The following is a 57546-nucleotide window of genomic DNA, read 5'->3' as shown; positions in this document are numbered from 1 at the left end:
TCGAGTGTGATTACCGCGAGCAGCAGACCGATGACAAGGTCAGTGACAAGGCGACCGGTGAAGTGATAGGCCTGTTCAAACCTGAATAATATTCTTTAAAACCCGCAGCGGATCCCGCTTTCTTTACCGGCCCTTCAATTGCCAAGGGTGGGGCTTTCCATTAATTTAAGGGTTTTGCTGTATTGAGGCGGTTTGCCCGCCTGTTGCCGCGAGTGCCGGGGCCTCTGGCCTTTTGGCGCTTGCTGTCTGCATAAGGATTTATATGCCAAGCTTGATTCGAATAGTGCTGATCGACACCCATCTGCCGGGCGTGGTGGAGCTGAAGCTCGATGGCCATACCAATATCTGTGGTACCAACGCCTCGGGCAAGACCACGTTGCAGCGTCTGGTGCCTGTATTTTACGGTGAATACCCCAGCCGGGTCGTGCCTTCGACCCGTGACAGCTTCGAGCGCTGGTATTTGCCCAGAGAATCCAGCTATATCATTTACGAATACCAAAAGAGTGATGGCTTGCTGTATCAGGCGGTGCTGGCCTCGGCCGGCGACGGCAAAGGGGTCAACTATCGCTTTATCGCCAAGGGATTTGAACTGGAAGACTATATCAAGTCCCAAAACGGCGACACTATTTTATGCCATACCATGGCCGAACTGGGCCGCGAGATGAAACGCGCCGGAGTGAACCATACCAAGCTTTTGAATACCCGAGAGTTTCGCGCCATCATCCAGAATGACCGCACCTTGCTCAACACAGGCACCAGCCGCACCGAGCTGCGCAGCTATGCCCGTTTGTTCTCTCTGTGCGAGGCCGACCATTCACTGCGCCATATCGAAAAACTGGCCAAGGCGGTGCATTCCAAAGAAGGCAAAATGGAAACGGTCAAGTCGATGATCGCCGCCATTTTGGAAGAGGATGGCGTTAACCCGCCGGCATCAAGGCTCAATCCACAACGAGTCGAGGCCTGGATCCGCGAGAGCCAGCTGATCGCCGGGTTCGAGCAGATCCGTCCCGAATTTGACAAGCTGGAGCAGGAGTTCAACGAGCTGCTGTCGGCCGAACTGCGTCTTGGCAGCCTGGCCAAGGGCTATCGCAATGACGAAGTGCTGGAGGCCCAGCGTCAGGAGCAAAATCAGACCCTGTCGCGGGAGCTGAACTTCCGTCTCAAAGCATTGGATGATGAGTGGAAAGAGCAGCGCGACGAGCTTAACCAGGAGCTGTCTGCCGCCAAGGGCGATGTCGCCAAGCTGGAATATGAACTCGACGCCATCGAAAACCAGCATGCGGCGTTTCTTGATGCCGATATCGAACAGGCCAAGGCCAATCTGGAACAGCTGCCGCTGTGGCGCAGCGACCTTGAGAACCTCAGCGAAAGACACAAGCTGCAGACAGAGAAGCACCAGGACATAGAAGCCGCCTATAACGCCCGCCGCAGCAAGATTGGCGAACAGCTCAACAAGGAGCTGGAAAAGCTGCAGCAGGAGCTGGATAAGCAACGCGAGGCCCGCGACAAGCAGCGTGAAGTGGCCCGGGAAGACTTGGCGCGCCTCGATGCCGAATTCCGTGAGCAGCAGGAAAACGGCAAGGCCAAATTCCAGGAGCAGGAGTACCAACTCAAGCTCAATGCGGCCGAGCTCAAGCTGCAGGTCGACAGTGTGACTTATACCGAGGAGGAGAAGCTCAGCCTGGCGGTGTTCGACGAGCGTATCGACCGTGCCGATGCCGAGCAGGAGGCCGCCAACGCCAAGGTAGAGCGGCTGATGAGCGAAGAGCGCAAGCAGCGCTCACTCAGGGATCAGGCCAGCGAATCTCTCAGAATTGCCGCGCTCAGAGTCACGGAGCGCCAGGGCGATCTGGACGATCTCAAACACATGCTGTTTCCCCAGTCCCATACCTTACTGGAGTTCCTGCGAAAAGAAGTGCCGGGTTGGGAGCAGCACCTGGGTAAGGTGGTACATCCCGACTTGCTGCACCGCACCGACTTACACCCCAATGTCGGCGCCGAAAGCGACAGCCTTTTCGGGATCTCATTGGATCTCAAGGCGCTGGAGATCCCCGAATACGCCAGTTCAGAGCCTGAGCTGAGGGCCAAGCTGGCCAAGGCCGAAGACGCGCTGCAAAACGCCTATGGGCTGCAGGAAGAAGCGGAAGAGCGACTGGTGCAGGCCAACGAAGCGCTGGATAAACTGAGCCGTGAGCTGACCTTTGCCCGCACGGCATACAAGAATTTGCGTGACGATTTGCGGCGTCTGTTCGAGGAGCGCCGCACTGTGCAGGAGCAGATTAACAAGGCGTTGGCTGAGCGTAAGGCGCAGGCCGGTAAACGCCTGACGCTGCTGGATCAGGAGATGAAACAGCTGCGCAACCAGCACCTGGAATGGCTGGAGGAACTCAAAGAGCAGGCACTGGATGCCAGAATGGAAAAGAACGCCTACTGGCAGGAAGTGGTCGGCGCGCTGGAGCAGCATCTGGAGCAGCTCAAAGAGAGCATCAATCAGCGCCGCAGTCGTGCCAAAGAGGAGCAAAAAGCCTGCGAGCAGTGGTACAAGAACGAGCTCAAGTCCCGCGGGGTGGATGAAGACAAAATTCTCGCCCTCAAGCGGGAGATCCGTGAGCTGGAAGGTGCCATTGCCGCTGCCGAGCAGCGTCGCAGTGAAGTGCTGCGCTATGACGACTGGTATCAGCATACCTGGCTGGTGCGTAAACCCAAGCTGGTGACCGACCTGGGCGAAGTCAAGCGCGCCGCTTCCGAGCTGGATCAGCAGCTGAAGAGCAAGGCCAACGAAGTCAAACATGCCCGCCAGCAACTGGAGCAACAAAGGCGCCAGTCCGATGCCGCTCAGGTAGAGGCCTCGGAAAACCTCACCAAGTTGCGCGCCTTGCTGCGTAAGCTGGCCGAGCTGAAATTGCCGCGCAACGATGAAGAGCCTCAGGGCAGCCTGGGTGAACGTCTGCGTCAGGGCGAGGAGCTGCTGCTCAAACGGGAGCATCTGCTGGGTTCGGTCAGGCAGTATGTGGATCATTTCGATCAGGTGATTGCCAGCAAGTCAGGCTCCAGCCTATCCGAGTTCTGGGAAAAGGCCCGTGAGGAGTCCAGCTCAGTCAATGACAAGGGCATTCGCCTGCTGGATTACCGCAAGTTGGTGCCGCATCTGGCCCAACTGCTCAATGTGATGGTGCCGCAGTCGATTACCGCGCTGCGTGAACAGGGCCGAATCTTCGGTGTCGACCTGACTGCCTTCTACGATGTTTTGGCCGATATCGACCGCCGTATTGCCTCCCAAAGTGCCCGTATTACCCGCGAAGTCGGGGAGGAGCTGTTCCTTGAAGGCGTCTCCGAATCTGCGGTCAGGATCCGCTCGCGGATCAGCGAACTGGAGTTCTGGCCGGAGCTGGAGCAGTTCGTCAAGGCGTTCCGCGCCTGGAAGGCCGAAGGCTTCACCGGCCTGCCGGATGAGCACTATACCAACAGCATGCGCCGGGCCCTGGATATCATAGGCCGCTCGGCCCTGACCGGCGGCATTGCCAAGCTGCTGGAGATTGAGCTGCGCCTCAAGGAGGGCAACTCGGATCTGGTGATCCGCACCGACCGTCAGCTCAACGAGTCATCCAGTCATGGTATGGCTTATCTGATCCTCTGTAAGTTCCTGCTGGCCTTTACCCGCTTGCTGCGGGGCAAGGCGGATGTCACTGTGCACTGGCCGATTGATGAGCTGGGCACCTTGCACCACGCTAACGTGAAGAAGATCTTCGATGCCTGTGAAAACAACAATATCAGCGTGTTGGGTGCTTTCCCCAACCCTGAGTCCGAGGTACTGAATTTGTTTGCCAACCGCTACATCATCAATAAGCAGACCAAGCGACTGCAGGTGGTTAAACCCAAGGTCGATCCCATAGCGCAAAAGCTCTCTGAGCGCTTGGCCAGGGAGGCGGTGTAATGAGCGAACTGCAAAGCACTATCGTCGGCTCCGGCGCCCTGATTGAGCGCCTGCTCAAGGGTGAATTTATCTGCCGCACCACGGATGAGGAAGGTTGGCGCTCACTCAAGAGCCCGGCCACCCGTGACAGAGTCGAGGCCTATCTCAACCAAATCAACCGCACTGTGGCCCAGGCCGCCGAGGGCGAAGTCTTCTTCTGTGGTTATCTGCAGTTGGGGGAGGACGAGCGTAAAGTGATTTCGGCGCAGTTTCGCGATATCTGCCAGGCGTTGATCCCCATGGTGGAATGGTTGGTGTTGGTGCAGGAAGCCAGCGGCCAGGACGCGCCTCTGACCGAAGGCGCGGCGGTGCGGCTTACCGAATTGCAGAGCCGCATTGAGGATACGCCGGCGTTTCGCGAGCAACTGGCCAAGCTGAGCCAGTATCGCTTGTTCGGCTCCAGCTCAAGCAGTGTCGATGGCCAGATCAAACTGGTTTTCAAGCGCTTGCAGGAGCTGGGTTATCTGGTGCGGCCGAATCCGGAAAAACAGATCTATATCGCCACCGGCAAGCTGGATTACCTCTACGAAGTGATCCGTTTTATCGATGAAACCGAGGGCCTTAGTCTGGAGGCTCAGGCTGAAACCGCCACCCAGAGGGATCTGATATGAGCAGCAACCTGCATCAGGCCGGGGTCAAGCTGCTGAGGCTGCTTGGGCGTAACGCCGAACTGGTGATGGACGCCTATCTTTCCGGTAGCTTGGATGAGACCCAGCAGGAACCTGCGCTGCTGAAGAAGCTTACCGATAACGGTATTCTCTGGCGTCCCGAGCCGGACGAACCGCTCAGGTTGTCGCGTAATGTCAGGGCCCTGCTGGAAGAGGGCCTCAAGGATGAGCGTAACCGCCAGATCAACGCCAACGTCGGTTCGGCCCTGGCCACCATCAAGACCTTGGCCAATCACTACCGTGAGGCGCGCGCCAGCGTGGATTACAGCGCCGCCGAGGCCTATCTGGCGGACTTGACCGAACACGTATTCAGCTTCACCGAGAGCCTGCGTTACTCCATTCGTGTGCTCTGGGGCCGGATCAATAACGAGTTCGGTTATGTGGGTTCAATTAACGCCAAGATCCGTGAAAACGAGCTGGCCCAGAGCCAGGTATCGGAACTGCTTAACGGCCTGGAGCTGTTTGAGTTTACCGAGCTTGGCGAAATTGCCGGGGATATCCGTGAGCTGCGCCGCCTGCTGGTGACCATGCTGCAGGATACCCTCAGCGATTGCACCCAGGAGCTGAGCGTGGTGCAGGGGCGGCTACTGGAATTGCTGGGACGCTTCAGGCAGATCCGCGGTCGTACCCGTCTGCTCAAAGGCTGGTTGCTGTATACAGATTTGCACCCCGACTATCAGGTGGCCGACCACGTGGCGCACAAACAGGTGCCTGTGCTGTTCAATCATGCCGAGGCCTTGCTGGCACCGGCATCTGTGGATGTGAACAACAGCGGTCAGGAACTGCAATTGATGGAGATGGTGGCCCGTATCAAGGCTATCAGTCGTGACCATCTGCCCAAGAGGTTGCAGGAGCACGACGTGCCGGTTGCGGTTAGTCCTCAGGAAGACTTTGATATGCCGGATAACCCGCTCAAAGAGGCAGTGGATGAGTACTTCTGCGCCGTCATTGACTCGGGCCGCAACACTTCGGCGCTGGAATATCTGCAGCAGCAACAGCTGTCCTGGGATCCGGAAAGCTGGCTCTATCAGGTGATAGGTGGCTTCGAAGGGCTCAGTGAAGAGCACAAGCGCTTCTTTGCCCTGGAGCCTTTGGGTGAACCCCATCCGCTTTATTCGGGTAACTTCATTATCCGCGACGTGGAAGTGGGGCTGAGATAAGCCCAGCTGAGAATGTGATCCGGCGCCGGTTTTTCCCTCTGTCATACCGGCTTTACATTGGTAAAACTCAAGGCGAGACAAGATGACCAATATGGTTGTTTTGTCTCGCAAACTTGTTAATTTTTCTTATTATTCCACCTTACTGATGACTCTGGCTGCACTGCCCTTGCGTCTGCGGCTTTGTTGCGGTGCCAGGGGCCGCCACTTATAATGCTTCGGCCCGCCAGCGGGCAGCTCATTGACTCGTCTGTTAATCAAACGTAAGGAATCGAATAATGCAAAGACGCAATTTTTTAAAAACTGCGGCTATTTTGTCGACGGCCGGTATCATCAGCCCTGTGATGGCGGCCACATCGAAGACCAAGGCCGTCGAGCATTATTCCGCTGACGGCCGTAGACATTTCACCCTGACTCAAGATTACCAACTGATCGCACCCGAGGGCTCAGAGGGCGTGGTCAAGTTGTGGATCCCGCTGGTGGAAGACACTCAGTTTCAGCAAGTTCGTAAGCTGAACTTCAAAGGCAATTTCCAGGACGCCTATATCACTGCCGATAACAGTTATGGTGCCAAGACACTGTTTGCCACCTGGCCTGATGCCAAAGGCAAGATGGAGCTGCAGTTGGTGATGGAGCTGGAAACCCTCGACTGGGAACCGCTGAAAAACGGTGAACTCGAGCATTATCGCGCCCCAAAAACTATCCAGTACCCAGTGGATGTGGAGCGCTATCTGCTGCCCACCAAGCATATGCCCATTGATGGCATAGTGAAGCAGACTGCAGACAAGATTGTTGGCAAGGAAACCGATCCGCTGAAAAAGGCCCGCCTTATCTACAACTGGGTCAGTGCCAATATGTTCCGCGACAATGACGTTATCGGCTGCGGCACAGGTGATGTGGCCACTATTCTCGAGAGCGGCAAACTGGGGGGTAAGTGTACTGATATCAACTCGGTATTTGTGGCCTTGGCTCGCGCCGCCGATATTCCGGCGCGGGAGATGTTCGGGATCCGGGTCGGACAGGCTATTAAGATGGGCAAATACTCCAAGAAAGCTTTCGGCAGCAGTGATGCCAATGGCCTGGCCAAGGTCAGTGGTGGTCAGCACTGCCGTGCCATGTTCTATCTGGCGGGTTACGGTTGGTTGCCGGCCGATCCTGCGGATGTGACCAAGATGCGTTTGACCGAGAATAAGCAACATCAGGATCCCGATGTGCAGGCGGTCAACGACTATCTGTTCGGTAACTGGGAAATGAACTGGGTTGGTTTCAACTTCGGTCGTGACTTTGATCTGGCGCCCATGGCCGAGCAGACGCCGCTGAACAACTTTGGTTATCCTTATGCCGAAGTGGATGGCGACCCTGTGAACTATTATGACCCTAAAGTTTTCGCCTATGATTTCCAGTCAACAGAACAGCTCTAAGGGTTTTTTGGCGACACTGGCGGCCGCCGTTGTTGCCGCTGTCGCCTCCAGTCTGTGCTGTATTGGGCCGCTGATCTATCTGGTGTTTGGGGTATCGGCGGCCTCGCTGTCGGGTGTTGAACAGCTGGGCTGGCTGCAAGTGCCTATGTTGGCGCTGTCGACTCTGTTGATCCTGTTGGGCTTTTGGCGTTTGTATTTTTCCAAAAAGCCCCTGTGCACCGCGACCATGAGCCGTACCAGTATGTTACTGCTCTACTGGCTGGCCGTGCCTGTGGTATTGGCATTTCAACTTTACCCTTTTGTATTACCTTGGCTGTTAGAGGTGTTTGAATGAGAAGCTTGTTACTGGTTTTACTGCTGCTGTGTACACCGTTTGCCTGGGCGGGCAATCTGGTAGTCACCCTGGATGTCAAAGGCATGACCTGCCCTTTGTGTGTCACGGTAATCAACAAGGCGCTGCGCAAGACCGAGGGTGTGATTAAGGCCAAGTCCTCGCTCAAGACCCAACAGGCCAGAGTGATAGTGCCTGAAGGCTTTGATATGGATGCGTTGATAAAGGCGGTGGATGAAACCGGCTATAAGGGCAGTATCAATAAGATAGAACCAGAGGCCTAAGAATTAAGATTTAAGACCTGGTTCATTTAATAGATTCAGCTTGAACCAAAGCTCTGTCCAAAAAAGCGTGCTTTAAGCACGCTTTTTTGATGGATTCAGGCCTTGAGCAATTCCCGGCACAGTTTGACGAAGTCAGAAGAGGTGATTATGCCCTGCACCTTGTTGTGCTCGTCCACAACCGGCAGACAGCCATGCTTGTTGGCAATAAAATAATCCACCACTTGAGTCAGCGGCGCATCGGCCATGAGTGGTTCAAAGTCGGTTTCAATCAAGTCGGCTATCAGGGTGCCGCGTTCCTTTCGTTCCAGCGCCCCCTGGCCGTAGCGGGTCAGCAGATTGACTACTGTGGCAATCATCTTCTTATGGGTAAGTATTCCAACCAGAGTGCCGCTGGTTTCTGAGATCACCGGCAGATGGCGTATGCCGCGGGAATGCATTAGTTGGTGGGCGTCCTTGACGCTGGCGCCATCACTGATACACACCACCTGGGTACTCATGATGTCTTTGACTTTCATTGTTTTGTTCCTTCAGCAGGGCCCTGATAGGGCTAATTATCTGTCCTGTAAGGCATTTTGCCCCCTGTTATCAATGTCTGCAAGTTAAGGGGCTTAAAGCGGGCATCATTTTATTTAACTTACTGAATTCATTTGAATACCAATAGGTATTTACCTGTTTGTCACAATTGTGCAATAGTTTGACTTCACAATCTGGACATCCGACCTCATACCAGCATGATGAAGCGTTTTTAAAGGAATAATAACAATGACCCGTAACTTCTCCCGTCGTGACTTTATTGCCCTCTCAGCCAAAGGTGTTGGCGCTGCCGTGCTTTCATACGGCCTGATGGGCTGCTCCAGTGACAATGATGACAATACAGTCGCCGCCGATTTTCTTCATGGTGTCGCCAGCGGTGATCCCATTCAGGATGCCGTGATTATCTGGACCCGGGTAACGCCGCAAACGGCGGGGGATGTCAGAGTATCCTGGCAGGTGTCCCGTGATGGTGCCTTCAGCGACTTGGTGACCACAGGTGAAATGGTGACCAATGCCGAGCGTGATTACACGGTTAAAGTTGATGCCATAGGGCTGGAGAGCGGCAGCCGCTACTTCTATCGTTTTATGACGGGTGACAAGACATCCACGGTCGGTATGACCAAGACCCTGCCCGAGGGCGCGGTCGATTCGGTTAAACTGGCGGTGATGTCCTGCGCCAATTTCCCGGCCGGTTACTTCAATGTCTATGAACTGGCGGCGCAGCGGGACGATCTCGACGCCATGCTGCACTTGGGCGACTATATCTATGAATATGGCCGTGGTGGCTATGCCAGTGAACATGCCGCCGAGCTGGGCCGGGAGGTGTTGCCGGCGGGAGAGCTGCTGTCCTTGAGCGATTACCGTAGCCGCTATGGTCAGTATCGCGGCGATGCCAGTTTGCAGAAGCTGCACGCCAAGCTGCCGTTTATTACCGTCTGGGACGATCACGAAGTGGCCAACGACACCTGGAAGGATGGTGCCGAAAACCATAACCAAGGGGAGGGGGATTTCGATGCCCGTAAACAGGCGGCATTGCAGGCTTACTTCGAATGGCTGCCTATCCGCCCATGGCGCGAGGGCAATCATGAAGAGATCTACCGCAGTTTCAGCTTCGGCGATCTGCTGGATCTGCATATGCTGGATACCCGGGTGTTGGCCCGTGATAAACAGTTGGACTATGGTAACTATCTGGATCCGGCTACCGGCGCTTTCAACGATCAGCAGTTTCTCGCCGACGTGACCGACACTCAGCGTACGCTTCTGGGCCAGACCCAACTGCTGTGGCTGCAGGGGAAACTGTTGCAATCCAGCGCCAAGTGGCAGCTTTTGGGGCAGCAGATTCTGATGGGGCGGATGATGTTGCCGGCGGCGATAGCCACTCAGCAGCTGTCTATTCCGCAGTTTGCCGAGTTGGCGGCATTGGCCCAGTTGGCGGCTCGTGCTCAGGCCGGCGATCCGACTCTGACCCAAGCGGAACTGACCTATCTGGCTGCCAACCAAGCTAAACTGACGCCGGAAGTGCTGGCACTGTTGCAACTGCCGTCGATTCCTTACAACCTGGATGCCTGGGATGGCTATGCCTATGAACGTGAAGTTGTGCTGGCCACTGCCAGGGCCTCGGGTAAAAACCTGGTGGTGATTGCCGGTGATACCCACAATGCCTGGGCCAATGATCTCAAGGACAAAGATGGCAACATGGTTGGGGTTGAGTTTGCCACCAGTTCGGTTTCCTCCCCTGGGCTTGAGTACTACCTCAACCTGCCACCAGAGCAGATCCCGGCGACAGAGGCGGCCGTTGTAGGGCTGGTGGATGACCTTAAATACGCCAACCTGTTGAACCGGGGTTATATGACGCTGACCTTCAGCAGCGAAGAGGTGGTCAGCGAGTGGTTCTATGTGGACAGCATTCTGAGCAAAGATTTCACTGAAGCAGAGGAGCGCCGTGCCATTGCCCGCTCCTTGGATGGAAAGCCGGGGATCTTGCTTGGCTGATAATTGACTTATATTTTTACCAGCCGATCCACGGTGAGTTTGGATGAAATTGTTCAGCCATGACAAGGCGTTTTCTGGCATAACCTAGGTTTCCATAGGTTATGCCAAGGTCAATTAACCACTGACAGGCGGAAAATCCAAAATAGCGGTGGCGACATTGAAGTAGACGATGACACCTATGATATCGGCTATCGAAGTCACCAGCGGCGCGCTGGCCGAGGCCGGATCCAACTTGAACTTGCTCAGCAAGAAGGGCAGGGACATGCCTATCAGGCTGCCGATAATCACCACAAGTTGCATGGTCAGAGCGACCACCAGGGCGATATCGCCGCCACGCCAATAACCCAGGGTAAATACCGCAATCGCCATGGTGGCACCCAGCAAGCCGGCCACAAACAGCTCTTTGGCCAGTAGCGACAGCCAGTCTTTGATGACGACCTCCCCGGTGGCCAGTGCCCTGACCATCAAGGTGGCAGACTGCGAACCGGCGTTGCCGCTGCTGCCGATGAGCAGTGGCAAGAAGAACACCAGAGCAACATAGGCTGTGATGGTATCTTCAAAGTAGGCGATCCCAGTGCCGGATAACACATTGCCGAACACCAGCAATACCAGCCAAAAGACTCGCTTACGATAAAGCATGCCAATGCTGGCTTCCTTAAAAGAGCAGGCCAATTGACCCACGGCGCCGTGTTTGTTGAATTCGGCATCGGCCTGGGCACTGGCTACATCCATGGCATCATCATAAGTGACTATGCCGACCAGTTGGTCTTTGCCGTTGACTACCGGCAGCGCCAGCAGGTCATAGTGGGCTATCATCTGCGCCGCTTCTTCTTTGAGGGCTTCCGCTTCTATGGCAATGGTTTGCTCTTTCATAAACTCTTTCACCAACGCCTTGGGCGGCGCGATGATGAGCTGACGCAGCGACACATTGCCTATCAGGCGGCCGCGCTCATCCACCACATAGGTCTGGTAGATGGTTTCCAGATCTGCGGCCACTTTCCTCAGGCTGTCTATGGCCTCTTCCGCGGTTTGATTGACCCGCAGCAGGGCATAGTCAGAGGTCATAATGGAGCCGACCTTGGAGTCATCATAGGCCGCCAGGGTACGCATATCCTCGCGCTCCGCCTTGGCCAGTGTCGGCAGCAGCAGGGCCTGCTGCTCAATCTCCAACTCGTTGTAGAGATCGGCGCGCTCGTCCGCTGCCATCTCCATGATAATTTTCCCAAGGGTTTGATGATCCAGCGCTTCTGCCAGCAGCTTTTGCTGCTGATGGGGTAGATACCGCAGCAGCGCCGCCGCGGTTTTGGGCTGGCACAGGGTCAGTATTGAGGCCGTTTGCTGGCAGTCGAAGGTCGGCAGCACGGCGGCTATGTCCGCAGGATGAAGCTCAGATGCCAGCATCTGCATCGCCTTGGCGTCTTTGTTGGTCAGGATCAGATGCAGGTTGAGTATGATGTTGTTGCTGTTCATAGGTCATTCTCCCAATGAGCTATCAAGAAAAGAAAAGTTGTAGGCCGGCGCCAAATTGGCGGTCGCCACCGCCATACTGATTGCCATAACCCAGTTGCCACTGCCAACGGGCGTTGGGTTGGTTTTGCCAGAGTAGCTGGTAGCCATAGTCGCCTTGGCCCAGATACTGGTTTTCAAACAGCAGGGTGTGTTGCTGTACTTTGAAGCCGGCTCCCAGGCCAAAAATCATCGCCGGGCCTTCACCCGACTCCAGGCTCAGCCCTAAGTTATTGCGCACAAAGAAGCCCTGGGTGGCAATCGGCAGATCGCTACTGACCAGGGCGTGGCCCTGCCAGCCATCTCTGTGATGACGCCCCAGCTCCAGTGCCAGAGCCTGAGTCTGAACCTGGGATAAGCCGTTTGTTGCCAGCGGTTGTTTGTAGCCCAGCTGCCAGCCGCGGCTCTCATGTCTGTCCCAGGGGGGCATCCCGGTTGTCTGTTTGCAGTTCCAGCGCCAATTCGCCGCCAAAGACGGCTTGGTTGAGCCCCAGGGCAAAGTCGTTGTTGCCTGTTTGCCGCTGCCAGTCGATTGCCAGCTCAGTTACTGTGGCGATGTCGGGATCTTCCAGCAACTGAATGCCGGCATGCAGTTGTCCGTGCCAGAGCAGGCCGCCCAGCAGCCAAGTGGTATATCTGAGTGTCATGTTTGTTCCTCCTGTGTGGGGGAACACTCAAGGTCGTAGATGGGGCAGCAAGGCTGTCCTAAGTAAAAACCTTTGTGGTTGCATTAGTTTGCAGCCACAGGAGAACACTGCGGCATACGTGAGCATGTCAAGCTCAACAAGGTTTTTATGGGGAGTAACGGAAAAAGGATTCTTTAATACGCTACTGCCAGGCTCGGCAGTAGTTTGCGAAGCTGCAGACTAGTGCCGGGCAAATAATCCTGTCTGACTGACAGGGCATCTACTGTCACCTATGTGTGTGTCCACAGTGGGTCTCCGTATGGTTAATTAAGCGGCGATTGTATGGTTGCAAGCAAACAAGTCAAGAGGGAGATTGAAAAAGCGCGTTAAACAGGGTTGTTTAGCCACAAATAACGGCTTTTTGTTGTTTGTTTGTTGTGCTATTGGGCGCCATTGGGGGGAATGGGTAGCCGGGAAGTTGTTTTTTGGGGGGCTATTGGACAAATCCCAGCAGCGGCTTAATATCAACACTATTACTCAGTAGGGTTACCGGAGCCGCAGCGCTTTTCATGTCTTCCAATATCCGTATCGCCAGCCTGAATCTGTTCAATTTTGCCATGCCGCCGCTGGCGTTTCATGAGTTCAACAACATCTATACCCAAGGACAGTGGCAACAAAAGTGCGATTGGATAGCCCGCTGGCTGCAGCAAGCGCAGCCAGATCTGGTGGGCTGGCAGGAGGTATTCAGCCCCGAGCCGCTGCGTGAATTGTGTCAGGCTGCCGGTCTTGCCCACTTTGCGCTGGTGGATTCGCCGGTCGTAGAAGGCTTTATTGCCCGCAAGAGTGTAGTAGCTCTGGCAAGCCGTTATCCAATCGTTTCCCTGGCGGCGGTGGCGCTGGATGCCGAACTGGCATTTTCACTGGGGCTCAAGGATGAGTTTCAAAGCAGTCGTCAGATATTGAGAGCCACCTTGATGCTGCCTGGGATCGGCCACTGTGATACCTATGTGGTGCATTTCAAATCACCACGCAATAAGTTGCCCAAGGGCGCGGTCGAGCAGCAAGGTGCCGCCGGGCTGCTGGCCGAGAGTGCGCTGGGCCGCTGGTCAGCCACTTTGCAGCGTGGCAGTGAGGCAATGTTGTTGTATCAGGCGATACTCAAGCGGCGCCAGCAAAGCGGCAACGCTGTGGTACTGATGGGGGATTTTAACGCCGGCATAGACTCCAGTGAACTCAAGGGGCTGTTGGTGGGTGCCGGGCAGCTCTATAACGGGGATATTCGCGCCGCGGGCCTTTACGGCCTGCCCGATGAAAGGCTGAAACTGCAGCTGGCGCATTTTCAGCTGTTTGACGCCTGGCAGCTCTGGCGAGAAGCTTCTGAGCAAAGTGGCGAGCGAGTGACAGTGACTCGGCCCGTGACCCATTTTCACGGCTCTCAAGGCGGGGTGATCGACTATCTGTTGTTGAGTCAGGAGTTTGATGCCCGTAGCCAGCATAGCCTGGCTGAAGTGGTGGATTACCGGGTTTATGACAGTCACCTGCTGCGGCCGCAGTTTGAGCTGGATGCCCAGGCGAGCGACCATACACCGATTTTGGCAGAAGTCTGTTTACGCCATCCCTGATTAGGGCGTGATTTGGTCAGCTTCTGGTTTTTAACTGGCTCAGAATGATTTCGTTGCTGCCTGCTTATTGGGTTTGGGAATTTACAGCCGATGCGCCCACCCTTTACTCGCCGAAGAAAAGGGGCTTAAATGCGGCAAGGCCTTTTAAGTAAATCAGGAACAGAGGATGTTTAAGAAATTACTCGCTGCAGTTGGCGTTGGTGGCGCCAGTGTCGATACCCGTTTACTCAATGCCAACCTGCAACCAGGGCAAACCTTCGAAGCCCGAATCGTGCTCAAGGGCGGCGAGGTAAGCCAGAGTATTGCCGGCCTGGAGCTGGCCCTTATGACTCGGGTTAAGGTCAGTGATGGCGACAGCAGTCATTTTATCAATCATTGTCTGGCCAGCTGGCGTATCAGCGAAGGCTTTGAACTTCAGGCCGGAGAGGTGAGAGAACTGCCTTTCATCGGTCAGTTGCATCCTGAGACCCCATTTACCGAGTTGCCGGTGCGTAACAATCAATGCCGGGTCTGGCTGCAAACCGGGCTGGCGATAGATTACGCTATAGATCCGGGCGATCAGGATCTGTTGCAGATCCAGCCTACCCAGCTGTTGCTGCACCTGCTGCAGGCCATGGAAGAGTTGGGCTTTATCCTTAAAAAAGCCGATGTCGAGCAAGGCTATATCAACACCTCTGGGTTTCGCAGTGGTTCAGGTTGCTATCAGGAGTTGGAGTTTGTGCCCGCAGGGCTTGGGATCCGCCTTTTGCGTGAAGTGGAGCTCACCCTGGTACCTGCCGGAAAGCAAACCCATATCTTGCTGGAGCTGGACCGGGCTTTTCGCGGCGATGGCTATCTGAGTCTGACCTTGGATAATCAGGCCGATTATCCTCAGGTATTGGCTGCGTTGCGACCTCATCTGACTTGAATCGGTTTAATATCGTTCCCCTATTTTACAGTGTGCGGCGATAACGCCGCTTGAGAGGAGAGTCCTATGTTGATTGCGTGTCCCCAATGCGCTGGAATGAACCGGGTGCCGGAAGAACGCCTGTCTCAAGGCCCTAAGTGCGGCCACTGCAAGCAGCCTTTGTTTCAAGGCCTTCCAGTAGAACTGACTGATGCCAACTTTGCCAACCATGCCCATAAGTCAGAGCTGCCGTTGGTGGTGGATTTCTGGGCCGGCTGGTGCGGCCCTTGCAAACAGTTTGCTCCCATATTCGAGCAGAGCGCTGCCGAACTGGAGCCGGAGTTTCGTTTCGGCAAGCTGGATACCGAGGCTCAGCAAGCGCTGGCGGCCCAGTATGGGATCCGCTCCATTCCGACCATAATGCTGTTCAAAAATGGCCGAATGATAGCCCAGCAGGCCGGTGCTATGCCCAAACAGGCATTTCAGCAGTGGCTCAAGAGTCAGCCTGCTTGATGCTAGATAGCAACAAAGCCTTGGTAGTGTTGGTGCATGGCTTCAATAAAGATGAACGTGATATGGGGTTTCTGGCCCAAGGTCTGGCCCGGAAATACAGGATCCTGTGCCCCAGATTGCCCACCCGTTTCGGCTCACTGCAACAAGCGGTAGTGACCTTGCGCCAGGCGCTGGATGAGCAGAACTGGCAGCAGTATCCCAGAGTGCACTTTGTGGCTCACAGCATGGGAGGCTTAATCGTCCGGCAACTGCTGGCAGAGCAACCGCCCGGCAATGTGGGTCACAGTGTGTTTATTGCCACGCCCCATGATGGTTCACCGCTGGCGAGTCTGGCCGATAAGCTTCCGGGATATTCCCGGCTATTTCAGCCGCTGCAATCTCTGTTGCCGGGGCAGCGCTGGGCAAGCTGGCGCATGGATAGCCGGGCTCATCTTGGGATCATCGCCGGCAGTGGGACTCAGGATCCCTTGGGTGCCTTGATTGACGGCGAGTCCGATGGCCGGGTACCCCTGGCTTCTACCCGTTGTGATGATGCCAGTGATTGGCTGGTGTTGCCCCTGTGCCATAAGGCCATACATTGGCATCAGGATACGCTGGCGGCGGTACAGAGCTTTCTTGAGTGCGGCCGCTTTGGCGCTGACTCATGAGCGCTGACTAATAAGCTAGGGTTAATAGACCTTGGCTAAGGACTCTGACTAAGGGCTCTGGCTAAGGGGAAATGAGGGCCGCTGAGTTTCTCTGGTGCGCCGGATAAGCTTACAGATTGGAATTTTGGGCCGGGTTCGCACCTGGCAAAATACTCAATTATTATTCACAGAGGGTTTCCTGGCTCACTCAGTTTCAGGTGCACTCAGTTTCAGATGCACTCAGTTTCAAGTGCGCTCAGTTTCAGGTGCACTCAGTTTCAGATGCACTCAGTTTCAGGTGGGCTTATTTATCAGGAGCGAATTTGGCCGCGAAAAAGGGATGGTTTAGGCGACTGACGGCCTGGCTGATAAAACTGTTGTTGGGGCTGATGATACTGTCTCTGCTGATGGTGATTGCCCTTAAGTTTGTTAACCCACCGCTGTGGAGCTGGCGTATTGAACGCTATTGGTTTCCACCGGCGCCGGTAACACAGGTACAGCACCAGGTGCAGCATCAGTGGCAGCCGCTGACTCAGATATCTGCCAATATGCAGCTGGCGGTGATCGCCAGTGAAGATCAGCGTTTTGCCCTTCATTCCGGTTTTGATCTCAAGGCGATTCAGACTGCCATAGAAGATAAACTTCAGGGAGAGCGCCTCAGAGGCGCCAGCACCTTGAGCCAGCAAACCGCCAAGAACCTGTTTATGTGGTCTTCGCGTAGCTTTATTCGCAAGGGGGCTGAAGCCTGGTTCACCTTGCTTTTGGAGGCGGTGTTGGATAAGCCCAGGATCCTTGAGTTGTATCTGAATATTGTTGAATTCGGCCCGGGGATCTACGGCGTTGAAGCGGCGGCGCAACACTATTTTCATAAGAACGCCGCTCAGTTGTCGTCCCGCGAGGCGGCCTTGCTGGCCGCCTTGTTACCCAATCCCTGGCAATATCAAATCAATCCGCCCAGTGCTTACATGAACCGCCGCGCCGACTGGATCCAGCAGCAGATGCGGCAATTGGGGCTGCAAACACTTAAAGACCTGGATTGATTTCAATGTCGGTATTTAACCCTTGGTCGCTAGCGCTTGAATTGGCGACGACCCGATTGCGACCACTGTTTTTGGCTTGATAAAGTGCGTGGTCGGCTCGTTTGACGGCCGCTTCTATCGATTCTGTTGCAACTTCAACCTCGGCCACGCCCAAGCTTATGGTGCAACTTATCTTGTCTCCCGTGTCGGCGGTCAGTTGCATAGCTTCGACATTGAGGCGCAGCTGCTCGGCTCGATGCAAGGCTTGGTTTAGTGTGGCTCCCGGCAGCAAGATCACGAACTCTTCGCCGCCGAAACGGGCCGCCATCTCGGCTCCTTGGCAGTGTTGTTTCAATAATTTGGCCAGGGCGACTATCACCCTGTCGCCCAAGTGATGACCAAAGTTGTCGTTGATCTGTTTGAAACTGTCTATATCCAGAATAAGCACAGAGATAGCCTCGCCATTGCGGCCGGCCAGCTTAAGTTGATAGTCGGCTTCGGAATAGAAATAGCGCCGGTTATAGAGTTTGGTCAGAGGGTCGGTGGCCGCCTGGCGTTTAAGCTCTTCCTGCGAGGCGCGAATATCCTCAAGAATTTTGATCCTATAGGAGATGATAAACGCCAGGGTGAGGGCTTCCAGCATAATGCCTATGCCGACTCCATGACTGCTGAGGTAGCTCGGAGAGATCAAGCCCTTGTAGAAGAGCACGGCTATGCCGTTGAAGATTACGAAGAAGCTGTGGCCCACCAGAAAGTATTTCACCAGAGGATTGCCCTTGCGATAGAGGGAGATACTCACAGAGAAGGTTACCAACATCATGACTGCCGCCATACTGCTGGCGGGTTTGAGTGCCGCTGAGATATCAAACAGCCCCCAAATCAGAATGGCAAATAGCAGCAACAACAACAATTGCAACACCTTGTGCTCTGTGGGGTAGAACTGCCTGGTTTCGAAGATAGCCGTCATAAACAGCAGCAGGAAAATCGGCATGGTGAGCAGCGACAGATTGAGCATGAAGACGTTCGAGCCGTAGGCGTTGAACACGCTGGCGACTAGGCCATAGGACAAGGCAATCCACACCAGACCGGAGATTAGGTACAGCGAATAGTAGATGTTCTCTTTCTTGCTGCTGGCGAAATACAGCAGGCAGTTGTAGAACACCAGCGCCAGCAACATCCCCACCATAAGCGCAATATCATAGTGAGTACTCACCAGAGCGCGCCGCGAATTTTCTCCATCCATCAGTGTCATGGCAAACCATTGATGGGAGTAAGCGTGGCTACGAATATACAAGGTTGTTATCTGATCTGGCGCCAGAGTCAGTGGGTAGACCACTGTGCCCCGATACATAAGTGGGTTGTCGGCGGCCTGTTCGAGATCCAACTGCTCGTGTCGCTGCAGTTGTTGGCCGCTTTCTTCATAGATGTCGATTTGCTGCACATGGTAGGCATGGGGCAGGTGCAACAACAGCGGCTTTTCCTGCGAGAGTCTATTGTGCAGTATCAGCTTGAACCAGGTGACCCTGGCGTTGGTACCCAAAGTGGTGACATTATCGGTTACGCCGAAAGGTTTCTGGCGTGCCTGCTCAAAGCCAAGGTTCTGGCTGTTATCAATAAAATAGCCGATTTTGAACTCTTCGAGCGCGACGCTGTTTTGTTCTATATTAATAACGGGAAGCTTAACCTGCTCTAATGCAAATAGTTTTAGGCTGGTTAGTAGCAAAAACAGGCACAGCAACGCGTATCTCAATTCCATTCAGGTATCCATTTTCCCTGGCGCCGGCATGTCCAGGCGCTTCTTTATTGTTCAATGGTACCCAAGGATAAAAAGTGTCGCCAGCAATACCGCTTGTTATGCGGTTTCTTGTTTGAATGACAGTATCTTGAAGTTCGGAAAATTATTGAGTGATGGATTGATAGCGCCTCATTTAGTTGTTGCAGCTTATATTTAGGCTCATTTTTGGCACTAAAAAAGGCGACCCTGAGTCGCCTTCTTGCTTGGATGCCGATTATCGGCGATTAACGTGGGCCCGGCTCGGCATAATGGGTCATCCAGTCTTTGACCTGGTTATACCAATAGATGGAGTTGTTGGGCTTCATGATCCAGTGGTTTTCATCGGGGAAATAAATCATCCGCGATTCCACTCCACGGCTTTGCAGGGTGCGGAACAACTCAAAACCTTGCCCCACTGGCACCCGGTAGTCCAGCTGACCATGGCTCACCAGGGTCGGTGTATTGAAACCGGCGGCAAAGTAATGGGGTGAAATCGACTGGTAGATCTCCGGTTTTTCCCAGTAATGGCCGAAGCGGGTGCTGTGCACGGCGAAGTCGGAAGCCATCTGGGAGTACATGTCGTACACGGCGGCATGGATCAACAGCGCCTTGAACGGATGTTTCTGCCCGAGGATGATGGAGGTCAGATAGCCGCCGTAGCTGGCACCACCGGCCACCATGCGATCGCTGTCGATCCAGCTCTTTTGTTCAAACCAGTCGGCTGCCTTGAGGACATCATCCAGAGACTTGTTTTTCCAGTCCGGGTTGATGGCATCGGCAAACTCCTGGCCGAAGCCGCTGGAACCGTGGAAATTGGGCCAGGCGGTGACATAACCCCAGGAGGCAAAGGTCTGGGCGTTCCAGCGATAGTGGAAACCATCACTGATAGCGTTGTGTGGGCCGCCGTGTACCAGCATAAACAGCGGGTACTTCTTGCTGCGATCGAAACCCGGTGGGTAGTGCACCCACATCTGGATATCCTGGTTGTTGTAACCCTTGTAGGTCACAGACTCATAGCTGCCCAGATCCACATCCTTGAGCAGTTCATTATTGAACTGCTCCAGCCTTTGGCCTTTACCGTTCTTGGGATTGATCGCCAGCAGTCGCGCCGGATAAAGGAAGCTGTCGTTGAGGGCAATCAGGGTGCCTTTCTTGCCTATCTGCGGCTGACCATAGTTGGTGTCCTTGGTGATCGCCTTCACTTTGCCGCTCTTGGCATCAATATGATAGATACGGCTGGTGGCGGCATCATCAATGGCGGCGTAGAAGCCTTTACCATCCGGCGTCCAGCTGAACTGAGACACAGATCTGTCCCAATTGGCGGTCAGGGTCTTGAGCTTACGGCTGTGGATATCCAGCAGCATCAGCCTGGAGGTGTCGGCATAGAAACCCGGGATCTTCTGGCGAGTGAAGGCCAGCGTCTTGCCGTCAGGGCTGAAGCTTGGGCGGCTATCGGGCGCTTCGTTGTCCGGTGTCAGGTTTTCTGCCTTGTCTGCGCCTATCTTGCCGAGGAAGATATCCAGCTTGGGATCGACCCGGTTGTCGGAGCCGTAGGCGTTGAAGGCGATCAGTTTCTCATCGGCAGACACATCATAGCTGCCGGCGCTTTGACTCGAGCGAGGCAGCTCATGGCCCAGTGTTTGAGTAATGGCTTCTATCTCGCCGCCCTTGGCAGGAATTCGGAACACATGCGCCTGACGGCGTTCATCCAGCCAATGATCGAACTGGGCATAGGGCAGGGCATTCCACTGCTTGGCCGAGGTCTTGTTGTCCTTGTCGGCTTTCAGCTGCTCTTGCATCTGCTTCCAGTCCTGCCCGGGGAAGATATTGCTGATGAAATAGAGATGGTTACCTACCCATTTGATGCCGTACACGCCGGTAGGCACCTCGGTCAGCCGCTGGGCTTCACCCGGGCCATTCATCGGCAGCAGATAGATCTGCCCGGCATCGTCCTCATTGCGCTGGCTGACAAAGGCCAGAGTGTTGCCATCGGGAGAAAATACCGGGTTGCTCACCTTGAGTCCGGCGGCAGTCAGTGGGCGTTGATGTTTGCCATCGGCATCAAAGTACCAAAGTTGGGTCGACCCTTTGTCGGCCTTGACATCATACTCGGTCACGGGGGCGATGATATGCTCGCCGCCGGGCGATACTACCGGGCTACCGATACGCTTGAGTTGCCACAATAGCTCAACCGACAAGGGCTTGCCCGGCTCTGCCCACGCCGATGCCAGTGGCATCAAGAGGCAGAGTAATAGAGTTCCAACCTTCTTCACGGAAAGTCTCCTTTAGATACAGATAGTTATTATATTTGGCAGCGAAGGCTGCCTCGGGAGTATATCTCCGGATGATGAAAACAAGCTTATCCGGGCACGGTTTGATGGGATTATTTTGTGTAACTTTCTGTTAGCGCTGGTACGGTATCGTGTGAAATTTGGCCGTTTTGTGTGGGGTTAAGCCAGGTCATTTATAATCAGAGGCTATAAAGAATAATAACTTAATATTTTGTCGTGCTTAAACTAGCGCTTATTATGCGGTAGATTCTCTCTCTATATACCGTTTCCCGTATAAGGTTCCATATGTCTATTGCAGTTATCGCAGCCATTGCGGTATTTCTCGGCGTTCTGTTTATTCTGTTTCACCAACAGCAAAAAGAGCACAAATTATCCCGTCTGGTGCTGATCGGCTTAATCCTCGGCAGTGCCTATGGTTTCCTGATGCAGTCATACTTTGGCGTGGATAGCCCGGTCACTGCAGAGACGCTCAGTTGGATTGCCATAGTCGGCGGTGGCTATGTGGCCTTGCTGAAGATGGTGATCATGCCCCTGGTACTGGTGTCCATGGTCGCGGCAGTGGTCAAGTTGGATAAGGGCGGCTCGCTCGGCAAGATCTCCTCCCTGACCATATTTATTCTGATGGCGACCACGGCCATAGCGGCTTTGATAGGTATTCTGGTCACTTCCATCTCTGGGATTTCTGCCGAGGGGCTGATCGCCGGTAGCCGGGAAACGGCGCAAATGGCAGTATTGGATACCAAGGCGGCTTCGATTGCCGATCTGACTGTACCGCAAATGCTGCTGAGCTTTATTCCGGTAAATCCTTTTGCCGATCTGGCCGGTGCCCGTTCCACTTCCATCATTGCCGTGGTGATTTTCGGTATCCTCCTCGGGATAGCGGCCCGCAAGGTGATGCATGAGAAAGAGCAACTGGAATCGCCCATACGGACCTTTGTTGAAGGTGCACAGGCGATTGTTATGCGCTTGGTGAAGATGATTATGGCGTTGACCCCCTATGGTATTGCCGCGCTGATGGCCAAGGTGGTCGCCTCTTCCAGCGGCGCCGATATGCTCAATTTGTTGGGCTTTATTCTGGCCTCTTACGTCGCCATTCTGCTGATGTTTGTTGTTCACGGCATACTGGTGGCCATGGTAGGCGTCAGCCCGCTGGACTACTTCCGTAAAATTTGGCCCGTGCTGACCTTTGCCTTCTCGTCGCGCAGTTCGGCGGCGACTATTCCATTGAATGTCGAGGCTCAGGTGACCCAGTTGAATGTGCCGCCGGCCATTGCCAATCTGGCGGCCTCGTTCGGCGCTACTATCGGCCAGAACGGCTGCGCCGGTATCTATCCTGCGATGTTGGCTGTCATGGTGGCGCCCAGCATGGGCATAGATCCACTGGACTTGCATTTCATGCTGTCCTTGATTGCCATAGTGACTATCAGTTCTTTCGGGATCGCCGGTGTCGGTGGCGGCGCAACATTTGCGGCGTTAATTGTCCTGCCTGCCATGGGACTGCCGGTGGCCATTGTGGCGCTGCTGATCTCCATCGAGCCGCTGATTGATATGGCGCGTACCGCCTTGAACGTATCCGGCTCCATGACCGCCGGTACCATGACCAGTCGGCTATTGAAGCAAACCACGGAAAACCAGACGGCCGAACAGCAGTAAGTTGCTCCGGCTAACGGCTTGATAAAAAGGATGCTGCGGCATCCTTTTTTAGATTGGCACAGGTAATGAAAATCTTACTTCAAAAGGACATTAACCCGCATCCGCTTATGGAAATAGCATTTAAAATTAATATCTTATAGCTAGATTTTTTTAATTATTTTCTTGGCATTCTCAAAAATGGAGTTGGAGATATGCTCTGGAAAACCCTCCGGTAGATTCGCCCTTACTTGTAAGATTGCCTCAGGTAACGCACCTTTCATTTCATCCATTATTCTTTGCATCTTATCCTGACTAAAATTCACAGCTTTAGCAGTATCTAAGAAGTGACGAGGCAGGATTTTATTGATTTCATACTTCTTGCCTTTTGTGGCTTTCAACCCCATTGCGAGCTTAAGTTGTCTAATATTGAGTCCTTTTCCTCCCAACAATGGGTAGGCAGACAAAATGTCGTAGAATGGAGTGAGTCGATAGCTACCTCCTTTATCAATATAGATAGAAAAGTTTTTAGCATGTCCATCCGTAGCCCCAATGATCCATTGAAATACCTGGAATCTCATGAAGTTATATCGATCTTCAAGTGCATTACTTGAACCCATTAATAACTCCATGATCTGTGCTATACCTGGGCCACCTTGAGATTCATATTTGATGGATGATGGCATACCAAACACTTGGCAAATATCTTCTTGAGGTAAGCGTAGCAAGCCTGCTCTGTCTTTTGTCCAGCGTCGATCAAATCGTTCTACAGCTAAAGCTTTAAGGTTGTCTGTTTTGATTATATTGACGCTGGGAACTGCGAATCCCAGAGCTTTAGCTAGCTCAATGCAAAGATATTCATTTTCTACGCTATCTTTGAGATCCAGTGTCGCGTTAGCTTGTTGTATTTCGCCTATTGGCAGCTTGATAATGTGAGTGGTTGGGGTGTTTCCTTTCGGGATACACCATTGTCCATCAACGAATAAGAGTGCAGTTTTCTCTTGAGCACCTGCCACTGAGATCCTAAAGTCTTCTTCCTCTTTGAGCATCCCGAGGGGAATATCAGACTTGTATGCAGAAAGAATCGCCTCTAGTTTCTTGTCATCCAATACTTCGTAGCTGAGTGGCTCTTTTTTATAGGGGTGTTCGGGAGGAAGTAATGCAATTGCACCAACACTATCCTTTCCGATTGCTTTTAAGAGATCAAATGGTTGTTTGGATGAGGCTTTGTACCTTGCAACGATCCTATCTCTGACTTGTGGGCTGTCTGGTAAGAGATTGTCAAAATAGTTGATAACGGCATCGGAAGTGATAGTCGGTAATTGAAGCTTTAAAGACAGTGACAGTGGGCGAGTCTTCGCATTGGTTATCCAGTCCTTATCATATTGAAAAGTGTGAGCGCCGTTCTTATGCTTCGCCAAGGTGCCAACAAGTTCACCATTCATGTATGCTATTAGCTTTTGCATTACCAACTCTCATCATCATTTTCATTTAGCGAAGTCAGCTGTGTTTTTTCTTGGATACTCAATGTTAGATCCATAGCTTGTACAAGCTTAAAGAAGGTAGAAAGCGTTGTTTTGTTGGGGTTGTTCTCGAAGTTCGAGATCGTCGCTTGCTTTATACCGACTTTTTTCGCTAACTCTGACTGAGTCCAGCCATTCTTTTGGCGTATCAGTAGCATCATATCTGCGAGTTGCTTTGGACTATATATCATTAGTTCCAGCCCTCAATGATTAGAGATGAATTTTAAAGTTATCTCATATCCCCACTAGAGGATTAGCTAGCATTTATCCCTTTATTGGGATAAATGCTGATTTATACCTACCAGGGGATAAATACTGCTTTATACCTATTAGGGTATAAGTGACTAAATATCCGCTATTGAGGATATTTAGTCAATAGAAGTCAGAAGGAACAATGATATTTAGTTGAGTCATAGACTGCTCTAGCATCCTGTTTAGTTTTGATCCGCACTCTTATCCCAAAGGACAAACCCCAAAGGGGACAAGTTGGATTTTTGTTGTCTCAGACGGTTATAATTCCGCCATCCTCACTTATTGGAGCTCACGCCAAAATGAACAACTGACACCTGATCACCAATCTTTTTTACTTTTCCATTATTAGATTGGCAGGGTCGGTCGGCGTGTTCGCTCAAGTCTTTATTGTTGCAGTCAGTTGGCACTCATTCGCCATATCAGTGCCGCGCTGGCGCTCTTTTACCAGGGCTCTGGCTTGCCTGAGATACACAGCTTGAGTTTGGCATCCATATCGAAGCGCCCGGCGCAAAGCGGCGCTGCTCGCTGACGCAACTGAGCAGTACCCGCTCCACCGGAGGGAAGTCTGATTGCCACTCATGGGAGTATCTGCCTTGGGTAAGAGGTTTAAGCTGCATCTGGGGCCGAAAACCGAGGCTTGGTAGGGGAATTATCCTGCCAATGGCGCAGATGGCAAGCAAGGATTGGTTACAGTAACGGTTTCAGGATTGACCTTTGTCGTCAATCATGGAACCCTATCGGCATTCTTGGGCCATACAGAGCAAAGTGCAGCATGGGGTTTTCACTCGGTGTTAACCGCTTCTCCCTCAGAGACAGGGCGCTGGTGTCATTGATCATCAGTCTGCTGGTGATTCTGCTCTGTTTTGGTCAGCAGCTTTCGCTGTTTGGCTCCTGCCCGCTCAAGGCTCAGCATCAACTGACGCAACTTGGTGTTGATACTGCGCCGACTCACGCCAATGATGCGGGTAAGGCGCAGCTCAATGAAGAGCCCTGCCATCTGTCTTCCCATATGCTGAACCTGCAACCTGTGGTACTGCAACTGGGACTCACGGCCCTGTTGCTGTTTCTGCTGTTGCTCAACTGGCTCGGCAGTACCCGACCTTTCAGTGTTTATCTCTCTCACCCCATAGTCTCCAAACGAAGGCGACACTCAGTGTTGTGCGTGTATCTGGAATGAAAACATCCTGAACTTTTGCCGGTTAACACCGGGTTCTGATGTTTTGTTTTGGAGCTAATTTCATGTATTTAAAAAGAATATGGCATGCCTTCGCGGTATGTCTGATGCTGCTCAGCCAAGTTGCATTGGCAGAGCCGCTGAGCAGTGGCTGGCTCAAGCACCCGGATCATCCTCCGGTTAAGGTGCAACTGACACTGGCCGATGTCGATGCCGGCCAAGTCGGTGAGCTCAACGCCTTGCTGGATGTGGCCCTGAGCGGCGACTGGAAAACCTACTGGCGCGCGCCGGGGGAAGGCGGGATCCCGCCGACTCTGGACTGGTCCGCCTCGGAGAATATTGCCACGGTCGACTGGCACTGGCCGTTGCCGCAGCGCTATGTGTTGCAGGGCATAGAAACTCTGGGTTACAAGGGCGATACCCTGTTTCCACTGACTATTCGCCTCAAGGATCCCGGGCAGCCGTTTCGGCTCAAGGGCACCCTGACCCTGTCTTCCTGCACCAATGTCTGTGTGTTGACCGATTACCCTGTGGAGCTGAGCGGTCAGGCCGCCGGGCTTAAGGCCGATGATGGCTTTTTGCACCAGTGGGGCGAGGCGATGGCCAGGGTGCCACAGGGCAATGGCGGCGCGGTATTGCAGTCGATTGTCTGGGATGAAAAACAGCAGTTGCTGCAACTGGCCATAGAGGCTGCTAGCCCCTGGCAGCAGGCAGATCTGTTTCTGTTCGGCGAGGATGAGACAGTCAGTGAGCTGATCTTCTCCCGGCCGCAGATCCAGACAGATGGCAAACGGCTGATCGCCACTTTCGGGGTCAAACATTGGCTGGGAACGCCGGAGCTGGAGGGCAAGCCGCTGCTGATTCACCTGGCCGACACACACCTTTCGGCCGAACTGAGCGGCGCCATCGCCACAGGGCATGTTGCCAAGCCGCAGCCGAGCCTGCCGCTGTGGAGCCTGTTTCTGATGGCGCTGGCTGGCGGCCTTATTCTCAACATCATGCCTTGCGTATTGCCTGTGCTGGGCATGAAGGTGCACGGAGTCATGATGAGCAGCCAGGGCAGTCGCAGTCAGGTTCGCGGCCATTTTATGGCTTCGGCACTGGGTATTTTGCTGTCCTTCTGGTTGATTGCCGCCGGTCTTAGCTTGCTGAAGTTGTCCGGTCAGTCGCTGGGCTGGGGGATACAGTTCCAGCAGCCCTGGTTTATCGGCTTTATGGTGCTGCTGACCTGGGGCTTCGGCCTCAATCTGCTGGGGGTGTTTGAAATCAACCTGCCTTCCAAGTGGCAAACCCGCCTGGCCGGTGCCGGTGATGATTCGCGCCTCGGCCACTTGTTGCAGGGGATGCTGGCTACACTGCTGGCTACGCCATGTACCGCGCCGTTTCTCGGTACTGCGGTGGCTTTCGCTCTCGGCGCCGACTACCCCATGCTGTTTGCCCTCTTCAGCGCCATGGGGCTGGGAATGGCCTTGCCCTGGTTGATGCTGGCGTTGTGGCCGACGTTGGCGCAGCGTTTACCCAAGCCCGGGCGCTGGATGAACTGGGTCAAGCCTGTGTTCGCGCTGATGATGCTGGCAACCTGTCTCTGGCTACTGAGTCTGCTGCAAAGCTTCTTCTCCGTTGCGGTCATCTTGGGGCTGGGCGCCTTGATGTTGCTGCTGACACTGGGACTGCTGGGCAAGCGTTACGGCACTCAGGTAATGGTGTATGCCATTGGCGGCAGTTTTCTGTTTGCCAGCCTGGCGCTCGGGGTAGGTTATCTGACACGGGATGCCTGGGTCAGCCCGCTGCCTTCGGATCACCATTGGCAACCGCTGAATTTGGTGCAGCTTAAACAGGCGGTCGATGAGGGCAAGACAGTGTTTGTCGATGTCACGGCCGACTGGTGCATTACCTGTCAGGCCAACAAGGTGGGAGTGCTGCTGCAAAACCCTGTCTATGATGCCCTTGGCGATGACAGAGTGCTGCTGATGCGTGGTGACTGGACCAAACCCAGCGAGGAAATTACCGCCTACCTCAAGGCCAATGGCCGCTTTGGGGTGCCTTTCAATCAGGTCTATGGCCCGGGAACCCCCGCCGGTAATCCATTACCGGTAATTCTCAGTAGCGATGGGGTATTGGCGGCCTTGGCCGAAGCGGAGAGCAGACAATGACCCAGAAAAATAAACCGGCCCACAAGGGGCTTCAATGGCTCAAGACCCTGCTTGGCTATGGGCTATTCATTCTGGTGGTGAGTGTTGCCCTCGATGCTTTTCGCAGCCGCGAGATGCCGGAAACCTTGCCACTGCAAACGGTTCAGAGCCTGGCCGGCAGCCAACTGGATATCGCCGCCATGAGTATGGAGCGCCCGGTTATTTTGTACTACTGGGCCAGTTGGTGTGGCGTCTGCCCCTTGGTGTCCGGCACTGTCGATGGTTTCAGTGACCGCGAGCAGGTGGTGACTGTGGCGCTGCAATCGGGCAATAACACCCAGGTCAAGCAGTACCTGCAAAACAAGGGCTACGGCTTTGAGGTAGTCAATGATCCCAGCGGCGCCTTGGCGCGCTCCCTTGGAGTGTCGGCGACACCGACGCTCTTGTTTATTTATCAGGGCGAAATCCGCAGCAGCACCACAGGAGTCACAAGTTGGCCGGGGATCTGGCTGCGACTCTGGCTGACAAAAATGAATTTAATTTGAGGAATAACAAGATGAAGTATTGGATAGTATTGAGTGCCTGGCTGCTGGCGGCCAGCGGCAGTTTACAGGCGGCAGAGCAGCAGCTGAGCCAACAAGAGGAACAGCAATTGGGGCAGATCCGCAGCATTTTGCTCAAGCATCCGGAGATCATTCCCGGCGTGCTCGGCAGCATAGAGTCTTATGTGGAGCAGCGGCAGTTGCAGCAGCAAGCGCTGGCCAAGCACAAGGACTGGTTGTTCAACAACCCGCAGATGCCGATTATGGGCAGCAGTAAGCCCGAGTTACAGCTGGTGGTGTTTACCGATTACAACTGCCCCTACTGTAAGCGGATGGAACTGGAATTTGCCAAGCTTTTAAAGGAGTTTCCAAACTTGCAGGTGGTCAATGTGTTTGTGCCATTGAGGCAGATAAAGGCCCAGGGCACTGAGCTTTCCTCCGGCGGCTTTGCCCTCGAAGTCTGGCAGCAGGATCGCAAGGATTTCCCCCGGGTACATGAACTCTTGATGGCCAAGAATGGTATGCACACAGAGAATTCACTGCAGCAGGTCGCCAAGGCCACGGGCACTGAACAATACCTCAAGCCCAGCGGCCGCGCCGACGAGTTGATGCATACCAATGTGAGAGTCTTCTCTGAACTGGGCTTTGGCGGCACGCCGACACTGCTCATAGGTGATGAAGTGATCCCCGGCTATATCGACTATGCCACCCTCAAGGCCGTGGTACAGCAGGTGCTGGAGCGCCAAGGGTAATTGGCTTGCGGCCGTTATCGCCTTTCTGGGATAATTGCCCGTCGCCGGGGCGAGCGCCCCGGCTTTCCCCGCACAGATGATTAAGAGTCGAGATGAAACACGTAAGCCTGCAGCTGACCGAAGACGGGTCACATACTCTATTTAATGCCGAGCTCAATGAGACCTACCACTCCCACAAGGGGGCGTTGGCCGAATCCCGTTATGTGTTTATCCATGCCGGGCTCGAGCAGGTGTTGCAGGACTTTGACCATCTGGCGATTCTGGAAGTGGGCTTTGGCACCGGGCTCAATGCCCTCATGACCCTGGGTAAGGTGCTGGAGCTGACAAAGGCGCGTCAGCACAGTGGCTTGGCGCCGCTGCCGGTGCGTTATGTCACCATAGAGCCTTATCCCTTGTCCGCCGAGCTGATTGAGGGGCTGAACTACAAGGGCATGCTACCCGACTGGTATGCGCCGCTGTTCGATGCCTTGCACGCCGCCCCCTGGGATCAGGATGTGGAAGTCATGCCGGGTTTTGTGCTGCGTAAGGTCAAGGGCAAACTGGAGCAGCTCGAATGGCAGGGCGAACCCTTCAACTTGGTGTATTACGATGCCTTCGCCCCCAGCAAGCAGCCGGATGTGTGGGCGCTGGATAACTTCAAAAAGTGTTATGGGTTGCTGGAGCAGGGCGGCTTATTGGTGTCTTACTGCGCCAATGGTCAGTTCAAGCGAGATCTCAAGGCCGCCGGTTTTCAGGTAAAAGCTTACCCGGGAGCCCTGGGCAAGCGCGAGATGACCCGCGCCTGGAAGTTAGACCCGCTTTAAGCTGCGACGCAGGCCGGGCAAGGCCTCCAGCGAGCACAGCAGCAGTCCGGCCCAGATGAGGGAGAAACTCACCAGTTTCACCTCGTCAAACACCTCTCCAAAGATAACCACCGCCAGCAAAAATTGCAGGCTGGGCTCAATGTATTGCAGCAAACCCACCATGGACAGACTCGTGTATCTCAGCGCCAGGCTGAATAGGATCAGCGGCGCCAGCGTCACGGGCGCCGAACCGATATAGAGCATAATGCCTTCGCTGCCGCCAGCCAGTGCGGCGCTTTGCTCTGTGCCCAGCAGATAACAGAGGTAGCCCAAAGCAAAGGGAGTCAGCAGCAGTGCTTCCAGGGTAACCGAGGTGAAGGAGTCAAAGCGGATAAACTTTTTCAGCAGCCCGTAGAGGGCAAAAAAGCTGCCCATCACCAGAGACAACCAGGGCAAGCTGCCGTATTGGTATACCTGCCAGCCTATACCGGCAATGGCCAGTACCACCGCGGCCAGTTGCGCCTTACTCAGCTTGTCGCCGAGGAACAGTACCCCCAGAGCGATGGCAAACAGAGGGTTGATAAAGAATCCCAGGCTGGCCGCCAGTACCTGACCATGGGTCAGGGCCCAGGTGAAGCTGACCCAGGAGATACACATGATAAGCCCGGCGGCAAAGCACAGCAGCAATGAGCGTTTATCACGCCACAGCGCGCCAAAGGCAGGTAACGGTCGTCTCAGCAGAACAAAGACCAGCAGCATAAAGGGCACAGACCAGATGACCCTGAAGGCCAGCAACTCAAAGATGGCCGCATCCGGCAGCAATTGATAGTAGAGGGGTAATATTCCCCAAAGCACGAAAGAGAAGGCCGCCAGAGCGTTTCCCTTGAGAGAGCTGGACATGATTGTCACCGAAACAACACAATACTCGGATATGGCGGTTATTCTGGCATGGCCTTTATAAAAGGGAAGTGAATTAACTCACTGTTTAAAAAATCTTTTCATTCTTTAAACCCAGCCCGCTGCGAGAGAATTCATTCTCGGACTTTTAAACTCTATTTGTGCCTTTTTTGATTGGCCTCAGAGCTTTCAAAATGATCTTGGTCATTTGGGGAAAGGGCGGCGTTCTTGATGGCGAACAGACAGAGTGAGTCGGGGAAAGTGGGCAGCCAACTCTGCTCCTCATCGATTCACTCAAGCTGAGTATTGGTGCGTCTTTCAGTCTGAAACTGTGAGGCTATTCTTTTATCTGAGACTATTATTTTACACCTGTTGGACTTTGCATCTGTTACTCGAGTCGCTAGAGTATCAAGATTTTCTGATGAACAGGATGGATAGATGGAACCCGGATTCTGGCATGAACGCTGGCACAAACAGCAGATAGGTTTTCACCAGCAGGATATTAACCCCTTCTTGGTAAACTACTGGTCCACACTCGGGCTTAGGGGCAATGAGCAGGTTTTTGTTCCACTTTGTGGCAAGTCTTTGGACATGTGTTATTTGGCCGAGAAGGGCCATGATCTGCTCGGCTGTGAACTGAGCGAGTTGGCGGTAAGGCAGTTCTTTGAAGAGAATCGCCTTGCGTATCAACAAAAAGCCTTTGGCGAACTGCAGGCTTTTTCCAGCGAACAGATGACCCTGTTACAAGGCGACTTGTTTGCATTACAGGCTCAGCAATTGGCGTCGGTAGGTGCTTTCTACGATAGGGCAGCGTTAATCGCTTGGCCTGAGGAGATGCGTTTGCAATATGCCGCCAAGCTGGCTGCCTTGTTGCCGATTGGTTGTTGTGGCCTGTTGATCACTCTGGAATATCCTCAGGATATGCTCAAGGGGCCGCCATTCAGTGTGACCCGGGAGTGGATAAGGGAGCATATGAGCCAGTGGTTTGAGGTCACTCTGCTGGAGCAAGCCGATGTGTTGGCCGATAACCCCAGGTTCATTGCCAAAGAGGTGCCTTGGCTCAACGAGAGTGCTTATCTTTTGAAACGTAAATAAGTTTCTCTGGCGAAGATAAGCGTTGAAGGCGTGAACAGCGCTTGGTTAAAAGCTCGATAAACAAAAAGGCGACCCTGAGGTCGCCTTTAGTTCAACAACTATCTCAACAGAGATTAGAAGTCGTAACGTACACCCACGGTGAATACGTTGTCGTCTTCCAGGTCAAACTTAGCACCATTAGTGTCTTTGAACTCGCCTTGGTAGTTTGCGTAGTGAGCAAACAGCAGAGTAGACTTGGCTACACGGTAGTCGGCACCAACAGTGATGTTGGTGATTTCGGCATCATAAGCTGTCTTAACAGCAGTGCCATCAACTCCGATGTTCTGGAAATACTTACCGAAACCGGCTTCGTCATAACCGTATTGCAGCTTCAGGTTAACGCCGTTCAGGTTGTAAACTACGTTCACGAAGTAAGTGTTGTTGTCGTCAGAACCGTCAACGATGCTTTCAGAGTTCTGGAACAGACCGCCCAGTTTGAAGTCACCCAGCTTAACTTGGCCTACGGCACGGTATGCATCGATACCACCAATTCCCTTGTTGTAGGCGATGGCAGCATAGTAGTTCTGAGCTTTCAGCTTTTTGTCACCGATAGTGGCGCTCAGAGCGTAAAGCTCATCAGCTTCAACAACATTACCATTAGGATCTTTAACTGTCTGGTAATTATCATCCATCAGGTAAGTGGCGTTCAGAGTGATCAGGTCAGCGATCTTTGGTGAGTAGTACCAAACACCGTCACCGCTACGAACTTGGCCGCCAACCATACGGTCGATATCCGCGTTGGTGTTACCGAATGCGTCTACGCCGCCTTCAGCTTGCTTGAATACTGTGTCGTTACGACCGACCAGTACAGTACCATATTTGCCTTTCGCACCCAGGTAAGTGTTACGGGCTTTGAAAGTGTCGCCAGAACCAGAAGTGTTCTCTACTTGGAACTCCATCTGATAGATGATGTCTATACCATCAGTCAGCTTCTCTGAACCTTTTACACCCAGGTGTGAGAAGTTGTTTTCGATATAAGTGCCATTTTCGCCTTCTTTCACACCGCTAGTGCCAGTCTGAAGTGTGCTACCTTGGTCAGAGTTAGTAACAGCCAGATCCAGACGGCCATACAGAGTTGGGCCATCAGCCAGTGCACCGAAAGAGGCTGCGGCCAGAACTGTTGCTACTGACGCAGAGATAAGGGTCTTCTTCATGTGTTGTGCTCCCTAGAACCTGAGTTCTATTCCATGTATTTATGGTTATTTAACAAACGAGTGTTCCTGGATTTGTAGCGGACATCCTGTCCGTCACAAAGCTGCGCTGATTCTTACAGTTTTGTTTGCTCAAGATTGTGGCCTAGATCAAACTTTTTGCCCCATTCTTGTGGGAAAAGCCTTAATCTGTGACCAAAATGTCCATTTCGGTTAGAAACTATTCAACCGCCATTGTTCACAAAATCAGCATAATCATCTTTTCGCTATAAAAAGATAACTTTGCAGTATGAAGGACTGTATCAGCTGGTTATTTTTAATAGATCAAATTGTAAATTAGTGATAGATGAAGTTTTAATAAAAGTGAAATTTTTCATCATAAAAATGATATTTATGTGCTCTGGTTCTCATTTAGGCACCCAAGCCGGCCAGTGGCAAACTCTGCCTTATATAGCCAACTAGCTGTCCCGGTTCACTCCATGATGCCCTATCTATCCCTAAAAGAAGCTCTGCATTTACTAAGCCGTTTATATCCATAAGCCCAAGCAAAACACACCCGGGATATACACACTCTCTTACTCGGCTTGGGGATAGCCGGGTATTCGGCTAAAATGCCGCCGAAGATAATTGGGAACCAAGTTATGCAAGATACAGACACAGAACTGCTGGAGTCCGAAGCCTATCAACAGCGCTTTGGCGGCATTGCCCGTTTATATGGTGTTGCTGCACTGGCAGCCTTTTCCAAGGCTCATGTAATGGTGATAGGTATAGGTGGCGTCGGCACTTGGGTTGCAGAGGCTTTGGCCCGCAGTGGAATAGGGCACATCAGCCTGATGGACCTAGACGATGTGTGTGTGACCAATACCAACCGTCAGATCCATGCTTTGGCAGACACCATAGGCGAGTCCAAGGTCGCCGTGATGGCGCAGCGGATTAAGGCGATTAATCCTCTATGCCGGGTGGATGAAATAGAAGACTTTATTGCAGCAGATAATCTGAGTCAGTATCTGGCACAGGACAAGGGCATAGACTTTGTGGTGGACTGCATAGATGCGGTAAAGCCCAAGGCGGCCTTAATCGCCTGGTGCAAACGCAATAAGATTAAGTTGGTGACTATTGGCGGTGCCGGCGGTCAGACAGATCCAACCCAGATCCAGCAAACGGATCTGGCCAAGACTTTTCAGGATCCATTGCTGGCCAAGGTACGCAACTTGCTGCGTAAAGAGTATGGTTTCAGCAAGAATCCACAGCGGCGGTTTGCTGTTGATGCCGTGTTTTCCAGTGAACACCTCAAGTATCCCCAGACGGATGGCAGTGTCTGTTCCACCAAGGTTGGTGTCGAAGGCAGCATGAGAATGGATTGCTCCTCGGGATTTGGTGCCGTGACCATGGTGACCGGCAGCTTTGGCTTTGTGGCAGCCAGCCGGGTGTTGGCGCGCTTGGCGCAGGAAGCCAATAATCCAGGCGATAATGCGAAGCCTGAATAAACAGCACAAAACATGATCTGAGTCTAATGCAGCAGGTGTCTGGATTGTTAGAATCCAGACACTTTTTCGCTACAGATATTCAGCTTATGCGACAAGCGCTGCTCAATCGTTTCCTGCGGTATGTCAAACAGGATACACAAGCCGATCCGAACTCCCAGTCTATTCCCAGTTCCCAAGGTCAGGTGGCCTTTGCCAGGCAGTTACAGCAAGAACTGCTCGAGTTGGGATTTGATGATGTCTTCCTCAGTGAATCATGCTGCCTTTATGCCAAATTAGCGGCGAATACTGCCAAGGTGCCGGCAATCGGCTTTTTGGCTCATATGGATACGGCGGCAGATTACTCCGGCGCCGGGGTAAAACCTCGGGTGATAGATGACTACCAAGGGCAGATCATTGAACTGGAGCAGGGGGAAGCGCTTAGTCCTGAGCAGTTTCCTTCTTTGCTGAACTATCTCAATAAAACATTGATCACTGCCGATGGCACTACGCTATTGGGCGCGGATGATAAGGCAGGCATAGCCGAAATCATCACGGCGCTGCACTATCTATTGCAACACCCTGAAATTCCCCATGGAGAGATCAACCTCTGTTTTACGCCCGATGAGGAGATAGGGCGAGGTACTGATGGCTTGGAGCTCGAGCGTTTCGGCGCCGATTGGGCCTATACAGTCGATGGTGGCGCAGTTGGCGAACTTCAATATGAAAACTTCAATGCCGCCACTGCGGTGATCACCGCCAAAGGCAATAATTGTCATCCAGGCAGTGCCTATGGGGTGATGGTCAATGCCTTGACCATGGCTGCCAGATTTCACGCCAGAATGCCACTCAATGATGCACCCGAGACCAGCGAAGGTTATCAGGGCTTTTTCCATCTGTTATCCATGGAAGGCCAAACAGAAGAAGCCAGGTTGGTGTACCTGATAAGGGACTTTGATAGGGCTCAGTTTGAGCAGCGCAAGGCCTGGCTGCAGGAATCTGTGGCCAAATGCAATGCCGAGCTGCAGGCCGGTAGCCTGGAGATTAGCATCAGCGACAGTTATTACAATATGAAGGACTGCATCTTGCCTGTGCCTCATGTGACAGATATTGCCTGTCAGGCGATGGAGATGGCCGGTATCATACCGGATATCAAACCTATCCGCGGCGGCACTGACGGTGCGCAACTGTCCTGGAAGGGGCTGCCTTGCCCCAACATCTTTGCCGGCGGCCACAATTTCCATGGCAAACATGAGTATGTGTGCCTTGAGTCAATGGAAAAGGCGGTAGAGGTGATCATCAATATCGCCAGGTTAACCACCCAAAGATACGCCGAGTAATCTAAATAAAGAGTTCTACCCTGTCGTCATCGGCGGGGCGGGACTCTATCACAGCCGGGAAGCGAACCCGAAAGTGTGCGCCGCCGAGGCTGGAGTCATTGAGAAGGGTGATATTGCCCTTCAGTAGTGTGACGGCATTGAAGGCCGCCGCCAATCCAAGCCCGGTGGCGCCGGTTCGTCTGCTGGTGGTAAAGAAGGGCTCAAAGATCTGGCCGGCAATCTCGGGGGCAATTCCCTTGCCATTGTCTTCGATATCCAGCTGTAGTTCTTGACCCTGCTGTTGTGCGCTGATGCTGATCTGATGGCCGGTATCACCCTCAAAGGCGTGAGCATAGGCATTGGAAAGTATGTTGGTCACTATCTGCTTCAGCAGGCTGTGGCTGCTGGTAAGCCAAAGATCGGCTTCGACCTGGATCTCCACATCTACCTGGAATTGCTTGAAAGATAGCGCTACAGCATCGGCAAATTCCTGCAATACCTGGAGTAGCAGCATCTGTTCGTGCACGTCATTGCCTTGCTCGGCAGCAATCGCCTTGAACTTCTGGATCAGGTTACTGGCGCGGGTAATGTTACTGATGATCAGTTCACAGCTCTGTTGATATTCGTTGAGAATGGCATTGAGCTCTTCCAGCGTAGCGCCATCGTTTTGCAACAGTTCAACCAATTCATTGATATGCTGCAGCTGACTACTGGCAGCGGTGAGGCAGATACCTATCGGGGTGTTTATCTCATGGGCGATGCCGGATACCAGACCGCCGAGCGCGGCCATTTTCTGCTGTTCGACCATCACCTGTTGAGCCCGTTCCAACACCAACAGCGACTGTTCAAGTTCTTTGGTTTGTTCTTTGACCTGCCTTGCCAGCTCATCTTTATAACTGCGTTCCAGTTCCAACAGTCTTTCCCTGTCACTCAGAGCTTCTTGCAGTTCGTAGCGGGAGCGGTTCAATTGTGTGAAGGAGGCGCGCAGCTGTTGCTGCATCAAATTGATGGCCAGGGCAACCTGGGTAAATTCATCCTGTTTGTCCCGGCGCTTAAACTGCAGTGGTTGATAATCCTGCTCCAAATCGAGCTCTGAGCAGTACTCACTCAGTTGCAACAGGTGCCGGGTAATGGTGGCCCAAACCAGATAGAGAATGAAACCGGCCACCAGAAAGGTCTTGATACCATTGGCCAGTAGTATCAGTAAGGCCTTGTTCACCAATCTGTCGTAGATTTTGGAGAGATCGGCTTGAACTCTCAGCTCACCGACATTGAAATTTTGGCTGCTGGTCTTGTGCACCAACGGAAAGCGCTTCTCTATTACACCTTGGTCTCTGTACTCGCCGGCGGTCCATTCTTTACCACTGTCATCTTCTATGACCACATAGCTGGTATCCGGCAGTTGGTTGAGTCCGTTGAGTTGGGTCTTGATAAGCCTTTCATCTATTACCCAGATACTTGCCGCCAGCACATCCAGGTTGGCTTTTTCAATATTGGCAAACTCATCGTTGATTCGGCCAATGTCACCCTTGTAATCGGAAACCAACTGCAAACCTGTGGTCACCAGAGTGATCAGTGAGCTGAACAAGATAATAGCCAGAGTCAGCCTGCGGCCGATGGGACTACTGATGAGCTGCTGCATAAAACCGGGCATTAATTTCAACTATCTTAAGTGCTTGCTGTGGATAGCTTTAAGCATAGCTTCGCATCTGACTTTCGCGGCATTTTTTGTTGCTGCTGATGGCAAAGTTCGCTGAGCAATCCTGGCACTGGTTTTGCTTGATTAGCGGTTGGAACAATTTTCTGACGCTGGATAGAGCCATGAAGAGACTGAAACTTGAGGTATTGAAAGAGGGCAAGTTCAAGGCCGCTGCATTGCAACTGACACTGTGGGTGCTGCTGATAACCACATTGCTGCTGTTTATGCCAAAGTCCTTGCTGGCCCTGTTGCATTTGGAATCCTGGGTAGACACCAATGCCCATTATATTGGCCTGACACTGTTGCTGGCCTTGGCCTATATTGGTGCGCTGGCCGTCAATCTGTTGTTGGATGAAGCGATAAGCCGTTTGAGTGAGCGCCGGATCAACGAAATGATTGAAGCTAAGGTGAGGTTGTTGGATCCGGCCGAGCGGGCCTTGTTACGAGAGTTCTTTTTGCAGGGAGCCAGTGTTTTGACCCTGCCGCAAAATGAGGCTCCCGTACAGGCGCTGCTCAAGGCGCATATACTCGAGAGCCTGGGAAATGAACGCCATTACGCTATTCAAGGCCCCACCGCCGAGTACAAGATAGCGATGGCAGCCCGTAAGCATTTAAATCGAAGAGTGTTGCGTCTTCCTCCGGGAGAACCGAGTCAGGAAGAGTTGCAATATCTTATCAAGGCAAGACCGCAATTTATCAATGCTATTGCCCAAGTACGGAAACACGCTGCTTAATCGCAATAAAAAAGAGGGCAGCCACAGGGCTGCCCAAGCAATACTCAAAAATGTCATTGCATTTAAAAGAACATGGAAGTCAAAGCTAAGGCTTTGCTGACTTTACAATAAACATCCACATAATGTAGGAGATGATCCCGATAGTACTGAAGATAACTATCATCGACAGTAAACCTATGGGGTTTCCGAACATTAGATCTAACCAGAATGCCATCACTGAAATCCTCTTTCTTGTAAAGTCAAAGCTAAACTAATCAAATTTGCTAAAACTGAAGCTGATCTCGATCAACAAATGTTGTCAGAGTTGTTAATTGGGTAAATCGCCTTGTTAAAATATGAGCTGTATCATGTTTTGCTTAAATTAGCTGAGTGAGAAACAAGGGCGTTATTTCGCTGAAGGGAATAGGAGCAAAGGATAATATTCATCACCACATTAAAGGAGTAGGGTGGCTTGGGCTGAGACTGTTCATTGGCAAGGAGCGTGCGATGCAAACATCCCAAGGTCTTTCGAAATTGATATTAAGCCGGTGGCAGTTTTATCTGCTGTTGCTCTTGTTGCTTTACCCCTTGTGGAGCCTGTTACACGGCGGCAGTTATCTCGCCTTTGGTTCTCTATTGGCTGCCTTGATAGTGCTGACTTGGCTTGGTGCCAGACAGCTGTCCAATCTCAAGCGCTTGGAAAATGCCGCCCGTCATCTGGGAGAAGGCGATCTCAGCTATCAGTTGTCGGAGCAGGATGCCGGCATGTTCCATTCTGTGGTCCACGGTATCAACCGTATGGGAGAGGACGTTGGTCGCACCATTCTGTCTTTGGTCAATACTGCCGATACGATGAAGAACGTGGCCATGGATATCAAGTCTATCAGCGATGCCGCCCATACCGGAGTGGAGGAGCAGGAAAAACAAGCTGAATTGGCCGCGACCGCTATGAATCAGATGGTTGCTACCGTACAGGAAGTCAGCCGTAACGCAGCTTGTGCTGCCAATGCCGCGGAGGAAGCCATGCAGGCAGCTCGCAGCGGCGACCAAACCGTCAAAGAGGTGGTACGGCAGATAGATGATATGTCGGCTCAGGTTGAGCAAACCCAGTTAGTTATCGCTCGTCTGGCCGAAGACAGCAACAACATAAGCACCATTATTGACACCATTTCCCAAGTGGCTGAGCAAACCAATCTGTTGGCGCTGAACGCCGCTATTGAGAGTGCCCGCGCCGGCGAGCATGGCCGAGGTTTTGCTGTGGTTGCCGATGAAGTCCGTAGTCTGGCGCAGCGCACATCTACAGCTACAGTTGAGATCCAACAGCAGATACTGCAGTTGCAACAGGGTGCCGATGAAGGCGTGAAAGTGATGAGAACCAGTGTCGAGCAGGCCAGTGCCAGCCATGCGATGGCTCATCAGGCGCAGCAGGCATTGGGGCAAATTGTGGCGCAGATTGAAAGCATTACAGATATGTCGCATCAAATAGCGGCGGCTTCGGAACAACAGCAGACAGTTGCCGAAGAGATCAGCAACAATATCTTCTCTATGGCGCAAGTGGCGGTCGAAAATGCCAAAGAAACTCACAGTACCAACCTATCCAGTCTGAAAGTATTCAATATGTCGCAGGAGATCAGTTCCCTGCTTGGGCGTTTCCATGTCGACAAACGGGCGATGGAGCAGTTGGAGAAACGCCATCGCTTTGTTGAGTGGGGGCCGCAGTTGGATCTCGGCATGGAAGAGATTAATCGTCAGCACCAACGTCTGGTATCCCTGATCAATGAACTTCACCGCACTCTGGAAGAAGCTTATGGCCTGGAAGCAATTAAACGCATAGTACAGGGGCTGGTGGATTACACTGCCAATCATTTCGCCTATGAAGAGGAGTTGTTTGCCCGTTTCGGTTACCCGCAGACCGAACAGCACAAGCTTAAGCACCAACAATTGGTGGCTAAGGTACTGGATTTCCAGAAGCGAGTGGCCAGTGGTGAAGATGTTGCCGATGAATTGATGGCCTTCCTTAAATCCTGGCTTATCAACCATATTCAGGGCAGTGACAAGGAGTACACAGGCTTCCTAATTGCCCGCGGAGCCCAGTAGTCAGAGCGAATTTTGTCCAACCGAACAGGATTTTGGTAAACAGGCTCGTAAAGCGCTTGCCATTGAAGTGAGCACAGGTATAATTCCGTTCACTCGCCGATGAGACATCGTCGCGAAACAATCTAAATGTGCCAGAGTGGTGAAATTGGTAGACACAGGGGATTCAAAATCCCCCGCCCTTAAAAGCGTGTCGGTTCGAGTCCGACCTCTGGTACCATCTCTCTTAGAGAGAGCAGAAACCGACCTTGAGTCGGTTTTTTCGTTTTTAGCTCCGAGTCAGGTCTGGGTAGGTCTGGGTAGGTTTGGGCAGGTTATTGCGCCACGCGCGTGTCGGCTGGAAGGCCAGCCCCGTCGCTCCGACCTCTGGTACCATCTCTCTCTTAGAGAGAGTCGAAACCGACCTTGAGTCGGTTTTTTCGTTTTTAGCTCCGAGTCAGGTCTGGGTAGGTTTGGGCAGGTTATTGCGCCACGCGCGTGTCGGTTGGAAGGCCAGCCCCGTCGCTCCGACCTCTGGTACCATCTCTCTTAGAGAGAGCCGAAACCGACCTTGAGTCGGTTTTTTTTGTGGCTAAAATAAGGCGTTACACACTTTTGCCTTGGTTGGTGTTCGGTGCAAACACTCGTCTTGCCTACCCCTAATCCCTCCCAATTTAACATTCTTTGCAGGGCGCTCCAGCGAAACAGTCACAGTAAATACGTCCATTTCGAGTCAATAGGTGAGGGGGAATCCTTCCCTTTTTAACCTCAGAGCGTGAATTTGGCTATGGTCTTTTGAATACCCACCACATCAGTGCCGCGTTTTAGCTCTTTGACCAGGGGCTCTGTCTGGCCTGAGATCCACAGCCTGAGTTCGGCATCCATATCGAAGCGCCCGGCGGTTTCCACTTCAAAGTGTACTATCGCCTTGTAGGGGATGGAGTGATAACTCACTTTCTTGCCGGTCATGCCTTGTTTATCTATTAAGATCAGGCGCTTGTTGGTGAAGACAAAGATGTCGCGTACCAGTTTATAGGCCAGCTGCAACTGTTCGCTGTCGGCCATAATAGGCGCCAGTTCTTCGTTGAGTTTATCCAGATCCACTTCACTGGCATTGCCCATCAAGGCATTTAAAAATCCCATATTTTTCTCCTTAACCTACCAACAGCATTTCACACTTATGGCAGTCGAACACCAGCTTGAACTGCTTGCCACCCAGCTCCATCTCCAGCGGCTCAGCCTTGATCCCCGGCACTTCTTTGGGGCACATGTTGTAGCTGTAACGTATGCAGTGTTTGGTGATCATCAAAGGCGCATCGCCTTTCACCGGCCGCACTTCATAGGCATCACGGATGGATACCACCCCGTGACGGGTATAGAAGTCCTTGGCTTTTTGGTTGGCCACATTGCCAAGATAGGTCAGGCTGCGCTGCGGGAAGCGGGCGCTATCGTCCCGTATCCAGGGCGTGGGTCTTTGATACCCCTGAATGCGCGCTTCGTCCAGGGCTGCAACGGCATCACGGCGCAGGCCATTGATGATGGATGCCGGTACAAAAACGGCTTCGGCATCGCCCAAATCTACCTGTCCGAGACGAAAATCGCTATTGCCCAGCTTGGCGAGATGCTTGCCGAGTGATTCACGGTTGCGGCCAATATCCTTGGCTTGCTGTTTTTCGAAGTCAGCGGTCACTGTCGCCTGATGGCCATGACGGTCGGCGGCGGTCAGCGCCAGACCTGTCTGGGTATTGCTGAGGCTGAAGTCCACCAACAGGGTGCGCTCGGCAGACTCTTTGGCCAGCAGGGCTTCAAAGGCTTGATCTTTGTTGCGATACAAGGTGGCACCGACATAGAGATCTTTCGGCATGTTTTTTAGATACAGGGTGTTGCCCTCGGCGCGGTTGACCCGAAAACCTGTCAGCTTGTCATCCGACAATCTGGCCTTTTGATAATTGGCGGCGAAGAAGCCCAGGCCATCACCGTTGTGGAACTCGGTATCCGAGTCGACCTGGATAAAGTCTTTGCCTATCTTGCTGACTTTGCCGACCTCTATTCCCAAGTATTTCGGGGTGCGGAAGTCGCCGATGTCCGCCTTGCGCTCATTGACAAAGTAGTCCGTCTTGCCGCGGTTAAAGCTCTTGTCAGGATCCGGGGTGAAGCTGTAGCTGCAGCGGCCGTGGGACGAGGGTTCAAACTCGGGCCGACGCGCCATGATGGCATCCAGTTGCTGGCGGTAGTGAGCGGTAACATTCTTGACGTAGCTGAGGTCCTTGAGTCGGCCCTCTATCTTGAAGGAGCGGATCCCGGCGTCGATCAGCGCTTCGAGGTTATCTGTCTGGTTGTTGTCCTTCAGCGACAGCATATGGTCGTTGCTGGCAATAATGTCGCCCTGGCGGGTCTTGAGATTACCCGGCATCCGGCATTGTTGTGAGCATTCGCCGCGGTTGGCACTGCGGTCTGTGTAGGCTTCACTGATATAGCATTGGCCGCTGTAGGCCACGCACAGGGCGCCATGGATAAAGAACTCAAGTCGCATCTTGGTCTCGGCGGCCACGGCGCGAATTTGGCTCAGGCTCAGCTCCCGCGCCAACACTACCTGAGAAAAGCCCACATGCTCGAGAAAGGCGACTTTGGCCGGAACCCGATTATCCATCTGAGTACTGGCGTGCAGTGCAATTGGGGGCAAGTCCAGCTCAAGCAGCCCCAGGTCCTGCACAATAATGGCATCGGCACCTGCCTCGTACACCGCCCAGATCAGGCGCCTGGCTTCTTCCAGTTCATCGTCCAGCAATATGGTATTGATGGTGACAAATACCTGAGCGTGATATCTATGGGCAAACTCACAAAGGCGGGTAATGTCCTCTATGCTGTTACCGGCGGTATGACGGGCACCAAACGCCGGGCCGCCAATATAGACCGCATCTGCCCCGTGGCGAATGGCCTCAATACCGAAGTCGGCATTCTTGGCCGGCGCCATCAGCTCTAACTTGTTATCGGCCAATTGCACCATTTGCTTGGGGGCCGCAGCAGGGGCTTGTGTCTGTTGGCCGGGATTAAAGAGTTCAACACCTGTAGTGGACATGACTTACCGCTCGTCTGGAATTGGCTGAGAAATTTCGGGCACAAATTATAGCAGAGCCTGCCATTCATGATAGGGGAACTGTGACTTATGCCCTGTTTTTGCTGTTTCAGCCGATAATAGCAGTAGAGGCAACACTGCGCCCGACAGTATTCAATACTTGCTGTTGGATAATTAACCTCTAACTCTCAATGTCTTACTAAACTGAGCTTGGTTTGGTGGCATGAGAAGATACTCATACCTGGCAAGGAGTGCTATAGACATGCTTACTCAATCAGAACTTCCGGTAGACTCCCGCCTCCAACTGCAACAAAGAGCCAAAATATGGCTCTTTGTGTCGGGATAACTGCTGATGCGCGCCATTATTATCTAACGTGTTAGCGGCTTTGTTGTGCAGTTTTTACCTGTTGCTTGGTTTTTGTGCAAGTTTGAGCACTTGCTCTAAGGTGAGTCCATCGATTTTTTTACCCACCAGGGCAAAGTCAATTTGACCCGCTTGATCTGAGTGTTTCATCGCGGCCAGAGGACTGTCGAATTCGGCATGTTGGATTTTCATCAAGGCCATCACGAATTCCTGTTTGTCATGAGAATTTAATGTTCTCATGATACTAATAACACCTCGTTGGGTGGATTCTGCACTGCTGCCGTCGAAAACCATGGCTGTTGGCGTAGAGCTGCAAGCTACTAGTCCGGTTAAAAAGACCGCAATTATTATATTTTTCATATGCAAATTTCCGTATGTTGTTACTCATGTGTCTGCTGCTGAGTACTTAAAAGTATGCTTTCAAAAACCTAAGCTTGAGAGAATGCCTGGTTGAAAGCTGATTTTTGTCTATGTTGTTGACTTATATTTTTTATAAAATTACGTGCTTTGCCCAACTTTGAATGTTAGCAGCTTTGTTTCTGAGCGGTAAATGAGTTGTTTTTTTTGACGGGTGATTTACTGAACAATAAATCATCTGTCCAACTTCCCCAGGTTGCACTCTTCACAGAGTATTTGCAGATTATTGATATCTAATGCCTTGTCTTTGTGTTTGCTGCGAGGTAGTACATGGTCAACATGCAGCACTATATTGTGTTCGGCTTTAGTACGGTTACACTTTGCACATCTGTGCTCGTGAGTTTGCAGCACCTGATATCTGAGCGCTAGCCAAGCCCTGGATTGATAAAAGTTATCTATGGTTTGGGGCTCAAATTCACTGAGCTGCTCTGGTTGTGTAAAGATGCGGTGGCCCTGTTCGGGGGAAAAGAAGCTGGCTTGAATATCTCCCTGCTCCTGATGCTTGTTGAGCCATTTCCAAATGCCCCGTAAGGCACCTTGTTCACTCTTGTAGCGTCGGGTTCTTATGCTGTCTCCTGTGCGAAAAGTAACTTGGATCTCTAATTCCATTATTTCTCCTATATGTCTAATTCATTAGGTGTTTTTCAGCATCAAGCGTTTTCCTTTTCCGACAACTCATTACATTCATCGAGTTGTTTGAGAAGCTGAGTTTGTTTTTTGGAGAGCTTAATAATCTTTAATGCTTCCCAGAGCGTGATGGCCGAGCCAATGGCGATTAATAGATAGCAATTGATAGGATTATTGAGCGCCTGGATGAAGGCATCTCCTTCGGCGATAACCAGGCCATAGAGTGCCAAACCTATGAGTAAGATGCCTGGTGCTCCCAGTAGTTGGGTGATTGCCAAAGAGCGCTTGACCTGAGCCAGCTCGGCGTGCAGTTGAGTCTTCATAATGCCTCCTTTGAAGGGAAGGTATAACGTCGGCTGCGGCAGCAGAGAAAACGGCATTCCTGCGGTAATGCTCTGCTATAGCAGAATCTGCCCTGTTGCAGCGCGGAACTCAAGTGATATTTGCCTCTTAAGTTGCCTTCAGGCTAATCCGGAAGCACTATTATCCCCAGAGGCTCTAACAGTTGCTCCTGTTGCCAGGCACAGATCTTGACCCCCTCGAGGTTGACCCGCCTGGGATCGAGTCCATCCAGATCGGCAAAGGTCAGGTCACAGCCCCGCAGATTGACCTGTTGCCAACAGTCGCGGGAGAAGGTGCCGCGGCTGAGGTCGGAGCCCATCAAGGAAGCACCGCTGAGATTGGCATTGCTCCAGTTATTTTCAAACAGCTCGCACTTTTCCAGGCATTGGCCACTCAAATTGGCATAGGCCAGGTTGCAGCCTGAGATATAAGCCGCACAAAAGTACATTTTATGGCTGACTTGATTGTAAAAGCGGGCCCGGGAAAAGTTGGCGCCCTTGAGATCGCATTCCCTGAACTCTATGCCAAAGCAGTTGGCACCGCTGAAGTTAGCCAAAGACAGACGGCAAGCCTTGAAACTGGCATCGCGCAGATCGGCATAGCTGAAGTGGCACCCTTCAACGGCACCGCTTTCAATGAAACTGCAATCCTCGAAACTGGCATCCCTTAGCTGACAGTGGCTGAAGTCACACTGATAGAAGCGGCAGCGGCGAAAACGGCTGTCACTCAAATCCTGGCGTGAGAAATCCTCTTGTTGAAAAACTTTATCGATAATATCCATACGGCTTCCTTTAATCAGGGAGGGCGCTACCTCTTTCGGCGAACTCTGCCTAGGCAGGCAAATATGGGGTTGGTTTGCGCCTTCCCAATAATCTTTGCAGGCTAACATCGGCACTCTGGAATATCACTAAAAATAAAACTTTTAAAATCATGACTTTGATAAGTGCTTAAAACGCGATTTTAAGGGGGTAAATCGACATTTTGAGAGCCTTTAGGTGAAGGCGTCGTGAAAAATAATGCAAGCCTTTGGTGAGCTGCTGACGTGGCTTGCTGGATGTGAGGACTTTCCTTTCGAATGGTTTTGTTAAAAAATATATAAATACAATGAGTTAATAAGCATTGAAACCCGGGTTTGTATGTTGAACCACCTTTGACAACACTTAAGCTGGGCGCGAGTAAATCCTCGTGACCTTCTTTCTGTCGAGAGTGGCGTGCACAACCATTGGCACTCAAGGCATAGCACTGAAGACCTGCAGAGGTCCTTCCTATAGATATAGTTGTCCGGGGGGGTAGTTATGCGCTTACTTTTTCCGCTATTGCTCTATTGTTGCAGTGTGCTGGCGGCTGCGGATCTGAGCCAGCTCAGGTATCTCACTGAAGAATACCCTCCCTACAATTTTAGTTTGGGACAGGGTCAGGTTTCCGGATTCACAACCGACATTTTGCATCTTGTTTGGCGGGAGATGGCGGTTGAGCCGCAACCCATAGAGATATTGCCATGGGCCAGAGGCTACTACCTGTTGGCAAGCCGCGATAACGTGGTGTTGTTTTCCACGGCCCGCATAGATGCCAGGGTTCCCCTGTTTCAATGGGCCTGCAGTCTGGGCACTTTGGAGTTAAATCTGTATGCATTTAAACAGATGGCGCCGAGATTAACCCGCCTGGATGACGCCAAGCGGCTAGTGGTGGTGGCAGTCAGAGATGATGTGGGTGAGCAGTTGCTATTGAGTCATGGTTTTAATCCCGGCTTGTTGGTGCGTACCAGCAGCCTGGAGCAGGCGATTAGGGTGCTCAGTAGTGGCCGAGCCAATTTGTTGTCCAGCAACCGATTAACCTTGGTGAGTACCCTTAAACGGCAAGGCTATGAACCGGACATGATGGCGCCTTTGCTTGAGGTCAGTCATAAGCCTTTGTGTTTTGCATTCAGTGCCGGTATCCCTGCACAATTGGTGAGTGACTTTCAGGCTGTGCTCAACCGTGTTTTGAGCTCGGAAGAGGGGCGGCGTCTGAGGCAGAAGTACTTTGATGAAGAAACCTTGCTCAGCGTTCCCTGAGGCGGGAATGTGAGTTGTCTTGAGGATCCCCTCTGAGCCTTGAGGTAGACTGCAACTCTGTATTTGCAACGGAGTTGTTATGCAAGTTGTCAGCTTTACCGCCATAGGCCATGCCGAAACCCAGTACACAGAATTGGCCAATATGCCGATCCAGGGCAGCAAGGTCGCCGATAACCAAGGGGTCTTGGTGATCCATCCCGACTACGCCGAAGGGTTGGCCGACCTCGATGGTTTTTCCCATGTTTATGTGCTGTTTCATCTGCATCAATGTAAGCAGGGAGCACTCAAGGTTAAACCTTTTCTCGATAATCAATTGCGTGGTGTATTTGCAACCCGCTCACCCAAGCGCCCTAATCCCATAGGCCTGTCGATACTGGAAATTGACCGTTTAGAGGGCAACCGTATCCATGTTAAGGGGATCGATATGCTCAATGGCACTCCCATCATAGATATCAAACCTTATATTCAGGCATTTGATTGCGTGCAAAATACCCGTGATGGTTGGTATGAACAGGGCAAAGATCCACTGCAAACCCTCTCTGATGACAGGTTTGCCTGATACAGAAACCGTTCTTATTTTATCACCGGAGCAGCATATCCTGGTTGCTCTGGTTTCCTCGCGCCTGGCCACGCCGACATTCTCGCCGCAGTGAGCTGAGCTTTTTATCCGTTTAGTCGGTTTTGACTATGGTGTAAATTTTTTCCCTCTTATTGATTCATATCACTTTGTTGGTGTTTTAACTTGTTTCCAATGGCTGGAATCGTCAAAATCCACCCTCCCGCCAAGGGATCTTAAGGATGCTCTGGCGGCCGCCTCGACTGTATTGACTGTGCTTATTATCGCGGTCGAATTGAATTTAAGTGAGCCCTGGATGGGCTCAGGCCTTAAGGCCATCGAAAAGGATTGTTTTGAAAACTGCTATTGTCGTTCAGTTTCCCATTAGGCCGCTGGTTAATCTAGGCCAAACGCTTCCTTCCCCTTTATTTGCTCTGTATACGCACCTGGCAAGCCCCCTTAGCCATGCCAAGTTGTTTTTATGTTTGATGGGTGCTTTGGGGCTATTTCATCATGCCGTTTCGATATACGGACGTGGCTATCTCTTTACTGTTAACAACAGGAGTCTCAAATGAGAGCTGCCAAATGGATTTTACATTCCCCGAAGCAGGCCGGCGCCCCGCAGTTGCAGCTGTTGACGCCGCTGGCTGACGGCCGTCAGCAATTGCTTTGGCAGTATGAGTTACCTCAGGCCGAGGATGAAGTGGTGCTGAGCGCCTTCTACAGCGACAGCGAATTTGTGGTCGCCACCTGCTCCGGGCAGATCTATGCCGGTGATATCGAAACCGGGCCTCGGCTGATGGTCAATCTGCCAAATGTCGGCATCTATGGTCATGGTTGGCTGGATAAAGACAGAGGCGAGTTCTGGTACGTGGCCGAGCAGCCAAGAGGGGATGATGAATATCCCTGTCTTCTGGGCTGGTCGCTGGCCGACTGGCGGCCGATTAACGATATCTGCTTGCCTGAATATCTGGATAATCGCCGCCTTGGCAGCACCATGGTGCGGCGCCGTGACGGTTGTTTTTTATTCTATGAGCGTAAATGCGGCTCTCTGGCGCAGCGGGAGCATGGCTTCTGGTGTATCAATGTGGTCGATGGCCAGAGCCAATTTCACCGGGTTGAGGGCAAACCGCTGCTTAAAGGCGTCCGTTACCCGAGTATACACCTTTGCCCTGACCGGCAGTTGGCGTTATTGCCGGTTTCTGAGTGTCTGTTGGATGAGAGCGGTGACAGTCCTCGCATCGCTCTGCAGTTGCAACTGGTAGCACTCGAATCTCTTGATGTGCTTTGGCAACAGCCGGTGCTTTGGTTTGACAGCCATGATGGCTTGTTGGAACCGGATGAGTTTTCCACTTTGCTTGAGTCGCTCAGGAGCGGCGAAGATGCCTGTGATGAAGAGGAGCTGACTGACGCGCTCGAAAGCCTGTTTGACGGGCTGAGCGGTATCCGCCTTTGCCGGGATGAAGCCGCTTTTTGGCTGAGTTGGCGCAGTGGCGAGCTGATGAAAGGCTATCTGGCGCCAGAGGAACACTTCCGCCTCAAGGCGTTGTCGCCGCGCTATCGTGCCAACGAATGCCCACTCCCCGGCGATGAAGCCAATCCCTTTGCCCTGGTAGCCTTTGACCACTATGACTATCAATTGACCTCTGCATCAGCCAATCGTTTGCTGCTGGTGGGGTTCGAGATATATGCACTGGATACCAGCACTGTCAGGCCCATGTTGCCTGGGGAAGCCGAGTGCCAGAGTTTGCCCTGTTATTTCTGGCCTAAACCTGAGTTGGTGATGAGTGAGCAGCAGAGCCTGGCCCATGGTGATGCGGGACTCAATCTTATTGAGGCCGATTATCTGGAGCTGGGGGAGTGTTTGCTGGCCAGCGCCAAAGAGATGGTCAGCCGTCTGGCCGACTTACCAAACAGCGTCAAGGGTGAGCGCCTGGAGTGGCGTTTTAGCGACAGACATGGCCGTGAATGGACCGAGGCGCAGTTTGTGGCCGCGCTGATAGTTGTGCCGGGCGGCGCCGAGCTGTTGGCAGAAGCCGTTGAGAAGCTGCTGGCCTATCCGGATGCGGCAAGTCTGCGCAGCGGCGCCGACAAGTCGGCCTTGTCGGACACAGTGCTGGCGCTGGCCGGTGATGATATAGCTTATCTGCCTTTGTTGGCTCGTTATTTCAATATGCTGGCTGATGCTCCAGGCGCCGCCTTCCATCAACAGCACTCAGTGCCGCTTATTCAAAGGCGCCACGGCCTGGGGCTGCTCAAGCGCCGCCAATATCGCCGTTTTGTCCAGAATTTGCCCTGGCCGATTTCCCCCGCCTGATTGCAAATCACAGGAATAACTTCATGAATGCCAATGTAAGAACCAATATCCGCCTGCAACAGGCCAAGCTGTTTTTTATCGGCCCTGAACTTATTCAGGTTATCCAGAGTTCTGCCGAGGCCGACACCCTGTTGTGGCAATGTGAGTTGCCGGGAACCGAGGATGGCGAGCTGGCCTTGTTGCAGTGGCTGGATGACACTCGCTTTCTGGCCTTGGGCCAAAATGGACTGCTTTTTGTCTGCGATTATCAGGCGCGCAGTTGTGAGCAGGTGCTGGATTTACAAATCACCGGAAGCCCAGGGGCTTGGCTCGATAGCCACAACCAGACCCTGTGGGTGGTCGGGCGGGTGGGCATCGCTGCGCGCCGCGGCCACAGCTTGCTCAAGGTCGATCTCGCGGCCATGGAGCCGGTGCAGCATTGGCCTGTGAGTGCCGAAATCGAGCCTGAGTCACTGATTCTGACCCGGGATGGACGCGTGGCCTTTTATGGTCGCAATGAGCATGGCGGTTATCGCTTCCGCTTTCAGCAACTGGTGTATTTTGACCCGTCAAACGAAACCTGGTCCGAACAGCCTCTGCCGGGGAAACCGGCTCCAGTGCAGGTTTCAACGCAGGATTATTGGTTCCAGAACCGTGCCAACGGCCTTATCACTACCCTGGCCGCCGATGGCGTGAGCCGTCATCAGGCCGAGGGCGAGCCTGTGCGTTACGAAGCCAGGTTGCAGCTGATAGATATGAACCTCGGCCGCCAAATCGATGCCGGGGTGCGCTTGCTGGCCATGGCCGATATCTGTGATGAATATGATGCCGAAACGGTTCAGGAGGCGCTGGAGCGGATTGCCGCCGGTGAGATATCCCACCAGGATAACGACGAGTGGCAGCAACTGCTCAACAGCCTGACTTGCAGCTATTTTTGCGAGCAGGAGCAAGTCTTGTGGCTGGGCTGGAAAGGGGGGGTGCTACAAAAGGTGTCGCCGGAGGGCGAGAGGCTTTCCCCTCTGTACCAACTGGGCAGTCAAGACACTGTGGGGCAGTGGCGGCCCTTGAGCCACTATGGTGATGATCTGGTCATGATCAAGGGGGTTAACCAAGGGCGGCTCTGGTTGGCGTTCGGTGATCTCGATGAGCCCAGTCACTACTCGGTCGACATCGACTCTCAAGCTGCTGTGCCCCAGAGCCTGCTGGCTGCCGAACAGCAAAAATTGTCGCTCAATTGCTGCAGCTATCAACCCAAGCCGCTGCAAATTCCCAGCCAACTACAGGCCGAGCCTTGCCCCAGTGGCAGGGTGACTCTCTATTGTGACGATCTGACATCGGATCAAGGCAGGCAGCAACTCTTGCAGCAGCTACTGGCGGTGCTCCCCAAATTGGAGCAGACCCTGGGGGAGGCGTGTGGAGCGCCCTTAGCCTCAGTAACAACCAGAGCCCCTGTAGCAACCAGAGCCGGCTGGCTTGGCCGCTTGAAACAGAAAATAACCCATAGTGCGGTTACTGAGCCTGGCAGGCTCTGGTTTGCCTTTGTCGATGGTTTGGGGAATCGGCACAGTGAATACGACTTCTTCCACTATGCCGTGCGTCTGGAGCAGGGGCCTGAGTTGATAGCGGCCATCCTGGCGGCATACTGCCGTCTGGCCCAGGCCAGGTGTTTGCTGGGAGCCGAGGGGCGGCCAGTGCTGGCCGAGGCTGCCTTGGCGCTCAGCCAGCACAGGCAGGCACTGCCGCAACTCGCGGACTATTTCAATGTTCTCAGCGCCTTGCCCGTGCATCCATTTCATATCAATCGCACCTTGAAAGTGATCTTTGCCGAACATCAGGACTCGCAACAGTTGGCGGCTTTCCTGGCGGCGGTCCCAAGCCCCTATAACGACCCGGAGTTTAAGCTGGCCGAGAAAGGCGACTATGACGACGAATAATTCGATAACGACGATAACTGGCAGTCGCTGGTATTTTTGAGCAAAGGATAAAGAAATATGTCATTCACAAGTTCGCCGGTTGGCGACGGTAAACTCATCTATATCGATGCGGACAATGGCTGCCCTTGCCTGTATCTCTATGAAGCGGCAGATACGGGCTCGGGTTATCGGCTCATCTGGAGCACAGACTTTCCCATGGCTGAGGGCACTATGCAGGTCAGTGGCTGTTTCCATGGGGTGCCGGGGCGTGAGCAGAGCTGCGTTATCTGGGATCAGCAGGGCTGTATCTACTTGGTGGATCTGGCGCGTCGGCAGCAGGAGTTTTTGGCTCATACCGGGATGGAATATCTCAAAGTCGCGGTATTGAGTGATGGCCGAACCCTGGCATCACTGGGCGAAAATGACCGGCGCTGCTGTTATGACTTAACGCTCTGGCACTGGCTGGAGGACAGGGATCTCTCGCCCTCGGCTGCCATGCAGCTGAATGATGAGGTGAATAATCAGGGCAGCCCTTGGGCCGAGGTCGATGAGACCGGACTGCCGGACAGCATGGGGCTGAGTTTTACCGATCGCCTCTATGCCGGGCCGGATAACAGTTTGATCCTGCATTGTCACCGCAGTAGGCGCCGTCGGTCCCAGGCCTGGCAGTTTTTGCTGCGGCTGGACCCTATGGCTGTCGTGGGCAGTGACCCCGTAGGTAGTGACCCAGTAGGTAGTAGCATTAACCAAGTTCAATGGCAGGGCCGTTATTCCGAGCTCTTGCAGGTGGCGGCCATGCCTCTGCCCAATCCGCCGGGGAATGAAGCGCTCTGGGAGTGTGCCCTGGCGCTGGACAGTGAGCGCGGTGAGCTTACCCTGCCGGCCATGACGTTAAGCCGGGTAGCCGATGCTGAAACAGAGGCGCTGGCGTATCAGCTGCAGCGCATCGACTTGCGCCTTGGCCGCGAGATAGGCCGTTTTTACGTGCGTCAATATACCCGCGAGCAACTGGCCGATGACGCCGACATGCTGTTAGCCCCGGCCGATGTCGACAATCTCGACTGGCAAGAGGCGCAGGGGCGTTTCTGGCTACAGCTGGATGATATTGCCTACTGCGATGACGAAGCGGCGCTTTGGCTTGGCTGGCATGGCGGCGCGACCCGCAAGGTTTCTCTGGACGGGCTGTGGCGCTCACCCCTGTATCTCCCGGATGGCGAAGATGACTTATACGACGAGGAGGGCATGAAACTCCTCGGCAAGGGAGCCTTGCTGACCGACTGGCATTATCTGTGGCGCGTCAATCCCAACGTCAATCCCAATCCCACTCTAGAGCTGGTCAGCCAAATGAACCAAGCGCCCGCCGCCATGGAGGCGAGCTTTGCTGTGCAATTACAGCAGACAGAATGGAGCAGCTTCCATGCCCAGGCCCAGGTGCAGGATACAGTTCCCCCTTTGCTCGGTTTTTCGCGAATCGAAGTCAGGGATCTGCAGTCAGCGAGTGCGAGGCTTGAGGCCTTGGACAAGCTGGTGCTGCGGGCATTGACAGATTTTGAATCCCTCAAGTCGGGTAAAGACTTGCGCCTCGGTTTTTATGATGCCGACGAAAGCTGGGATGAGGCGCGCTTCTTTGAGGCTGTGGCCCTCCAATTGGAAGGCCGGAACTATATGGCGCGTCTGCTGGGGCTATTCATTGCCAATGAGCGGCTCCATTACTGTTACAGCGATCCACACATCAGCAAGCCGGCACTGGCCGACTGTGCGTTGCAATTGGGATTGGCCGGCAGCCAATATCTGCCGCTGGTGGCCCAATACCTCAACTGTATCGATGTCGATCATGAGCTGTTTTTCCAACAGGATGGCAATCTGGATACCTTGCTCGGCAAGTATGCCGATACCCCTGATGGCGAGGCCTTTAACCGCCGCTTGCCATATGAAATGAGCCGTCAGGATGAAGACGATTATCAATAAAATGATGATTAACTAAAGGTAATCATCATAAATAACAAAGGGTTGTTTTGTGATTGATATTTTGGATTTTACCCCCTATTCAGAGAGATACGCCCAGGGGGGCGAATTGGGCCCCAGGTTGCTGAAAGTAAAGTCTGATATAGGTGGCCCGGTTCTTCATCTATTGCAGATGCGTCCACTCGATGACGGCGGCACCGAACTGCTTTGGGCTGCCGAGTTGAGTTCATCCAGTTCTGACTGGCAAGTATTTCGAGGAGGATGAGCAATGGGATTGAGACAATCGTCCAACAGCATGGCTAAGGTGATTAGCGATCTCTTTGTTCAGCCAGAGTTTGGCGGGGCGGAACAAGCCCGCGACCGGAGTCGCTATTTTACTGCGCTGCTGCCCATGCTGGCTATCCATTATCAGTGGCAACTGGTGTACATGTTCTCACCTTCACTGCTGCTGGCAATTCGAGAGGTCGACTTCTTTATTTTACTGTTGGCTATCTTGGCAACTGGGCTGCAACTCAGTATAGGTGCAGGGTTGCTGGCAGCGCATGTCGCTATTGGGCGACGGGCGTTCGGGTATTGGTGCGGTGTGCCGCTGGCATTGGTGAATATCCTGTTCGGCTTCTCCTACCCAACGCTACTGAGCATGCTTCAGTTTGACAAGACTATGCCTTGGCTTGGCTTGATGTTTGCCTTGGGCTGCGCTGTTGTTTGGCTGGTAGTGCAGTTACTGATCTACCTGTTTCGGCCTCCCTTGGTAAAAGTTGAACCTGAACACCCTTTGCTGGCTCATCGTAAGGGGTGCGCCCCCGATCGTCAGACGCCGGCGTTGGCTTTCTTTCGCAGCAGCATGATACTGGGGCTTTGCAATGGATTGTTTCTCGGATGGCTGACCTTTATGGTGCAAACTTCCGGTTCTCCTGCTTTTGCGTTGCGGTCTTTGCTGCGGCTTGAAGGGCAGGGGACAGGGACGCTCATCATGTTTTGGTTACTGCCCAGCCTCTATTTCGGCTACAGGATTATCAGTCGCAGGGCTCGTAATCTGGGGTGGTCAGTCGCCAAGACGGTATGTTTGATGTTGTTTATTACTCTACTGTTATTACCCGGGAGCGGTGTGGTTTTCGGTCTGGCCCTGTCCTTTATGGATTCCTACGTCAGTTATATCCTTATCAGCATCTCACTGATGCTGCTTTGGGGAGCTATGCTCTCGACTTCACTGCTGAATATGATGCTGCTTTGGCTGGTGCCAAAGGACCCAAGAAGCAGTCGTGAAACCCAGGCCGCCTGGGTGAAGCTGAAGCAGTAGCGAAGCGGCAGACTGCCGGATTCTGCCGTTTGTTGGTATTTTGTCTGTATGGGGCCCCTGTGACTGTGGGCTCCTTTGTTCTTTTGATTCTCTTGGCCTTATCACTCTCCTTGCTTTTGTGAATGGTCCCTCCCTGACCGGGCAAACTTGCAATCAAGCTCATAAATCCTTATGGTCTTAAGCGTTTTATCGTATTTACTGAAATAGTCAGCAATTCATACAAGCTGGACACAAATATCTCATCACGTAACAATCCTATTGATTTACGTCACTTTTTGTACGTTTTCCGGATAAAGATAATCGACTGGATGGCGACTTGTGCCTATTTTATCCGGCATGGGCCTCTGCCTGTGGCCCCAGCTCCCGAACGGAGACAAACAGAAGAGCAAAAGCATGAAAAAACACTTCGAACTCATAGATAAAGCCACTTTCTTTGGTGCTCTGGGCCTGCTGCTTGCGGTGGTGATCCCGCTGGCGCTGTTTCCGGTTGAAGGGGCAGAATGGATAGCTGTTGCCAAGGCGTTTATGACGGATAAGTTGGGTTTTGCTTACCTGTCGCTTGGGCTAGCCGCCTTCTTCTTTATGATTTACATCATCTTCTCTGACATCGGCCAGATTAAGCTTGGCGATGCCGATGAAAAGCCGGAATTTGCCACAGCTTCCTGGGCAGCGATGCTGTTTTGCGGCGGTATAGGCGCCAGTATCCTCTATTGGGGCACAATTGAATGGGCCTATTACTATCAGCATCCACCATTTCAACTTCAAGCCGGCAGTGAAGAAGCGGTGCGCTGGGCCGCCACTTATGGCCTCTTCCACTGGGGGCCTATCGCCTGGAGCATCTATTTGATCCCTGCCATCCCCATTGCTTACTTCTTTTATGTTCGCAGACAGCCTGTGCTCAAGGTATCGGCGGCCTTGATGCCCGTCATAGGGGAAGGCCGCAGTCACGGCAAGCTCGGCAAGTTTATCGATATATTGTTTATTTTCGGCTTGCTCGGTGGGGCGGCTACCACTCTGGGGTTGGCGGCGCCGCTGATCAACGAAGGCCTGAGTTACTTGTTTGAGCTGCCATCGACCACGGGTAGCCAGATTGGGGTTTTGCTTCTGTGTACTGCACTGTTTGCCTATTCCTCCTATAAGGGGATGGATGAAGGCATTAAGGTGCTGAGTAATATCAACTTCTGGGGCGCGCTGGCGCTGCTGGCATTTATTCTGTTTGCCGGCCCTACTATTTTCATGTTGGAAACCGGCCTGGACTCTCTGGGACGTATGTTGAACAACTTCTTTATGATGGCCACCTGGGCCGAGCCTTTCGGTGGTTTGGGGACTTTTGAGAATACCCATTTTCCTCAGGACTGGACCATCTTCTATTGGGCCTGGTGGTTGGTGTTTGCCCCCAGCATGGGCTTGTTTGTGGCGCGGATCTCCCGCGGCCGAACCATCAAACAGATGGTGGCCGGTTCAATTTTCTTCGGCTCTCTGGGCTGTGCCATGTACTTTATGATCTTGGGTAATTTCGGCCTGTCGTTGCAGTTGTCGGGGGAGCTGGATGTGGTGGGTATCCTCAATGAACACGGGGCGACCAGGGCAATTTTTGCGATATTGGAGCAGTTGCCGTTCAGCTATCTGGTCATCGCCGTCTTTACGCTCTTGTGTATCATCTTTACCGCCACCACCTTTGATTCCATCTCTTATATTCTGGCGTCCGTGGTGCAAAACAATGTCACCGAGGAGCCACTGCGCTGGAACCGCCTATTTTGGGCCTTTACTCTGTCTTTTATGCCTTCGGTACTGATGTTTATGGGTGGGCTCGCCACCTTGCAGACGGCGGCTATCGTCGGTGGTCTGCCGCTCTTGGTGATCGCCGTGATGCTGATGATGTCCGGGGTCAAGGCGGCCATGTTGGACTTGAGTCATCAGGATGGTTACGAGGATCCCGTGATTAATATTTCGGATCTGCCAGAGGTTGACCCCTGGAGCCGCGAAGGCCAGGCGCTGGCCAAGTTTGAACAATTGCGAGACAGCGCCATTGAGGCCGCCGATGCCGAGCGTGAAGCCCTGGACGCTATCTGGGAGCTGAAAAAACAGCTGCGTCGTGAAGCCTTGAGCCGCAGTGAATCGCACCTGGAATTAGGGGATGCGCCCGATGAGTCACTTGCCGAGCTGCAGCGCCTCACA

At 52.9% G+C, this 57546-nt stretch carries 51 protein-coding genes and 1 tRNA gene (2 of these 52 cut by a window edge); 33 read left to right on the top strand and 19 right to left on the bottom strand.

Going from position 1 to position 57546, the window contains the following annotated elements:
* The 7 genes from CX650_RS09765 to CX650_RS09735 all read left to right on the top strand — a co-directional run.
* On the top strand, positions 1–89 hold the 3' end of the coding sequence (locus CX650_RS09765) for a YheV family putative zinc ribbon protein (protein WP_039034984.1). Its footprint begins 109 nt before the window's first position; the window shows 89 of its 198 coding nt (coding positions 110–198); its start codon lies off the left edge, out of view; the stop codon is at positions 87–89.
* Positions 90–262: 173 nt separating this feature from the next.
* Complete coding sequence (locus CX650_RS09760) at positions 263–3934, top strand: ATP-binding protein (RefSeq protein ID WP_101095691.1); 3672 nt, start codon at positions 263–265, stop codon at positions 3932–3934.
* Positions 3934–4584: a hypothetical protein gene (locus CX650_RS09755; protein ID WP_025011291.1), complete on the top strand. Its 651-nt coding sequence runs from the start codon at positions 3934–3936 to the stop codon at positions 4582–4584. The genes CX650_RS09760 and CX650_RS09755 overlap by 1 nt, the downstream gene beginning before the upstream one ends.
* Positions 4581–5801, top strand: coding sequence for a hypothetical protein (locus CX650_RS09750; RefSeq protein ID WP_039034949.1), 1221 nt, complete (start codon positions 4581–4583; stop codon positions 5799–5801). The genes CX650_RS09755 and CX650_RS09750 overlap by 4 nt, the downstream gene beginning before the upstream one ends.
* Before the next feature lie 275 nt (positions 5802–6076).
* Positions 6077–7219, top strand: coding sequence for a transglutaminase-like domain-containing protein (locus CX650_RS09745; protein WP_101095690.1), 1143 nt, complete (start codon positions 6077–6079; stop codon positions 7217–7219).
* Between the two features lie 16 nt (positions 7220–7235).
* Positions 7236–7553: a membrane protein gene (locus CX650_RS09740; protein ID WP_039034985.1), complete on the top strand. Its 318-nt coding sequence runs from the start codon at positions 7236–7238 to the stop codon at positions 7551–7553.
* Positions 7550–7834 (top strand): heavy-metal-associated domain-containing protein, encoded by a 285-nt coding sequence (locus tag CX650_RS09735; RefSeq protein ID WP_025011288.1) that lies wholly within the window; start codon positions 7550–7552, stop codon positions 7832–7834. Before CX650_RS09740 ends, CX650_RS09735 begins: the two co-directional genes overlap by 4 nt.
* A 95-nt stretch (positions 7835–7929) precedes the next feature.
* On the opposite strand, the gene CX650_RS09730 is transcribed toward CX650_RS09735, so the two are convergent.
* Positions 7930–8349, bottom strand: a complete 420-nt coding sequence (locus CX650_RS09730; RefSeq protein ID WP_101095689.1) for a CBS domain-containing protein — start codon at positions 8347–8349, stop codon at positions 7930–7932.
* A 247-nt stretch (positions 8350–8596) separates the two neighbouring features.
* On the opposite strand from CX650_RS09730, the gene CX650_RS09725 reads away from it, so the two are divergent.
* Positions 8597–10360: an alkaline phosphatase D family protein gene (locus CX650_RS09725; protein ID WP_101095688.1), complete on the top strand. Its 1764-nt coding sequence runs from the start codon at positions 8597–8599 to the stop codon at positions 10358–10360.
* A 114-nt stretch (positions 10361–10474) separates the two neighbouring features.
* On the opposite strand, the gene mgtE is transcribed toward CX650_RS09725, so the two are convergent.
* Genes mgtE through CX650_RS09710 form a run of 3 tightly spaced genes read right to left on the bottom strand, consistent with a single transcriptional unit; the run spans position 10475 to position 12513 of the window.
* Entirely contained in the window at positions 10475–11830 is a 1356-nt protein-coding gene (gene mgtE / locus CX650_RS09720) for a magnesium transporter (RefSeq protein WP_101095687.1), read from the bottom strand.
* 22 nt (positions 11831–11852) lie between these two features.
* Positions 11853–12296 carry a hypothetical protein gene (locus CX650_RS09715; RefSeq protein WP_101095686.1) on the bottom strand — a complete coding sequence of 148 codons (444 nt, stop codon included), beginning with the start codon at positions 12294–12296 and terminating at the stop codon, positions 11853–11855.
* Positions 12274–12513 carry a hypothetical protein gene (locus CX650_RS09710; RefSeq protein WP_101095685.1) on the bottom strand — a complete coding sequence of 80 codons (240 nt, stop codon included), beginning with the start codon at positions 12511–12513 and terminating at the stop codon, positions 12274–12276. The genes CX650_RS09715 and CX650_RS09710 overlap by 23 nt, the downstream gene beginning before the upstream one ends.
* A gap of 548 nt (positions 12514–13061) precedes the next feature.
* Between CX650_RS09710 and CX650_RS09705 the strand changes: the two genes are divergently transcribed.
* The 5 genes from CX650_RS09705 to mtgA all read left to right on the top strand — a co-directional run bounded on the left by CX650_RS09705 (position 13062) and on the right by mtgA (position 17179).
* Positions 13062–14114, top strand: a complete 1053-nt coding sequence (locus tag CX650_RS09705; RefSeq protein ID WP_071476739.1) for an endonuclease/exonuclease/phosphatase family protein — start codon at positions 13062–13064, stop codon at positions 14112–14114.
* A 166-nt stretch (positions 14115–14280) separates the two neighbouring features.
* Positions 14281–15021 carry a sporulation protein gene (locus tag CX650_RS09700; RefSeq protein WP_101095684.1) on the top strand — a complete coding sequence of 247 codons (741 nt, stop codon included), beginning with the start codon at positions 14281–14283 and terminating at the stop codon, positions 15019–15021.
* Between the two features lie 66 nt (positions 15022–15087).
* Positions 15088–15513, top strand: a complete 426-nt coding sequence (trxC, locus tag CX650_RS09695; RefSeq protein ID WP_039034956.1) for a thioredoxin TrxC — start codon at positions 15088–15090, stop codon at positions 15511–15513.
* Complete coding sequence (locus CX650_RS09690; protein WP_101095683.1) at positions 15513–16160, top strand: esterase/lipase family protein; 648 nt, start codon at positions 15513–15515, stop codon at positions 16158–16160. Before trxC ends, CX650_RS09690 begins: the two co-directional genes overlap by 1 nt.
* A gap of 302 nt (positions 16161–16462) precedes the next feature.
* On the top strand, positions 16463–17179 hold the full coding sequence (gene mtgA, locus CX650_RS09685) for a monofunctional biosynthetic peptidoglycan transglycosylase (protein WP_267962955.1): 717 nt from the start codon (positions 16463–16465) through the stop codon (positions 17177–17179).
* Here the strand turns inward: mtgA and CX650_RS09680 are convergent.
* Positions 17163–18914, bottom strand: a complete 1752-nt coding sequence (locus CX650_RS09680) for a sensor domain-containing diguanylate cyclase (protein ID WP_101095682.1) — start codon at positions 18912–18914, stop codon at positions 17163–17165. The genes mtgA and CX650_RS09680 overlap by 17 nt on opposite strands.
* 263 nt (positions 18915–19177) lie before the next feature.
* A complete protein-coding gene (locus tag CX650_RS09675) occupies positions 19178–21205 on the bottom strand; it encodes a S9 family peptidase (protein WP_101095681.1) in 2028 nt (675 codons plus the stop codon).
* A gap of 303 nt (positions 21206–21508) precedes the next feature.
* Between CX650_RS09675 and CX650_RS09670 the strand changes: the two genes are divergently transcribed.
* Positions 21509–22876 (top strand): L-cystine transporter, encoded by a 1368-nt coding sequence (locus CX650_RS09670; protein WP_039034959.1) that lies wholly within the window; start codon positions 21509–21511, stop codon positions 22874–22876.
* Positions 22877–23016: 140 nt separating this feature from the next.
* On the opposite strand, the gene CX650_RS09665 is transcribed toward CX650_RS09670, so the two are convergent.
* The 3 genes from CX650_RS09665 to CX650_RS20370 all read right to left on the bottom strand — a co-directional run bounded on the left by CX650_RS09665 (position 23017) and on the right by CX650_RS20370 (position 25203).
* Positions 23017–24318 carry a type II toxin-antitoxin system HipA family toxin gene (locus tag CX650_RS09665; protein ID WP_101095680.1) on the bottom strand — a complete coding sequence of 434 codons (1302 nt, stop codon included), beginning with the start codon at positions 24316–24318 and terminating at the stop codon, positions 23017–23019.
* Entirely contained in the window at positions 24318–24566 is a 249-nt protein-coding gene (gene hipB / locus CX650_RS09660) for a type II toxin-antitoxin system antitoxin HipB (protein ID WP_039034961.1), read from the bottom strand. The genes CX650_RS09665 and hipB overlap by 1 nt, the downstream gene beginning before the upstream one ends.
* A gap of 502 nt (positions 24567–25068) precedes the next feature.
* A complete protein-coding gene (locus CX650_RS20370) occupies positions 25069–25203 on the bottom strand; it encodes a PH domain-containing protein (protein WP_167388637.1) in 135 nt (44 codons plus the stop codon).
* A 196-nt stretch (positions 25204–25399) separates the two neighbouring features.
* Here CX650_RS20370 and CX650_RS09655 point away from each other — a divergent pair, with 196 nt between their 5' ends.
* The 5 genes from CX650_RS09655 to mnmC2 all read left to right on the top strand — a co-directional run bounded on the left by CX650_RS09655 (position 25400) and on the right by mnmC2 (position 30030).
* Positions 25400–25804: a hypothetical protein gene (locus CX650_RS09655; RefSeq protein ID WP_071476745.1), complete on the top strand. Its 405-nt coding sequence runs from the start codon at positions 25400–25402 to the stop codon at positions 25802–25804.
* Positions 25805–25866: 62 nt separating this feature from the next.
* Positions 25867–27954 (top strand): protein-disulfide reductase DsbD family protein, encoded by a 2088-nt coding sequence (locus CX650_RS09650; protein ID WP_101095679.1) that lies wholly within the window; start codon positions 25867–25869, stop codon positions 27952–27954.
* Entirely contained in the window at positions 27951–28478 is a 528-nt protein-coding gene (locus tag CX650_RS09645; RefSeq protein WP_071476747.1) for a protein disulfide oxidoreductase, read from the top strand. The genes CX650_RS09650 and CX650_RS09645 overlap by 4 nt, the downstream gene beginning before the upstream one ends.
* Positions 28479–28489: 11 nt before the next feature.
* Positions 28490–29227, top strand: a complete 738-nt coding sequence (locus CX650_RS09640) for a DsbA family protein (protein ID WP_101095678.1) — start codon at positions 28490–28492, stop codon at positions 29225–29227.
* A gap of 92 nt (positions 29228–29319) precedes the next feature.
* Positions 29320–30030: a tRNA (5-methylaminomethyl-2-thiouridine)(34)-methyltransferase MnmC2 gene (gene mnmC2, locus CX650_RS09635; protein ID WP_028779528.1), complete on the top strand. Its 711-nt coding sequence runs from the start codon at positions 29320–29322 to the stop codon at positions 30028–30030.
* Here mnmC2 and rarD read toward each other — a convergent pair.
* Positions 30016–30909: an EamA family transporter RarD gene (gene rarD / locus CX650_RS09630; protein ID WP_071476749.1), complete on the bottom strand. Its 894-nt coding sequence runs from the start codon at positions 30907–30909 to the stop codon at positions 30016–30018. The two genes, mnmC2 and rarD, sit on opposite strands and share 15 nt — an antisense overlap.
* A gap of 435 nt (positions 30910–31344) precedes the next feature.
* Here rarD and CX650_RS09625 point away from each other — a divergent pair, with 435 nt between their 5' ends.
* Positions 31345–32001 (top strand): thiopurine S-methyltransferase, encoded by a 657-nt coding sequence (locus CX650_RS09625; protein ID WP_101095677.1) that lies wholly within the window; start codon positions 31345–31347, stop codon positions 31999–32001.
* 113 nt (positions 32002–32114) lie between these two features.
* On the opposite strand, the gene CX650_RS09620 is transcribed toward CX650_RS09625, so the two are convergent.
* Positions 32115–33194, bottom strand: coding sequence for a porin (locus CX650_RS09620; RefSeq protein WP_101095676.1), 1080 nt, complete (start codon positions 33192–33194; stop codon positions 32115–32117).
* Between the two features lie 638 nt (positions 33195–33832).
* Here CX650_RS09620 and tcdA point away from each other — a divergent pair.
* Together tcdA and pepT are read left to right on the top strand one after the other, a co-directional pair.
* Entirely contained in the window at positions 33833–34678 is an 846-nt protein-coding gene (gene tcdA / locus CX650_RS09615; RefSeq protein WP_101095675.1) for a tRNA cyclic N6-threonylcarbamoyladenosine(37) synthase TcdA, read from the top strand.
* A gap of 86 nt (positions 34679–34764) precedes the next feature.
* A complete protein-coding gene (gene pepT / locus CX650_RS09610) occupies positions 34765–35994 on the top strand; it encodes a peptidase T (RefSeq protein ID WP_101095768.1) in 1230 nt (409 codons plus the stop codon).
* 1 nt (position 35995) lies between these two features.
* Here the strand turns inward: pepT and CX650_RS09605 are convergent, their stop codons facing one another.
* Complete coding sequence (locus CX650_RS09605; protein WP_101095674.1) at positions 35996–37627, bottom strand: sensor histidine kinase; 1632 nt, start codon at positions 37625–37627, stop codon at positions 35996–35998.
* Between the two features lie 167 nt (positions 37628–37794).
* On the opposite strand from CX650_RS09605, the gene CX650_RS09600 reads away from it, so the two are divergent.
* Positions 37795–38406 carry a superinfection exclusion B family protein gene (locus CX650_RS09600; RefSeq protein ID WP_101095767.1) on the top strand — a complete coding sequence of 204 codons (612 nt, stop codon included), beginning with the start codon at positions 37795–37797 and terminating at the stop codon, positions 38404–38406.
* 85 nt (positions 38407–38491) lie between these two features.
* On the opposite strand, the gene CX650_RS09595 is transcribed toward CX650_RS09600, so the two are convergent.
* The gene (locus CX650_RS09595) at positions 38492–38620 is read right to left on the bottom strand and encodes a DUF3149 domain-containing protein (protein WP_071237139.1); all 129 of its coding nucleotides are present in this window, start codon (positions 38618–38620) and stop codon (positions 38492–38494) included.
* A 272-nt stretch (positions 38621–38892) separates the two neighbouring features.
* On the opposite strand from CX650_RS09595, the gene CX650_RS09590 reads away from it, so the two are divergent.
* Complete coding sequence (locus CX650_RS09590) at positions 38893–40482, top strand: bacteriohemerythrin (protein WP_101095673.1); 1590 nt, start codon at positions 38893–38895, stop codon at positions 40480–40482.
* A gap of 130 nt (positions 40483–40612) precedes the next feature.
* Positions 40613–40699: transfer RNA gene (locus tag CX650_RS09585), tRNA-Leu, on the top strand.
* Between the two features lie 527 nt (positions 40700–41226).
* Here CX650_RS09585 and CX650_RS09580 read toward each other — a convergent pair.
* The 6 genes from CX650_RS09580 to CX650_RS09560 form a co-directional block, all read right to left on the bottom strand.
* Entirely contained in the window at positions 41227–41601 is a 375-nt protein-coding gene (locus CX650_RS09580) for a PH domain-containing protein (protein ID WP_039034973.1), read from the bottom strand.
* 10 nt (positions 41602–41611) lie between these two features.
* Positions 41612–43465: a peptidase U32 family protein gene (locus tag CX650_RS09575; RefSeq protein ID WP_167388638.1), complete on the bottom strand. Its 1854-nt coding sequence runs from the start codon at positions 43463–43465 to the stop codon at positions 41612–41614.
* Positions 43466–43934: 469 nt separating this feature from the next.
* A complete protein-coding gene (locus CX650_RS20030; RefSeq protein ID WP_143078423.1) occupies positions 43935–44258 on the bottom strand; it encodes a DUF6694 family lipoprotein in 324 nt (107 codons plus the stop codon).
* 231 nt (positions 44259–44489) lie between these two features.
* Positions 44490–44924 (bottom strand): HNH endonuclease, encoded by a 435-nt coding sequence (locus CX650_RS09570; RefSeq protein WP_052248180.1) that lies wholly within the window; start codon positions 44922–44924, stop codon positions 44490–44492.
* A gap of 41 nt (positions 44925–44965) precedes the next feature.
* A complete protein-coding gene (locus CX650_RS09565; RefSeq protein ID WP_039034974.1) occupies positions 44966–45265 on the bottom strand; it encodes a hypothetical protein in 300 nt (99 codons plus the stop codon).
* A gap of 143 nt (positions 45266–45408) precedes the next feature.
* Complete coding sequence (locus CX650_RS09560; protein WP_039034975.1) at positions 45409–46065, bottom strand: quinolone resistance pentapeptide repeat protein QnrA2; 657 nt, start codon at positions 46063–46065, stop codon at positions 45409–45411.
* A 514-nt stretch (positions 46066–46579) separates the two neighbouring features.
* On the opposite strand from CX650_RS09560, the gene CX650_RS09555 reads away from it, so the two are divergent.
* The 8 genes from CX650_RS09555 to CX650_RS09520 form a co-directional block, all read left to right on the top strand.
* Positions 46580–47338 (top strand): substrate-binding periplasmic protein, encoded by a 759-nt coding sequence (locus CX650_RS09555; protein WP_071476759.1) that lies wholly within the window; start codon positions 46580–46582, stop codon positions 47336–47338.
* A 79-nt stretch (positions 47339–47417) separates the two neighbouring features.
* Complete coding sequence (gene tsaA / locus CX650_RS09550; RefSeq protein ID WP_020442393.1) at positions 47418–47897, top strand: tRNA (N6-threonylcarbamoyladenosine(37)-N6)-methyltransferase TrmO; 480 nt, start codon at positions 47418–47420, stop codon at positions 47895–47897.
* 568 nt (positions 47898–48465) lie between these two features.
* Positions 48466–50211 carry a hypothetical protein gene (locus tag CX650_RS09545; protein WP_101095671.1) on the top strand — a complete coding sequence of 582 codons (1746 nt, stop codon included), beginning with the start codon at positions 48466–48468 and terminating at the stop codon, positions 50209–50211.
* 23 nt (positions 50212–50234) lie between these two features.
* On the top strand, positions 50235–52124 hold the full coding sequence (locus CX650_RS09540; RefSeq protein WP_101095670.1) for an NHL repeat-containing protein: 1890 nt from the start codon (positions 50235–50237) through the stop codon (positions 52122–52124).
* A 57-nt stretch (positions 52125–52181) separates the two neighbouring features.
* Positions 52182–54071 (top strand): hypothetical protein, encoded by a 1890-nt coding sequence (locus CX650_RS09535; protein ID WP_101095669.1) that lies wholly within the window; start codon positions 52182–52184, stop codon positions 54069–54071.
* A 49-nt stretch (positions 54072–54120) separates the two neighbouring features.
* On the top strand, positions 54121–54333 hold the full coding sequence (locus CX650_RS09530) for a hypothetical protein (protein ID WP_101095668.1): 213 nt from the start codon (positions 54121–54123) through the stop codon (positions 54331–54333).
* A gap of 3 nt (positions 54334–54336) precedes the next feature.
* Positions 54337–55368: a hypothetical protein gene (locus CX650_RS09525; RefSeq protein WP_101095667.1), complete on the top strand. Its 1032-nt coding sequence runs from the start codon at positions 54337–54339 to the stop codon at positions 55366–55368.
* 393 nt (positions 55369–55761) lie between these two features.
* On the top strand, positions 55762–57546 hold the 5' portion of the coding sequence (locus CX650_RS09520; RefSeq protein ID WP_101095666.1) for a BCCT family transporter. It continues 171 nt past the right edge of the window; 1785 of the gene's 1956 nt are visible here — the first part of the coding sequence; it begins with the start codon at positions 55762–55764; the stop codon falls past the right edge of the window.

Origin of the sequence: Shewanella indica (assembly GCF_002836975.1) — a bacterium.
In the GTDB taxonomy this organism is placed as follows: Bacteria; Pseudomonadota; Gammaproteobacteria; order Enterobacterales; family Shewanellaceae; genus Shewanella; species Shewanella indica.
This window is presented reverse-complemented; position numbering and strand designations above follow the sequence as displayed.

Excerpts from the sequence above, each read along its gene's own strand:
- CX650_RS09655 (WP_071476745.1), top strand. The coding sequence starts at position 25,400 with ATGGGGTTTTCACTCGGTGTTAACCGCTTCTCCCTCAGAGACAGGGCG.
- CX650_RS09545 (WP_101095671.1), top strand. The coding sequence starts at position 48,466 with ATGAGAGCTGCCAAATGGATTTTACATTCCCCGAAGCAGGCCGGCGCC.
- CX650_RS09575 (WP_167388638.1), bottom strand. The coding sequence starts at position 43,465 with ATGGTGCAATTGGCCGATAACAAGTTAGAGCTGATGGCGCCGGCCAAG.
- CX650_RS09525 (WP_101095667.1), top strand. The coding sequence starts at position 54,337 with ATGGGATTGAGACAATCGTCCAACAGCATGGCTAAGGTGATTAGCGAT.
- CX650_RS09595 (WP_071237139.1), bottom strand. The coding sequence starts at position 38,620 with ATGGCATTCTGGTTAGATCTAATGTTCGGAAACCCCATAGGTTTACTG.
- trxC (WP_039034956.1), top strand. The coding sequence starts at position 15,088 with ATGTTGATTGCGTGTCCCCAATGCGCTGGAATGAACCGGGTGCCGGAA.
- CX650_RS09700 (WP_101095684.1), top strand. The coding sequence starts at position 14,281 with ATGTTTAAGAAATTACTCGCTGCAGTTGGCGTTGGTGGCGCCAGTGTC.
- CX650_RS09715 (WP_101095686.1), bottom strand. The coding sequence starts at position 12,296 with ATGCCCCCCTGGGACAGACATGAGAGCCGCGGCTGGCAGCTGGGCTAC.
- tsaA (WP_020442393.1), top strand. The coding sequence starts at position 47,418 with ATGCAAGTTGTCAGCTTTACCGCCATAGGCCATGCCGAAACCCAGTAC.
- CX650_RS09710 (WP_101095685.1), bottom strand. The coding sequence starts at position 12,513 with ATGACACTCAGATATACCACTTGGCTGCTGGGCGGCCTGCTCTGGCAC.
- CX650_RS09570 (WP_052248180.1), bottom strand. The coding sequence starts at position 44,924 with ATGGAATTAGAGATCCAAGTTACTTTTCGCACAGGAGACAGCATAAGA.
- CX650_RS09725 (WP_101095688.1), top strand. The coding sequence starts at position 8,597 with ATGACCCGTAACTTCTCCCGTCGTGACTTTATTGCCCTCTCAGCCAAA.
- mnmC2 (WP_028779528.1), top strand. The coding sequence starts at position 29,320 with ATGAAACACGTAAGCCTGCAGCTGACCGAAGACGGGTCACATACTCTA.
- CX650_RS09680 (WP_101095682.1), bottom strand. The coding sequence starts at position 18,914 with ATGGAATTGAGATACGCGTTGCTGTGCCTGTTTTTGCTACTAACCAGC.
- CX650_RS09600 (WP_101095767.1), top strand. The coding sequence starts at position 37,795 with ATGAAGAGACTGAAACTTGAGGTATTGAAAGAGGGCAAGTTCAAGGCC.
- CX650_RS09540 (WP_101095670.1), top strand. The coding sequence starts at position 50,235 with ATGAATGCCAATGTAAGAACCAATATCCGCCTGCAACAGGCCAAGCTG.
- CX650_RS09735 (WP_025011288.1), top strand. The coding sequence starts at position 7,550 with ATGAGAAGCTTGTTACTGGTTTTACTGCTGCTGTGTACACCGTTTGCC.
- CX650_RS09665 (WP_101095680.1), bottom strand. The coding sequence starts at position 24,318 with ATGCAAAAGCTAATAGCATACATGAATGGTGAACTTGTTGGCACCTTG.
- CX650_RS09555 (WP_071476759.1), top strand. The coding sequence starts at position 46,580 with ATGCGCTTACTTTTTCCGCTATTGCTCTATTGTTGCAGTGTGCTGGCG.
- hipB (WP_039034961.1), bottom strand. The coding sequence starts at position 24,566 with ATGATATATAGTCCAAAGCAACTCGCAGATATGATGCTACTGATACGC.
- CX650_RS09730 (WP_101095689.1), bottom strand. The coding sequence starts at position 8,349 with ATGAAAGTCAAAGACATCATGAGTACCCAGGTGGTGTGTATCAGTGAT.
- pepT (WP_101095768.1), top strand. The coding sequence starts at position 34,765 with ATGCGACAAGCGCTGCTCAATCGTTTCCTGCGGTATGTCAAACAGGAT.
- CX650_RS09640 (WP_101095678.1), top strand. The coding sequence starts at position 28,490 with ATGAAGTATTGGATAGTATTGAGTGCCTGGCTGCTGGCGGCCAGCGGC.
- rarD (WP_071476749.1), bottom strand. The coding sequence starts at position 30,909 with ATGTCCAGCTCTCTCAAGGGAAACGCTCTGGCGGCCTTCTCTTTCGTG.
- CX650_RS09755 (WP_025011291.1), top strand. The coding sequence starts at position 3,934 with ATGAGCGAACTGCAAAGCACTATCGTCGGCTCCGGCGCCCTGATTGAG.
- CX650_RS09645 (WP_071476747.1), top strand. The coding sequence starts at position 27,951 with ATGACCCAGAAAAATAAACCGGCCCACAAGGGGCTTCAATGGCTCAAG.
- CX650_RS09690 (WP_101095683.1), top strand. The coding sequence starts at position 15,513 with ATGCTAGATAGCAACAAAGCCTTGGTAGTGTTGGTGCATGGCTTCAAT.
- CX650_RS09670 (WP_039034959.1), top strand. The coding sequence starts at position 21,509 with ATGTCTATTGCAGTTATCGCAGCCATTGCGGTATTTCTCGGCGTTCTG.
- CX650_RS09535 (WP_101095669.1), top strand. The coding sequence starts at position 52,182 with ATGTCATTCACAAGTTCGCCGGTTGGCGACGGTAAACTCATCTATATC.
- CX650_RS09605 (WP_101095674.1), bottom strand. The coding sequence starts at position 37,627 with ATGCCCGGTTTTATGCAGCAGCTCATCAGTAGTCCCATCGGCCGCAGG.
- CX650_RS09560 (WP_039034975.1), bottom strand. The coding sequence starts at position 46,065 with ATGGATATTATCGATAAAGTTTTTCAACAAGAGGATTTCTCACGCCAG.
- CX650_RS09620 (WP_101095676.1), bottom strand. The coding sequence starts at position 33,194 with ATGAAGAAGACCCTTATCTCTGCGTCAGTAGCAACAGTTCTGGCCGCA.
- CX650_RS09705 (WP_071476739.1), top strand. The coding sequence starts at position 13,062 with ATGTCTTCCAATATCCGTATCGCCAGCCTGAATCTGTTCAATTTTGCC.
- CX650_RS09650 (WP_101095679.1), top strand. The coding sequence starts at position 25,867 with ATGTATTTAAAAAGAATATGGCATGCCTTCGCGGTATGTCTGATGCTG.
- CX650_RS09580 (WP_039034973.1), bottom strand. The coding sequence starts at position 41,601 with ATGGGATTTTTAAATGCCTTGATGGGCAATGCCAGTGAAGTGGATCTG.
- CX650_RS09625 (WP_101095677.1), top strand. The coding sequence starts at position 31,345 with ATGGAACCCGGATTCTGGCATGAACGCTGGCACAAACAGCAGATAGGT.
- CX650_RS09565 (WP_039034974.1), bottom strand. The coding sequence starts at position 45,265 with ATGAAGACTCAACTGCACGCCGAGCTGGCTCAGGTCAAGCGCTCTTTG.
- tcdA (WP_101095675.1), top strand. The coding sequence starts at position 33,833 with ATGCAAGATACAGACACAGAACTGCTGGAGTCCGAAGCCTATCAACAG.
- CX650_RS09750 (WP_039034949.1), top strand. The coding sequence starts at position 4,581 with ATGAGCAGCAACCTGCATCAGGCCGGGGTCAAGCTGCTGAGGCTGCTT.
- CX650_RS09745 (WP_101095690.1), top strand. The coding sequence starts at position 6,077 with ATGCAAAGACGCAATTTTTTAAAAACTGCGGCTATTTTGTCGACGGCC.
- mgtE (WP_101095687.1), bottom strand. The coding sequence starts at position 11,830 with ATGAACAGCAACAACATCATACTCAACCTGCATCTGATCCTGACCAAC.
- CX650_RS09590 (WP_101095673.1), top strand. The coding sequence starts at position 38,893 with ATGCAAACATCCCAAGGTCTTTCGAAATTGATATTAAGCCGGTGGCAG.
- CX650_RS20030 (WP_143078423.1), bottom strand. The coding sequence starts at position 44,258 with ATGAAAAATATAATAATTGCGGTCTTTTTAACCGGACTAGTAGCTTGC.
- CX650_RS09760 (WP_101095691.1), top strand. The coding sequence starts at position 263 with ATGCCAAGCTTGATTCGAATAGTGCTGATCGACACCCATCTGCCGGGC.